This window comes from Paenibacillus phytorum, assembly GCF_013141715.1.
In the GTDB taxonomy this organism is placed as follows: domain Bacteria; phylum Bacillota; class Bacilli; order Paenibacillales; family NBRC-103111; genus Paenibacillus_E; species Paenibacillus_E phytorum.
The window spans coordinates 1-57,671 of sequence record NZ_WHOA01000126.1 but is presented as its reverse complement, the minus strand read 5'-3'; the positions used below and the strand labels follow the sequence as shown (position 1 = coordinate 57,671).

Here is a 57,671-nt window from a genome sequence, read left to right as displayed (position 1 = left end):
TGGAAGGAAGCAGAGAGATCGCTTTAGGCATTAAAGAGGTTTACCCTAATGCGGATATTGTAAGTTTCCCTATAGCTGATGGCGGTGAAGGAACGGTAGAAGCGCTTGTATATGGAACAGGCGGACAGCTTCAATCTGTTAAGGTTACAGGCCCCCTTATGGAGCCGGTTCAGGCAACCTATGGAATAACAGGTAACGGAAAAACAGCTGTAATTGAGGTGGCGGCTGCCTGTGGATTGCCGCTAGTGCCTGAGGCAAGCAGGAATCCGATGTTTACAACAACCCATGGAGTCGGCGAGCTTATTGCACATGCGATAGGGCAAGGCTGCCGTGAATTTATCATTGGACTCGGCGGAAGTGCGACGAACGATGCGGGTGTGGGAATGCTTCAGGCTTTAGGGTACCGTTTCAAGGACCAAGAGGGCAATGATGTTGGTCCAGGTGGGAATGCCCTAGGCAAGATTCATCGTATTGACTCTGCCCATGTACATCCGGAATTAAGACAATGTGAGTTTAAGATTGCCTGCGACGTCAATAATCCGCTGTACGGACCTAACGGAGCGGCTTACGTGTTTGCCCCTCAAAAAGGAGCAAATCCCGCAATGGTGGAGGAGCTGGATCGTGGCTTATACCTGTTTGCCGGTGTCGTCGAGAAGGAACTTGGTGTAAACCTTCAAGACATCCCTGGAGCAGGTGCGGCTGGTGGACTTGGAGCGGCATTTGCTGCTTTTTTAAAGGCGGAGATGCAATCGGGTGTTGGGCTGGTACTGGACAAGATCGGATTAAAGGAGAGCATGGCGGGGGCTGATTTCGTGATAACAGGAGAGGGGAAGCTTGATGGACAAACGTCGATGGGCAAAGCTCCATTGGGAGTTGCTGCGCTTGCGCATGCCCAAGGCATTCCGGTTATTGCGTTAGCTGGTGGAGTTACCAAAGAGGCCTCGGTATTGAACGACCTAGGCGTTACTTCTTTTCATTCCATTATCAGCGCTCCTATGTCTCTTGAACAAGCCATGGATCCTGTTGAAACGCGATATCATCTTAGAAGTACAACCAAACAATTATTCAGATTAATTCAAGCAGTGAAAGCTGTGGAAAAATAGCGAAATGTAGTATACCGATAACTCCTGATCTGGGGAGGGGTTGGTATATTTGCATGTTAGGAAGGGGAGAAACCGTTATGGCGAAATATAAGGTGGTATTAACAAAAGAAACATGGCCTGCTGCCATGGAAAGAATTGAACAGCATTGTGAGGTAAAAGTTTGGAAGGAAGCTGAACCGATCCCACGGACATTATTACTCGAATGGTTAAAAGATGCGGAGGGTTTATTCAGCACAGGTGATGTAAAGGTAGACGAAGATTTGTTGGCTAATGCTCATCAATTAAGAGTCGTAGCACAATCGTCGGTGGGGTACGACAATATTGATATCGATGCCTGCACAAGGAGGGGAATCCCCTTCGGGAATACGCCTGGCGTGCTTGTTGAAACAACGGCAGATCTAGCCTTTGCTTTATTGCTGGGCGCAGCTCGCCGAATTCATGAATGTTGGGATTTTGTCAAATCAGGCAAATGGGAAAGTACTAACAACATTCCTTTCGGTGTAGATTTGTATGGGAAAACTCTCGGTATCGTAGGCATGGGGGATATCGGCTGCGCTGTAGCTAGGAGAGCTAAGGCGTGCGGGCTGAACATTATTTACTATAACCGCACAAGGCGTATGGATGATCAGTTACTCGAAGCGAGATATGTCGACTTTAGGGACTTGCTGCAAGAGTCCGATTTTATCATTACCCTCGTTCCTTTATCTAATCAAAGCCGGGGAATGTTTGGAGCTAAGGAGTTTGCGCAGATGAAGCCCTCAGCTTATTTTATCAATGCGGCACGCGGGTCTATTGTGAACACCGAGGCCCTTTACGAAGCATTGAAAAGCAAACAAATTGCATATGCAGCTTTAGATGTGACCGACCCAGAACCCCTTGCGGGAGACAATCCATTACTTAGCCTTCCGAATATCTTAATAACCCCGCATATAGGTAGTGCAACCTACGAGACGAGAAATCGCATGGCACATTTAGCTGCGGATAATTTATTGGCAGGTCTTGGTAGACAAGCACTTCCAACTTGTGTGAATCCAACCGTTAATTATCCACAGGGAGCCCTTTAAGGGTTGTCCCCTTTTGAAAAAACCAAAAGTAGAGAAGATGACATCTGAAAGAAAGTCCCGATGAAGAACACACTCATCGGGCTTCTTTATATTGAAAAGTGGTATAGTGAAGGAAAGCATGCGGCTCTTTTCAAATGTTTGGATTGAAAATCATTCATGAAATGATATACTTAGTATATTAACTACATGGTGTTAGGGTGAATTGGATGGAAGGACATTTATATGAACAGCTTTATAAACATATCCTTCATGAGATTAAAGAGGGACAATTGAAGGCAGGAGATCGCGTATCTTCCGAAAAAGAATTGGCCGAACGGTTTGGCGTCAGCCGCATTACTTCCAAAAAAGCGTTGGAGAAGTTGGCCGAAGCGGGGGTCATCAAACGCATTCAGGGAAAAGGTTCGTTTGTTGCGGATGGTATCAGAGGGGGATTGGAGCACAAACGTCATTCGGAGGAAATAACGAGTCTGGAATCCGATGAAAAAGAAAGACCGTTGATCGCGTTCATTATTCCGAATTTTTCCGACGAATTCGGCCAGCAACTGCTTCGATCGATGGAAAAGCAGAGCGCTGAGCACAAATATGATCTGATCATCAAGCGAACTCGTGGGAGCAGGGAGGAAGAAGAACGTGCAATCCAGCTGTTTGTTCGTCTAGGCATCAAAGGCTTAATCGTGACTCCCATCCATGGCCAACATTATAATGCTGAACTGCTTCGCCTCGTATTGGACAAATTTCCCGTTGTATTTGTCGATAGATACTTAAAAGGAATTCCGGTTTGCTCCGTATACACGGACAATAAGAAAGCCGCCCAGGATCTTACGATTCATCTGATTGGGAGAGGCCACGATAAAATCGCCTTCTTGTCTCCTCCGGAGGAAAACACATCAACCTTGGAGGAAAGGCTGCTTGGGTATACCTTGGCTTTTACTCAAGAGGGATTAAAGCTAAATCAGGACTATTGTTTGACGAATTTAAAGGGTACCCTCCCCATGAACCTGGACGGAACCGCAATCGATAGTGATAAAGAGACGATTCAGCGCTTTTTGGAACAATACCCTGATGTAAAGGCATTTGTCGCCTCGGAGTTTCTAGTCGCAACAATGCTGGCTCAGGTCATCGATTCGTTGGGGAAATCACTGGAGGAATACGATATCGTTTGTTTCGATTCACTCAACGATTACCTAGGGAAGCCGATATTCACTCACATTCAACAAGACGAGAAGCGGATGGGCGAAGAAGCGGTGGACTTGCTTGTCTCGCAGTTAATCGGAGAAGCGGTCCCCGAACAGAGAATTATCGAACATCGGATGGTCATCAAATAGCTGGTAACGGTGATTGAATAGCAATTGAAAAAAACATGGTTAAGCCATGTTTTTTTGTTTTGTTTGGCTTACCCTATACAGACAATATCTCTTCAAAAAAAGTCTGGAATAGGTGAATTTTTAGACAAGCATGTCGCGAAATTGAAGTTGACATGATATGTCCGGAGATATTAATATACTCAGTATACATAAACATACTATTTTGATGGAAATGAGGTGGAGTGGCTCCCTCCCAAGGATTCAAAATCGTATATTCACAACGATGTAAACGCATACATAATTGCGTGTGATATCAATTGACTTTTGATGTCATGTTCAGCTGAATTTTTATAGGAGGTGAGCTAGGTTTACAGGAAGTGAAGTTGAATAACAAAACTTACCTTAAGGGGGATTTATGTATGAGAAAATCCAAAAAACTCGCATTTCCAACACTGGTATCTGTTCTCACTATTTCAGTTCTTGCAACCGCATGTTCATCAACTACGCCAACTACGGGAGGCAGTAATTCAACCACTCCATCAACCGCTGCAGCCTCGAACGAAAAAGGCGGACAAGGTAATGTAACTGTCACTATGTGGCACGGTCTAACCTCAATCGATTTGGACAATATGAATAAAGTCGTGAAAGCATTTGAAGAAAAAAATCCCACGATCAAAATCAAATTGGTGTATACAGAATCCAATGAGGGCGCCGATCAGAAGCTGCTTACTGCGGTTGCAGGTGGCAACCCTCCAGATATTGCCTATTTCGACCGATTTAAGGTCGGCTCATGGGCAGCGCAAGGTTCATTGACTGACCTATCTACGATGGCTGCTGGAGCTGGAATAAGTAAGAACTCATATTATCCATTTGCATGGGACGAGTCCAGTTATAAAGGCAAGTTATATGCTATTCCGTTAGGTACGGACTCACGTTTGTTGTTTTACAATAAGGATCATTTCAAAGAAGTTGGGCTCGACCCCAACAATCCTCCCAAAACGCTTGCCGAGCTCGAAGCGGCTTCTGAAAAGTTGACTATCAAGGATGGCAAACGTTTCAAACGAATTGGTTTTATTCCATGGTATTCACAAGGCTGGCTATACAGCTGGGGATGGTCATTTGGGGGAGACTTCCAAGATAAATCAACAGGCAAAATCACTGCGAATGATCCTAAAGTCGTAGATGCGCTTCAGTGGATGACCGATTTCGGTAAAAAATACAATGTCGAGGACATTGCAGGATTCACAAGCGCAGCCGGTACGGATGAAATGGATCCATTCATTTCCGGTCAAATCAGTATGAAGATAAGTGGAAACTGGACGGTAGCCGGTATCAAAAAATTTAAGCCAAACATGAATTACGGTGTTACACCGATACCGACACCTACGGGATCAAACTTTAGTACGTGGTCGGGCGGCATGTCCCTTATTATCCCTAAAGGCTCCAAGAACATTGAACCTGCTTGGAAGTTCCTTGAATTCTTGGGTAAAGAAGAAGGACAATATTTGTTGAACGCCCAGTCTGGGATGTCGGTTATTGATTCGGTTAACGCCAAGTTCGGGTACAAGGACGATCCAATTATGAAAGAATTCGTCAATATTCTTCCGAATTCACACAACCGTCCGGTCATTCCTGAAGGACAGCTGCTTTGGAATGAATTAGCTTCCGCAACGGAAAAGGCTACTCGCGGTAACGGCAGCCCTAAAGAGAATCTCGATAAAGTGACTGAAACTGTAAACAAGGCTCTAGAAAAATATAATAAATAGGATACTCTATAGGCAGGGGGAGCCTCTCTCTCCTTGCCTATTCATGTATGATATTCGGAAGGAGGATGCACATGGCAAAACCAGCTGAGTCTATTCATGTATTAAAACATACAGCAGCCAGAAAAAAGAGATCATTTCGTACGACAAACTTGATTGGGTGGCTCTTTGCTTCACCTTGGGCTTTAGGTCTCATTTGCTTTTATGCAATTCCAATGTTCGCATCCATCTACTTCAGCTTCACCACTTACAGCATCCTGCAGCCTGGTGAATTTATCGGTCTGAATAATTATAAGGATCTTTTTAATGATCCTTTGTTTTGGAAGTCCATATACAACACGATCTATTTTGCCGTTTTTTTTGTTCCGTTAAGTATATTTTTTGGTGTGGCTCTGGCTATGATGCTAAATATGAAGGTCAAGGGTATGGCTGTATATCGAACGATCTTCTTCTTACCGACCCTTGTGCCGCAGGTGGCTTTGGCCGTACTGTGGATGTGGTTGTTGCATCCAAACTTTGGTTTGGTGAATGGCATGTTAGCAAGCCTAGGTATCGATGGGCCCCCTTGGTTGGGTGGTGAGTCGTGGTCTAAACCCTCTCTCATCCTTATGTCGTTATGGGGTATCGGTCATGCTGTCGTTATCTACCTTGCTGGCTTAGGGGACATCCCAGACGAGTACTACGAAGCAGCGGAAATCGATGGGGCTAATTGGTTTCAGAAAGCGAAAACAGTAACGCTGCCTTTGCTAACTCCTGTTATTTTCTACAATCTGGTGATGGGAACAATCGGTGCGTTTCAACAGTTCACTCTCCCGTACACAATGACCAAAGGGCAAGGAACTCCAGCAAATTCCATGACATTTTATGTCATGTATTTATACGAGAACGGATTTAGATATTTCAAAATGGGCTATGCTTCGGCCATGGCATGGATCTTATTTGTTATTGTTATGGCCTTAACTGCGTTGATTTTCATATCGTCGAAACGTTGGGTTCACTATCAAGGGAAATAAAGGAGGCAATAAAGGAATGAATCCTCTAACTATTAAAAAAATTAACCGAACGTTAGCTCATTTATGCCTAATTATTGCTTCATTCTTTTTCATTATCCCGTTTATTTGGCTGGTCTCAACGTCCTTGAAACCGCTCACACAAATCTTTACATTTCCCCCAGAGTGGATCCCACATCCATTTCAGTGGAGTAACTATTCCAGTGCAGTAGAGTACATCCCTTTCTGGACATATTTAAAAAACACGGCGATTATTACTATAGTTAGTACGCTTGGTGTGATCATATCCTGTCCGTTGGTCGCATATAGTTTTGCCAAGTTGGAGTGGCGCGGTCGCGGCGTGTTGTTCTTCGTTACCCTCGCTGTTATGATGATTCCCGGTCAAGTCACCATGATTCCCCTTTTTCTTTTGTTTACTAAATTAGGTTGGGTTGGAACAGCTCTTCCGCTCATTGTTCCCCAATTTTTTGGAGTACCGTTTTACATCTTCTTATTAAGACAGTTTTTTCTCGGACTGCCCGATGCCCTTCGCGAAGCGGCACGGATAGACGGTGCAAGTGAGTTCCGCATTTATCTGCAAATCATGTTTCCGTTAGCTAAGTCCGCCGTTTTAGCAGTGGCATTGTTTCAGTTTATGGGAAGCTGGACCGATTTCATTGGTCCCTTGCTCTATTTAACCAATGAGCCTACCTATACGGTCTCACTCGGATTGCAGCAATTCCAAAGTCAAAAAGGTTCTGAATGGGGCCTATTAATGGCCGTTTCCACCTTGATGACATTACCTGTTATTATCCTGTTCTTTTTTCTCCAGAAAACGTTTATTAGCGGAATTACCTTTAGCGGTATAAAAGGTTGAAAAGAGAAAGTTTATGTGAATAAATTAGAACAGCTATGGCTTCGCCTTTTTAAAAGGCGAAGCCATTAGCCATTTTAGGGTCTATGTCTTTTTCCTCAAGCTGTTTGCGTTGTTTCCCATGCATAACTATGGAGAAAATATGGATACTATGGTTAAAGGTGATATGTATGGAATTACCGAATTCCGTTGATCTTTTCGAAGAATCATTGAAAAGCCTGCTCCATAATTGTTCGGATCTTATCGTCAAACATGCTAACGATGACCTTAATCTCATTTATTTCGGTAATTTAGTTGACGCAAGTCTCATTAACAATCAACTGCTCAGTTCCCTACAGCAAACCCGGCTAGAACCATTCACGATGGAGGGACTTGCTGAATTAATCCCTATTGGCCAGACCGACCTTACTTGTGAAATGGAGCAAGTCATTATCTTGCTGCTGCGCGGTTGGACAGTGGTATTTAAAGTTGGACAAACAGACGCCATACTGGTCAATACATCTATGCAACCAAGACGATCTCCGTCCATAGCTGAAATCGAAACGAATGTGATCGGGCCTCAGATCGGGTTCACCGAATCGTTGGAAACGAATCTGGGTATCGTTCGAAGCATTATTGCTCATGAAAACCTGTGTAATGAATCATTTGAAATTGGTGAAATAACGAGAACTCAGGTGCAACTGCTTTACTTGAAAGATGTCGCAGAGGAGCAAACCATTAATACACTGCGTCAGCGTATTTCGGAACTAGAGATAGACGGCGTCATCGGCAGCACCCTGCTGGTGCAGCTTATTGAAGATAATTCAATGTCCATTTTCCCTCAAATGATCATAACCGAACGACCCGATCGTGTCAGCTTTAGCTTATTGGAGGGTAAAGTTGTTCTGCTTGTCAATGGCAGCAATTTTGCAATTGTAGGACCAAGTACATTCCTTGATTTTTTCAAATCGCCGGAAGATCATTACCTGCATTGGAATATTGCGATGTTCATAAGAGGATTGAGGTTCTTGGCCATCTTCATCTCCATCTTGCTGACCCCAGCTTATGTGGCTGCCTTAACGTTTCATTATGAGATCATTCCTCCTAGTCTGCTCGTTCCGCTAGCCCAGTCGCGTTCCAAAGTGCCGTTTCCACCTTTGTTTGAATCGTTATTTCTAGAAATTACAATCGAGCTTCTACGTGAAGCCGGGGCTAGACTACCGACCAAGGTTGGACAAACGATGGGCATCGTGGGAGGTATTGTTATCGGACAAGCGGCGGTTCAGGCCGGGTTTACGAGCAACATCTTAATTATGATTGTCGCCTTGGCTGCTCTGTCTTCGTTTACCACACCCATATACTTAATGGGCATTAGTATCCGATTTGTTCGTTTTCCGATGATTATTGCTGCGGGAATATGGGGTGGGATCGGCATTGTGTTCACGATTTGTTTATTACTTATGCATCTGTTACGTCAAACGAGTCTTGGACATCCGTATATGCATCCGATCTTTCCTCCGCGATGGAGGGACATGGTAGATACGGTCATTCGACTTCCTTTTCCACTTCTCTCCGCTCGTTCTACCTTTACACGCACGTCGAATAAGCAAAGGTTCAATAAGAATAAAGCGAAGCAGAAGAAAGACATCGACGAGTAGACGGGTGATGACAAAAATGGAGATTTCCGATAAACCGAGGAAAGGTTTAATGTTTCAAGCGTTCCTACTTATTTTTGTAATTAGTAAAGCCCAATTGGGTGTGGGCGTGCTCGGATTCCAACGAGTCATTTTTAAATCAGCGGGGCATGATGCTTGGATTTCGGTCATTGTGTCCGGTTTAGCCGCACATCTTTCCATTTGGTTGATGATTCGCACGCTAGCGCATTATGATTCTGCGGACTTGTTCGGTATTCATTATGCACTATTCGGAAAATGGGTAGGGCGGATTCTTAGCCTCTTGTTTATGACCTATTTCGCATTCTACGTCTTGACGATCTCCCGCACGTATATTGAAACTGTTCAGTCCTGGATATTTCCCGATTTCCCAACATGGATCCTAATGCTGCTTCTCATTACGCTAATTGCATATGGTCTGACTGGCGGAATTCGAGTGATTATTGGCATGTGCCTGTTTGGTTTTGTTTGTTGGATCATGACCACGCTATTTTTTTATGCGGCGATCAAGCATGCCCAGTGGAGTTTTTTGCTTCCGGTCATGGAAGCCAGGCCTTCCCAGTTGTTACAAGGAGTGAGTAAAATGCCGCTGACACTTGCTGGGTTTGAGGTCATTTACTTTCTGTATCCGTTCATTCGAGATCAACAAAACGCTAATCGTTACGCTCAAATAGGTGTTCTTCTTAGTAACCTGTTTTATTTGTTCGTCATGGTCATTTCTATCGTGTATTATAGTCAAAATCAGATGCCAAAAACGATTTGGGCTACTTTTAGCTTTTTGAAAATTATCCGATTTCCGTTTCTGGAACGATTCGAATACATTGCGATTCCGCTCTGGATGCTTATCTTAGTTTGCAATTTAATGTTATTTACATGGGTTATCCTACGCGGAATGAAGCGTGTTTTTCAGCAAAATCAAAAGCGGACGTTAGCCGTATTCTGTGTCATTCTCTTCGCATGCTCCTTTCTGTTCCAAAAACACGGACAAATATATAAGTTGAACTCGATCTTGAACTCCGTGTCGACCTATGTGATCTTTCTTTATCCACCCCTTCTTTTTCTGTTGGTGAAAACCGTACATGCCTTTAAAAAAAGAACCGTTCAACGCTAGGATTACTCTCGGGGAGTGAAATGCGTGAGAAGACCGTTTTGTCTATCTCTATTGTTGAGCACAGTCGTTTTGTTCTCGGGATGTGTCAAACCATTCATTTTGGAGAATTTGGCACTCGGCATTATTATCGGATATGACTCTCTTGAGAAAGAACGCATTCTTACAACATCGGTCTTGCAAAAAATCGATCCGAGCGCCAGAGAAAAGACGCAGGTTGTAGCCAGCACGGCATATACCAGTAAAGGTTCGCGTGTTTCTTCGAATCGAGAGCTTAGCAAATATTTGGTTGGAGGACAAGTGCGGGTCGTCATGTACGGCAAAAAGCTTGCCTCCAAAGGGATCATCGATCTGGTTGATACCTTGTCCCGTGACCCAACGCTCGGCGATATGATTTACCTTTGCGTTAGCGATGAGGAAGCTTCACATATTCTAACGCATCGCTATCGGGAAATATCGAATATTGGCATGTATCTCTATGAAAACTTAAGACAAAACTCGGAGAGAGAGGAGCTTCCTTCCCCGACGCTCCAAGATTTTCTTCGTGATTATTACAGTGAAGGCAAAGATCCAGTGGTGCCTTTGCTGAAACGAAAGGGCAATGAAGTTTATATCAAAGGACTGGCTTTGTTTCATGATGACCGGATGGTTCATGAAGCTTCGCCGCGGCAAGGATTTCTGCTCAAAGTACTACTCGATACGAAAAAGGTGGGAATCTTCGAACTCGTAGCAGACGCCGAACCTTTAGCGAAGTACATGAAGCATCCAGATAAAGAGGTTAAAATTGTGTTCGCCACTGCGAAAAGCAGCAGTAAAATTAAGCTTCTTGACTCGAAAGTACCAGAATTTATAGTATCGGTGTCCATACAAGGGGATCTTCAAGAAATTTCGACTCCTTATTCCTTTGAAAAGCCCGAGTCGGTATCTGCCTTAGAGAAAGCAATTGGGAAAAAACTGAAGGAGGAAATAGAAACATTCATCGCGAGTTTGCAAGCGAATGAATCTGATGCCGTCGGGTTCGGTGAGGTTTATCGGAGTAAAATAAGAGACTCAAAGCTAACTAAAGCAAAGTGGCACCCCATGTTCAGAGAAGCAAAAATCAACGTTCGCGTAAATTTCACATTGAGACATACAGGTGCTATTGAGTGAAAATGAAAGATCATAAAGCAAAAAGCTGCCATTGGCTTAGTCCAAGGCAGCTTTATTGTTCTTGTCAGTAGATGCGCCCGTCCCAGAAGGACGACGGAGTCGTTTATCCTTGGTCCACCAGTGTTTCCCCGTGTTTCAGCAGTTTAAGACGGCTTGAGTCGAGCTCCCTTCTCTGCCAATCGATCAACAACCGGTCAAGTGCTTCCTGCGGCGTATCATCGGCTAGGCGGAAAGCGCCATAATGCATCGGGATGAACGTCTCGGCCCCTACATCGAGGAATGCCTGAACCGCCTCCTCCGGCGTAACGTGCTGCATACCCATAAACCACTCCGGCTCGTAGGCACCGATTGGCATAAGCGCGTAGCGAATTCCTGGAAATCTCGCTCCGATGTCGCGGAAGCCCTGGAAATATCCGCTGTCGCCGGCAAAATAAATCGCATCGTTGTTTTCCGCGCCATCCACTAGTAACTCTGCTGAGCGATTGATCACCCAGCCTCCCCAAAGTGAACTGTTCGTATCCGTTAGCGTACGCCGAGTCCAATGCTGCGCTGGAACGAAATGAAACTCCAGCGGCCCGACCGTCGTCTTCCCCCACCAAGGCAGCTCATGGACCGTACTCAGCCCAAGCCGCCTTATCTTCATGCCAAGTCCTTCAGGCACTAGTGCGACAGGCGAGCCTTTCAGCTTGCGCAATGATCCGACGTGCAGGTGATCATAATGCGAATGAGAGAGCAAGACGATATCAACTGGCGGTATTTCATCGAGTGTAAGCCCTGGCGCCTCTAGTCTGCGTGCAAAGCCCATCCGGTTGGCCCAAACCGGGTCCGTAACGATCGTCAAGCCCGCCACCTGCAGCAGGAAAGTCGAGTGTCCAATCCAAGTGATCGTTGTTTCGCTGCGATTATGCATAAGCAGCTCTTGCTGCTTATGCTCCGCTTGGCCGATAAGGAAGCTGAGATCCTTGACTTGCCCCTTTCGTTCTTGCCGCCATCGACGAATTTCCTTCCATGTTTTCACCTTCGCGGCTGGATCCGCATTACTATAACGTTTGCGTGCCATAAATCGCTACTCCCCTCAGCAAGCCACCATAAGTCCTTTAAAATAATATCTCCATACCTATTAAGATGTAGAATCTTATCGCTTTTGTCAATGTCCGGTAGGTGTGATCTATTTCACATACCGGAATGTTTTTTCGAAATATAATGAAGCCAGAAAAGAAAAAAAGGAGATGGTTCAAATGATGAAATGGTTAAGGGGAAATCGTTACGCGGCGATGATGTTGACGATTATTCGTTTGTATGTTGGTTGGCAGTGGATGACAGCGGGGTGGCATAAAATTGCCGGAGCAAAGCCATTTGACGCAGCGGGTTATCTGAAAGGTGCAATTGCGAAACCAGTCCTTGAATCGGGAACTACGGATATGGTTTACGCGAATTACGTTGCTTTCTTGAAAAGCTTTGCCCTCCCCAATGTTGGCGTCTTCAATGTTATGGTTCCTTGGGGGGAATTGCTAGTTGGTTTGGGTCTGATACTTGGCGCACTGACGACTACAGCCATATTCTTTGGATTATTAATGAACTTTATGTATATGTTCGCCGGAACGGTTAGCAGCAACCCATGGCTAATACTTCTTGGATTCTTTATCATCGCCGCAGGCGCTAACGCAGGCAAGTTCGGTGTCGATCATCTGATCCTTCCTTATCTTCACAAATGGTTTGATAAATTAATCGATAGACTCCATTTGAAGCCAAAATATAAATAAATGGGAACATTGGAGCGGGTAATTTACAAAGGATGTTCATATATGCGAAAAGAACCTACTCTTTGACTCAGTCCGCTGAAGAAGAGTAGGTGTTTTTTTCTCACTACAAAACGGGATAGAGGGAGTGTGATGGTGATGCTTACGGGCGTCATTTTGGCTGGTGGAGCAAACCGTCGAATGAATGGGGAACTGAAAGCATTACTTCCATTTGGTGGACAGCCTCTCATTGTTCGACAAGTGGATCGGATGAGGATATTGTGTGATGAAATCATTGTTGTAACCAACGATCCCAAGTCGTATCTTCCTATCTTGGACCGTTCGGTACGGATCATTACGGATTTTCACACCGGCAATGGACCGCTTGGGGGCATGCATGCGGGATTGTCGCTAGCTAAGCATTCATCTGTATGGGTTGTTGGTTGTGATATGCCTTTTATTTCGTACAAAGCTGCCGAACTTTTGTGGAACAGAAAGCGGGAAGGCATTGAGGCTGTAGTTCCTCTTGTATCGGGTAATTTAGTTCCCCTGCATGGGATTTATGATCGAGAATGCAAGACTAAGATTCTTCCTCTGCTCAAAAAAGGTGAAACTAGGGTTTCTGCTTTACTGGAACATATTTTCTGGAGTGAGTTAGGGGACGAATATTTGCAGAAGAATGGCGTCGATCTGAAATTCATTGCGAGCATAAAGACCATGGAAGATTATGAGGCTTTCAAACAAACCGTGAAGACGGGGATGTAAGGAATTGTACCCTTTTTCATATACGGAATGTGACATAAATCATAGTGACCCCGGGAGAATGCTCCTAGAATGAGGATAGCTGGATTTTAAGTTGGAGGTGGGTCTGAAATGAGTATTAGAAAGTTAAGCAATGAGCAGTCCGAACAAATGATGACAAACAAGGCAGATCAAGAACCAGTATTGAAAGGCACATTTGCATCGGTCATGCTGCTTGGGGCTTTTTTGGCCATAACCTGGGTCGCTGTATTTCTATTATTTCTGTACAGACAGTAGTTCATTTCACGATTAGAAAAGGATGGTTAAAGCCATGCATATTCATAAACTTGAGAAAATTTGGCTAGCAATTGGCATCAGCATGCTGTTCGTGTTCCTTGGCGTATTGGGTGTTTCAGCGTTTGCCATGGGGGTAAAGCCACCAAGTGAGCATCATCATCGGATCGATCCTGCGAAAGTAACAGAGACAGCACCTTTTGACAAACTAGGATTGTTTAAGACCGGAGAAAAAGAATACGAAGCGGTGATGACCGCATTTACATTCGGATATGCCCCAGACAAGATGGAAGTTCCTGTTGGTGCAACGATCAAGTTTGTAGTAACGAGCCAGGATGTCGTTCACGGCTTCGAAATACCAGGAACGAATGTAAATATGATGATTGTTCCAGGCGAAATCAGCCAAGTGACGCATACGTTTACGAAACCAGGTGAGTACCTGATTTTGTGCAACGAATATTGCGGTGGAGCGCATGAATATATGAAAACGACGATTATCGTGAAATGACGGGAAGAAGCACAGAAGGGTGGAAGTTTGCATGAAGAAAGGACAATTGGATTTGTTTGAAAATAAATTCGATCTCAAAGACGGGAAGCTGGTCGTTGCACACATCATCGTGGCTTTCATAGCACTGCTCATCGGAGGGATTGCGGGACTGCTGCAAACGTTAGTGAAGAGCGGGACGGTTAAGCTGCCATACGGAATCGGTTATTACGAACTGCTGACTGCGCATGGCGTTTTGATGGCGATCGTATTTACGACCTATTTTATTATAGGCTTTCTATACTCAGGCATTTCATACACGTTAGGCGGAAAACTGCTTCCGATTGTTAACCGTATGGGATGGCTTGGATTTGCTTTAATGACGGTGGGAACAGCCCTCGGGGTAGCGATGGTTTTGACAGGAAAAGCGAGCGTACTTTATACGTTCTATGCGCCTATGAAAGCTTCTCCTTACTTTTACATCGGATTAGCCCTATTGGTGGTAGGAAGCTGGATTAGCGGGTGGGGCATCTTCTATCAACTGAAGTATTGGAAAAAGACGCATCAAGGCAAGATCTCTCCGTTGTTTGCATTTATGGCGGTTATCACGTTCCTTATGTGGCAAATTGCTACGATCGGGGTTGCTGCCGAGGTGCTGATTCAGCTCATTCCATGGTCTTTCGGATGGGTGGAAACGATTAATGTGATGCTCAGCCGTACTTTGTTCTGGTACTTCGGCCATCCGCTTGTGTATTTCTGGTTGATGCCTGCGTATATGTGCTGGTATGTGATTATTCCGAAAATTATCGGAGGCAAAATCTACAGCGACGCGCTCGCCAGATTGTCCTTTATCCTCCTTCTGCTGTTTTCGATTCCGGTTGGCTTTCATCATCAATTGATGGAGCCGGGCATTAGCTCATTCTGGAAGTACTTGCAGGTTGTCTTGACCTTCATGGTGGTCGTTCCGTCGCTGATGACCGCATTCTCGTTATTTGCAACTTTTGAGATAAATGGTCGTGCCAAGGGTGCCAAAGGGCTGTTCGGTTGGATAAAAGTCATGCCATGGAAAGATGTGCGATTCTTCGCGCCATTCCTGGGCATGCTGATCTTTATTCCAGCTGGCGCAGGCGGATTAATTAATGCAAGTAATCAAATGAACGCAGTGGTTCACAATACGTTATGGGTAACGGGGCACTTTCACTTAACGGTTGCGACTAGTGTGGCGCTCACGTTCTTCGGAATTACGTACTGGCTGCTTCCGGCTGTAACGGGCCGTGTGCTTACTAAGCGCATGAACAAGCTTGGGATTATTCAAACGATCATTTGGTGCGTAGGCATGTTCTTTATGTCAGGTGCGATGCATCTTGTCGGACTATTCGGTGCACCGCGGAGAACGGCATTCACGACCTATGAGGGAAATGCGGATGCGGCAAGTTGGATGCCCTATTATGTATTCATGGCTATTGGCGGCACGATATTATTCATTGGCGTATTGTTGATGGTGTACAATGTCTTCGCCCTGCTTCGGGCGCCAAAGGGTGTGACAGAGTATCCAATCGGCGAAGCGATGGAGCAAGCAGAAGCTACTCCGGCCTATTTGGATCGTTGGAGTGTGTGGATCAGCTTATCGGTGGCGCTGATATTGATTGCTTATACGGTACCGTTAATGGATATGATAATGCATCCAGGCGTCGGTTCCAAAGGGTTTATCACTTGGTAAAAGGAAAGAAGCACCGGATTTTATGTGAATAAAAGCTGGTGCTTTTTCAAAATGAAGTGAGGCTGGAAAATAGGGACCTGGAGGGGTAACAATGTTTCTAGATGTTCGAGTGTCTGGCGGACAGGTGAAGGTAACGCCTAGGGGTAAAATTTATGTGGACGAAGCAACGATCATAAGGGAGAAGCTATTTCCCTATATGGTCAAAGGGTGTAAGCAATTTGTTTTTAACTTATCCGAGGTGGACTATATCGATAGTTCCGGACTTGGCGTATTGGTTGCGCTTCAGAAGAGAGCCCATCTTAATGGCGGCGGGGTGGTCATTCTGGGTCTACAGGGGGATGTCAAAGCACTATTCGAGCTGACACGCTTAACGAACGTTTTTGAGATTCAACCCTAATTTTGTCATATTCACGTGAAAGAAGTCGCTGACCTAGAGGTGATAATCGTACATGAAAGATAAGCTGCGGCTTTATGCACGTGTATTTAAAAAGGTTATGGAATCCATCATGATTACAGATTCTGGAGGCATCATCCTATCGGTCAATCCTGCGTTTACAACGACAACAGGCTATACGGAGGAGGAAGTGGTGGGGCAAACGCCACGTATTTTGTATTCCGGCAAACAGAAACCTGAGTTCTATATTCATATGTGGGCAACGATTCATGAAACGGGCGGTTGGAAGGGCGAGATATGGAACCGAAAGAAGAATGGGGAGCTGTATCTCGAATGGCTGACGATCAGTGCTGTGAGGGATAAGCAAGGTAAAATATCCAATTATGTAGGCATTTTCATGGACATAACGGAACGCAAGAGGTCTGAGAAAAAATTGCAGCTGCACGCCAGGGTATTCGAAACCGCGAGTGAAGGGATCATGATTACGGATACAAAAGGAGCGATTTTATCGGTTAATCCGGCGTTTTCCGAAACAACTGGCTATACAGAGGATGAGGCTTTAGGTCAAACGCCGCGCATGTTACATTCCGGCGTGCAGGATGCTGAGTTTTATATTCAAATGTGGGCATCGATTCATGAAGCGGGCAGCTGGCAGGGCGAGGTCTGGAATAAGCGAAAGAATGGGGAAATCTACCCGGAATGGCTGACGATTAATACCGTTAGGAATGAGAACGGCAAAATCTCCAATTATGTCGGGGTTTTCACGGATATTACTGAGCGTAAATTGTCGGAAGAGAATTTAAAATATTTGGCTCATTACGATGTATTGACCGGGCTCCCGAATCGATTCTTATTTCATGACCGACTGAGTCATGCGATTGCGCAGGCCAATCGTCAAGGCCACTGGGCTGCCCTGATGTTTATTGACCTCGACCATTTCAAACTGATTAATGATACATTGGGACATGCAGTTGGAGATCAACTGCTCCAGAACGCCAGCAAACGGCTGGAGAGCTGCGTTCGAACCAGCGATACGGTATCACGATTGGGTGGCGATGAATTTACGGTCATTCTACCCCACATTGATGAAACCGAAGATGCGCTGCTTGTAGCACAGAAAATACTGGAGGAGCTAGCCCTTCCTTTCTTGATAGCCGAACAGGAGCTGTTTATTACGGCAAGTATTGGAATCAGCATATATCCTTTCAATGGAGCAGATAGCGAAACCCTAATCAAACAAGCCGATTCGGCCATGTATCGAGCCAAGGAACAGTCCAACAATTATCAGCTGTACACTTCGAATATGAACGCAACCTTCTACAGGAAAATGAAACTGGAAAACGGGCTGCGAAAAGCAATGGAGAAAGATCAATTAAGAATTGTGTACCAGCCGCAAATGGACATTCGAACGGGCCAGATCAACGGTATAGAAGCCTTGCTTCGCTGGCAGCATCCCGAGATGGGAATGGTATCGCCGAATGAATTTATTCAGATCGTAGAAGAAAATGGACAAATTGTCGAAATCGGAGAATGGGTGCTGCGCAAGGTTTGTGAGCAGAACAAGGCCTGGCAATCCGCGGGCTATCCTCCCTTGAAATGTGCCATCAATCTGTCGCCCCGACAGTTCAAGAATAAGAATTTGATTGAAACGGTCAAGCAAATATTGAAGGAAACGGAGCTGGATCCGAGTTACCTTTGCTTCGAAATTACGGAAAACATCAGCATACACCAAATTGAGTCGGTACTGACGGTTCTGCATGATTTTAAGGAGATCGGGTTGGAGTTAGCCATTGATGATTTTGGCAAGGGACATTCCGCTTTAAGTTATTTGAAAAAGTATCCCATTGATACATTGAAAATTGATAAATGCTTCGTTCAGGGCATTGAAATGGATCGAGGGAACGCCTCGATTGCCAAGGCCGTGATTGATATGGCCCACGGTTTGGGGCTCCGAGTGATTGCTGAGGGCGTAGAAACGGAAGACCAGTTGGCTTTTCTCAAAGACCTCCATTGTGATTCTATACAAGGCTATTGGTTAAGCCGACCGCTGCCTCCCGAAGGGATCGAATCCTTTTTCGGCGACGAACTTATCCCATTTTTGGATAGATAGCATCATGCCTCCTCTCCACGGGTAGGATGACTCCAAAATTTGATTTTAGAGTTATTTTGTGAAGGGTTATGGGTCTAGTGTCAATGTTGTATTTCCTACAACATTCACACGCCAAAGGGCTATTTTGCAACTTGAAGTTGCAGTTTGTACAACATTTTGAGCCCATTTGTTGCGAAATGACCTGTATTGGACCAAATTGTTGTACATGATGCAACAAAGAAGGGAGAGAGGCGAGATTTGGGCCGTAATTGTTGCACTTTTTACAACATCATTCAACCTAGAAAAGGGATACATTCATCAGGTGGAACCTCAAGTTAGTATATGCGACGATTGATTCCGATTTAAGACACTTTCATGTAGAGCTTGATTGGATGAATGAATCGACGGACGATATAACCGGTTATTTGATGGCTGACCAAGGTCGATCCAGCGTACGATAATAGCCTTCCTACATGCTTCAAAAGTGCATGTAGGAAGGCTATTTTCATCCAAGGAGTGAGACCGATTTATCTCACTTTAAAGATTTCAATTTGTTTCTTTAAACTTGCGGATTGATCTCTCAATACATCGGAGGATGCAGCGATTTCCTCCATCACGGCCGTCTGTTCCTGTGTTGAAGCAAACACGCCCTTCGCGCCTAAAGATATTTTGGAGGCAATGTCGGTGACATCTCGAGCTTCATTTAAGGTGAGCTGTACTTGATCCGCTTGGCTTGAGACCATGGATGCAATATGATCCACGAGTTGATCGACCTGATTAGCTTCACCAACAATACTTTGAAGCGCTGAAGCGGTTGTCTCCCCATTCGCAGCTTCTTTATTGACCATTTCGAATTGCTGTGTAATTTTGAAGACGACATTCTTGACCTCAGACTGAATATGGTCGATAAGCTGATTAATGTCATGAACGGCCTGCGAGCTTTGCTCGGCGAGTTTCTTCACTTCACCAGCCACTACGGCAAAGCCTTTGCCGTGTTCGCCGGCTCTTGCAGCCTCAATAGAAGCGTTCAATGCTAATAAATGAGTTTGGTTGGCGAATTCACCAACAACGCTTGAAATTTCGCTGATTTGCTTCGCATTGCTTTCCAAACGTCGAACAGTATGTATGGATTCTTGATTAGAAGTCGCAAGGCTTTGCATCCCATTAACTAAAGACTGAATCACTCTTGCACTATCCTTAATGGTAATAATCATTTGCGTCGTTAAATGCCGGGCATCATGGGCTTCTTTATTGATGTCATCGGTGGTTCTCATGATTTGTTCGACGGACATGAACATGGCTTCGGAGGATTTCGATTGCTGTTCAGCTCCATGGGATATGTCCTCAATCGTCGTTGTTATCAGTTCCACATGAGCTGCAGCATGTCCAATCGCTGATCTCAATTCATCCACATGCATATCGGTTCCTATGAAGTTGACTGAAATTCCATCAATGATTTCTCTTAAATTTCCGATCATCAGCGAGAAAGAAAGGCTGAGTGCTCTTAATTCATCATCCGATTTACTTGGAGTGATATTAATTTGTAAATTCCCTGCGGAAGCTTCATTAGCTGCGTCTGTAAGCTGAAGTAGGGGTTTAATGAACCATTTTGCCGCAATCCATCCCAGAAATCCTGTCCAGAATATACCCAAAGAAAGGGTGATCCAGATAAACAGCCAATCCGGCATGTAATCTTTAAATAAACCTTGCAGGGTAAAAATAAAAAAAGCACTAGTCCCATAGGTTACGGTGGATACTAACGTGATGCCAAGTACCATTTTCTTGACTATACTCCATTTAAAATTCTTCATCTTCGTCAGTCCCCATTCTGTTTTTCTGCGATGAATTCTTCCAATAAGCATTTTTAAAAAATATAGCAGAATCTTAAAAACGTAGATGTGATGTTTCTCACAGCGATAATCGGCAAAGAATTTATACTAGAAATAGAAGCAAACGACTTATGTTGGAGGGATGAATATGGCACCACTTTCAATAACCTGCATGTTGGGAATAGCCTCATCCAACCCAGATGAACTTGATTTTGCCACGGATCGTCTGAAGGAAGAGCATAACCAATTAAGACAGCAGCTAAAGGCTCTCGAGCATAGCGCTAAGGAAGTGAGCCTGCTGGATGATCCTGCTGAGGGAGTTCAGGTCTTGCAGCAGCTAAGGCAGCAAACTGCTGATTTTGTGGAGGCACTGGAGCGCCACGCCGAATGGGAGGACCAGGAGTTGTTTCCATTTCTGCTAGATTATTTTCACCGACAATCGGCTCCATCGATAACTCCCTCCTTTTGGGTGCTGGAAAAGGATCACCAGCTGGCGATTTCATTTATCCAGACCTTCCATGAAACCATCATCGATTTAACGCCATTTGTCATCAAAAAACAGCTGATTGAGGCTGCGGCGCATCTCATACAGGCCTGTTTAATCTTAAATGATCACTTTACGATGGAAGAACAGCTCGTAATTCCTTTAACGGAGAAAGTGCTAACGGACCTTGAATCCTTCTTCTCTTAGTTAATTGGGCCATTTCGATCGGGATGCTACATGCGGCAAATCTCTTTCGGGCAGTTTTCGCAGTGGCATACATCGCGGAGATAGGTTAAATCCTTAATCACGATATGACCATTTTGAATCTCAAGCGCATCTTCCTTCTTCATATCACTCAACATCCGATTGACACTTTCCCGTGTAGCTCCAATCATATCCGCCATTTCTGTATGATTGATCTTGTAATTGATCAGCGTATGCTCACCGTTTGGAACGCCATACGAATTACTGAGTCTGATAAGTAACGAACAGAGTGCGCCAGGTTTTCCGTACATCATCAAATCGCGGAACTTCGTTTCGGTCATGCGGTGCATAAGCCCCATCCATTTCATAAACTCAATGGCCAAATCCCCATGCTGCCAAAGTAATACTTCGAGGTCTTTTCGTTGAATGACCCCAATCTCACAATCAGCTGTTACTTCTGCACTATAGCTTTGTACAGAATTCTGAAAGGGATCGATCTGACCGAATAAATCACCCGCCTGATGCAGTGATATGATGAAGCTTTTACCGGTTTCCGACAATTTGGTGATGCGCACTCCGCCTTTTATTACGTAGTACAATTTATCCGCGACATCACCTTCCCAGAACAGATAATCGCCTTTCTCCGCATGCTTCACATACATGATGCTTTGTAATTTATGGAAATTCTCTTCCGAAAAAGATGCCAGAATACCGTTATTAGCCATCTGTACCAACTCCTCAACGTTTCTTTGTTATCTCTATCTTAACGGGTTCAGATGGTTTTGTTTATCGGGGGTTCTGCTGATCTTTAGAGGGGAAACTCCCTATTTGGTGTGAGATAAATCACAGTTAATCCTTAACTTTCCTGATGACTTCTGAGGTAATTTGCAGGTGAATAAGCGCAATGTCCTGATTGCGAAATCAGGGTTTTCCCTGACATACAAGATGAGTGGAAACGTCTACAATGTTAATTAAAATAAATCGGCTCTGGTGCAAAGAGGAAATGGAGGTGGTCTAGATGGCTCATAGGGATGCAATCATCATAGAAGAGTTGGAACGTTTGCGAAGCCTAACGTCAAGTGATTTTATCGCACTGGCGCCATTGCACGACAAAGCCCAGCGCATACGTTGGAAATATGCTTCGGGCAGCAGAAATGAACGCTATCGGCAAATGGTGATTAAATCGGGTCAAGGATTAGCTGGTTCCGTCCTGCGTCTCGGCCGATGGGTGAAGCTCGATGACTCGCATCCTGACTCCGATCAAGTGCGACGTAATTGTCCTGTCCTACTTGCCGAGCAGCTGCAGACAGCAGCTGTATTTCCAATTTTGACGGATTCCGATAGTCTGTTGATAGAAGGCTTGCTGTTCATCGGAAAAAGAACACAGCCCAGATATGCTCAGGCAGAGCTCCTTGTCGTTCAGGAAGGTCTCCCTACTCTGGCTTGGTATCTGAAGGACAATACAGGGGAAATAGTAAAATGAGTTCCATTACCGGAATTCATTTTATTTGTTATTATTAATATAATATGAGTGATGATAGGGTAGTTCTAATCGATTTATTGGAGGATGGGTATGCTTAAAATTCTAGTAGTTGATGATCATGCCGTAGTCAGGTCGGGATTAATGAGCCTGCTGAATGGTAAGCATAGCATGGAAGTTATCGGAGAAGCTGCCGATGGAAAAGAAGGCATTCAAGCAGCCGAATTGCTTAAGCCGGATGTCGTATTAATGGATTTAAACATGCCCCATGGCATGGATGGACTTACAGCGACTACAGAATTGAAGCGTCTGATGCCGGATTTAGCGGTTCTGGTTCTGACCATGCATGACGATGATGAGTACCTGTTTAGGGCTATTCACGCCGGTGCCTCAGGATATATATTGAAAAGCGCTCCGCATGAGGAGCTGTTGACAGCCATCCGCTCAGTGGCATCTGGAAATGCCTATTTGTATCCTACTGCAACTAAACGACTAATGAGTGAATACATAGAACGCTTGAAGCATGGAGAGAATATCGGTCCTTACGAATCCCTTTCGGAACGTGAAAAGGAAGTTCTGTCCTTGATAGCCAAAGGATTTTCCAATAAAGAGATAGCCGAACAATTGATTATTAGCGTAAAAACGGTAGAATCGCATAAAAGCAATGTGATGGAGAAGCTAGGGCTCAAAACGAGACCAGAGTTGGTCAAGTTTGCGGTGAAGAAAGGATTGTTGAATTTTGAGTGAGGATGTAAACCGAGAGTATCCGGAAGTGATTGGTGAAAATGTAACTGAGCTTATAGCCCGCATGGATGATTATATTACGGACTCTTTGTTTCAAGGTGATCTGAAAAAGTCTCTCAAGCAGCTGTCCAATGTAAAGTTTGCCCTAGATGAATCTTCCATTGTTGCCGTCACGGATCATAAAGGGAAAATTCAATACGTCAACGATAAGTTTTGCGAAATCTCCCAATATTCACGTGCTGAGCTTCTCGGTCAAGACCACCGAATTATTAACTCGGGTTATCATCGGAAGGATTTCATGACCCTCTTGTGGCAAACGATCTCCTCTGGCAAGGTGTGGCGCGGAGAGATCAAGAATAAAGCAAAAAGTGGTGGATTCTACTGGGTAGATACGACGATTGTGCCATTCGTGGATGAGAAGGGGCAACCCTACCAGTATCTTGCGATTCGTAACGAAGTGACGCAATTAAAGCGTGTCGAAGAGGAACTGCAGCTTATGATGTCGCAGGTCATGCAAATTCAGGAGGAAGAACGAAGAAAATTTTCGCGTGAGCTGCATGATGGCATCGGACAGAGTCTGTTCTCACTGTTGATACAGATGGATAGAGTGATTGGGGAAAGTGAGCAGTCTGAAATAGTCGGGCTTAGGCAAGTTGTTTCCGGAATCATTGAGGAAGTTCGTAATTTGGCGTGGGAAATCCGTCCTTCTGTTCTGGATGATTTAGGTGTAGTGCCGGCCATTCGAACCTATATAGAAAACTACACGGGGCATTACGGCATACGTGTCTTACTTGAAAGCAATTTGCGTAAGCGATTGGGAGCTTTGGAGGAAACGACCATATACCGCGTTATACAGGAGGCTCTTACCAACGTAGCCAAGTATGCAGATGTATCAGAAGCTAAGGTGTTCGTTCATGATAAAGATTCATTCGTTGAAGTGCGCATCGAAGATCGGGGAAAAGGTTTTGTTCGCATTGGCGGCTCCAAAGGAGTGGGGCTATTCAGTATGGAGGAAAGAGCCAAGAGCATTGGCGGTGAAATCGCTATTCATTCTGAATTGGAAAAAGGGACGACAATCACCTTGATTGTTCCGAAAAGGTGAATCATACATCCCTGCGGAGATTTTTGCTAAGCTCTTAGGAATTAAATTGCTCGACAAACAAGCCATATCCTTTTGCTTCAAGGTCATACCAATGGTGGGACGTACAACTTCGAGCGTTTCTGTTGTTCTTCTCTATATTGACGGGGGGATAACCCAAAATGCATGCGAAATTGTCGATGGAAGTACGTATAGTTATTAAAACCGCTTGATTTAGCGACAGAGTCAAGTGACATTGCGCTGAAACGAATGCGTTCACATGCGACTGCAAGGCGAACTTCAATGGCATAACTCATGATGGATTGGCCAAAATTGGTTTTAAACAAATTTACAGCTCTGGAGATACTAATTCCCGCATGTTTGGCAATTTGCTCCAAGGTGAGAGCTTCTGTCGCATGCTGATCGATGAATTTTTTTATTCGATAGGCGATGTAGGATGGACTTAACGTTTTTCCCATGCCGGCAATTTCATGCAGGCGCTGTAAGGTTAAGTAAAAGACGCGCAGCTTATAATCTGTCAGCTCTTCGATGGTGTCATTCATCCGCAACGTTTCCTTCGCCAACTGATTCCACAATTTCAGAAGATCGTCGTCGAGAGGGATGTTTCTCTTTTGCGGAGGCGAGAAATTGTCCCACCACTGGTCAATCCATGTTCCATTGCAAATCACATAGTAATCGATACTGTTGTCTTTCAAGATGAGCTCGTACTTTTCGCCTGGACGAAACATAAGCAGGTCTCCAGGCTCAATCACAACGAATTCGTTATCAATGAGTGCTTCGCAGCAACCGCTTGTCTGCAGCCGGATGATGTATGTGTTTAGAAACTCACACGGATTTCGAAAACGCTTCTTATGGTGTGCCATGCCTACATAAAGCGTTTCAGCTCGCAATTTATCCTCGCGTCCATGCAGCACATCAGTTCCTCCTTCGTTTTGAGCAAATCGTTCATGTTTCGGTAGCTGTTAGATGATTATACAAACTTTCTAGACACTTGTACGCAAATATTTCCATACGCAAACGTGACCGCCCTTGAACAGGGCGGTATTTGTATCCTTTTTGCTTTAATGAGGCTACTCAAAATAAATGGCTTTCCCTGTCCTCGAAGACTCATATATAGCTTCTAATATTTGCGTGACAACAAACGCTTGCTCTGGTTTTACCAACGGCTCTGTATTATGAAGGATACATTCGAGCCACAGCCGCGCTTCCATGTCGCTTGAACTCTCTGCGCTGCCTTCAAAAAAAGCGACTCCTCCTGCGCTCAAATCGATGGTGGTCACATTCATTCTACCCAGCTTTTCGCTGTTAATGCGGAGTCCGTCACGCATGTCCGCACCACCCTCCGTACCGCAAAGCGTCGTTTTTGCCTCTAACGTATCAAGTGAGTTAAGAGCCCAACTGGATTCGAGTATAACGGTCGCACCGTTCTGCATCGTTATGAAGCCGAAAGCAGAATCCTCCACCGTAAATTTGTCCGGATCCCATGGTCCCCAGGCGTTTGCTACGTTTTCTTTGCGGCTAAGCTTGTGGTAAGCCCTGCCCAAGACACATTTTGGTGCATAATTGTTCATCATCCGAAGTGTTAAATCCAACGCATGGCTGCCGATATCAATGAGAGGGCCACCACCCTGTTTCTCTTGATCTAGAAAGACACCCCAGGTAGGAACAGCGCGTCTGCGTATCGCATGAGCCTTGGCGAAATAGATGTCGCCGAGCTCGCCGTTATCGCAAATTTGTTGCAAATAACGGCTGTCTGGCCGGAAATTATTTTGGTAGCCAATCGAGAGTTTCTTGCCGGTACGCTTGGCAGCATCCACCATGGCTTGTGCTTCTGCGGCAGTTTTGGCCATCGGTTTCTCACACATGACATGCTTGCCTGATTCCATGGCTGCAATAGAGATCTCCGCATGTGAATCGTTTGGTGTACATACATAGATCACATCGATGGAGACATCCTTAAGGACCTCTTTATAATCGGAAAATGCTCTTGCGTCAATCGAACCGTATGCTGCCGCTGCTTTTTCTGCTTTTTCGACAATAATATCGCAGAAGGCGACCATTTCTAGTTCCTTCAGCTTGGAAAGCGAAGGGAAGTATTTCTCGAACGCAATGCCTCCACAACCAATAATTGCACCTTTAAGTATTTTTGCCATCTTAAACGACCTCCGTAAACCTATAATTTTGGTGCAGCCAATCCATACTTATCTTTACACTTTCTAACGCAGGCTGGTCGCAATCGTCTTGTTCGACGATGAGCCATTCGGTTCCCGCCGCCTTTGCTGCTGCGATGATCGCCGGTAAATTCATCTCGCCGCGCCCCAGTTCCAACGTTTGATAAGTGCCATCGGTGAACTTGCGAATATCCTTCAAATGAATCAAAGGTACACGTCCGGCATATTTTTCGAGGTAAGTAATAGGGTCGCGGCCAGCTTTATGTACCCAACAAACATCGAGCTCACTTTTCATATCATTTGGGGATGTAAATCCAAAAAATGCATCAAACCAAATCTGATCCCCGTAAGTTTCGGTGAATTCAACGTAGTGATTATGAAACCCGAATGCGATGCCTTTGCTCGCGAATTGCTTGCTGCATTCGATAAAAAAAGCAACAGTTTCGGGAAGCGACTGCCGCTGTTCTTGATTGATTCCTGGACAGACGACATAACGGCTGCCGATGGCTTTCAGCGACAAGTTGGTAAGCAGCTTCTTTAACTGCTCGGGGCTAAAATCGTAATAACCTGCAAACTCCACACCCTCATAACCCATCTCGGCCACCTTTTGCAAAACCGTTGCGGCATCATGCGCCATTTCATCCCGAAGTGTGTATAATTGCAGGCCTATTCCCATTTTCCTCACGAAAGGTTACCTCCCATTTCAGACAAATTGTTCATTTCTGATTCATTATAAGATGAACGATCTCGCCATGAAATGAAGGATGTCATTGAAACATGAACAATATGATTAAGTTTTTCAACGTGTGATTTATAAACAAACCCTGCTTGTAAAAAACAGAAAAAGACCACCCTAGGGAGGTCTTTGTATCTGTATGCTAGCATCTAAGGCTATTAAGTTTGATGCCTACGATAGTCGCCGGGCGTTACGCCTGCGTGCTTCTTGAACGTTCTATTGAAATGACTTATATGATTATAGCCCACACGGGTAGCAATCTCGGTTACATTGAGGTCCGTTCCGCCTAGCAGCTCCATGGATGCCTGAATACGAATAGCAGATAAGAGCTCGATATACGATTTGCCTCTCACCAGCTTCAGCATATTGCTGAAATATGATGGAGCCATCAATGCTTTAGCGGAAACCTCTTCCAAATGGAGATCCTCATTATAATGCGTTTCCATGTAACTGATAGCCTCATAGAAGGCTTCTCGGTGATGTGCCACCCTGTTGCGCTCATGTTGACTTTGCGTTTGTGAATAGCGTTTATACTGCCTGCCGGTAATGACGAGAAGCTTCAGCAGCTCGGCCTTGATGGCTAGCCGATAGCCTTCTTCTTGTTCCTCCCATTCCGAGAGTATGACGTTCAGCAGGTTCTCGACCACGGATTGCGTAGGAGCAGGGAACGACATTTTGGGCAGCAGATCGGCTTCGGAAATGAGGGGTCTGATATAGGCGAAATCGACGAACGTCTGCATATGCGCCAGATCCTGAAAGCTTTCATTAATCGCATGGGGCATGAAATCGACCTGTATCATGACAAAATCCATCGAATCACGGGGTTCTAAGCGATGCTCTTGAAAGGGCGGGATCGAGAAGAGATCGCCTTTGGTCAACACATATTGTTGGCCCGCCGCCCAATGAAGACAACTGCCGGACATCATGTAGCACAACTGTAGGTGTTCGTGAGCATGCTGAAATCGATTCATATTCAGTGGCGTTCGAACTTCGATTTTAAAAGGAAACTGCTCGTCGAGTAACCCTTTGTAGACATAGATCGGATAATCAGACATACATGACCTCCACTAAATTCGTACATAACTCATTAGCTAAAGATAATGGTACACAGATTCGGGGAATTGTGCAAAAGAAACGTGGAAAAGGGAAAGCGATTTCTTAATTTCCTTGCAATAATAGAAGAAAATTAAGTTACCCAGTGATCTGGGAGGAATGGGGAAAGCAGTATGCAACAACTGGCGTTTAGCACGCTCCCCTGCGAGGGCTGGTCTTTGGCGGAAATGATTACGTTTGCCAAGTCATGCGGTTTTAGCGGAATGGAGCTAAGGGAAGGGCCCACATGGGGTATAACCACCGAAATGGCGCAGGATGAGCGGAAAGTGGCGATTCGGAAATTCGAGGAAGCGGGCATTCGAATCACCAATATTGGTTCAAGTGTATGTTTCACAGGCAAAAGAGGAGATGCCGAGCAATTCGATAATTTTAAAAAGGTCGTCTCGCTCGCTCGTGATTTGAAGGCTGGCGGAGTGCGGATTTTCCTTGGCTACTTCAATAACCGCAGAGACAACCCAGTTCCTGCTATTTCATATCCTGAAATCGTAACCCAGATTAAGCAAGCTTGCGATTATGCGGTCACTTACGGTGTGCAGGTATGGATTGAGACGCATAATGAATTCGCCACCGGCCGCTCGCTTCGAAAGCTGCTGGATGATGTGGACAGACCGAACTGTGCGGTTATCTATGATATTATCCATCCGCTGGAAGAAGGAGAGACGCCGGTGGAGACCATTGCGTTACTTGGCTTGCAGTGCGTTCATGTACATGTCAAAGACGGCGTCCCTTTTGAAGATTCAATGGAGTCGAACTGGATGTACACCAAGGTTGGCGAGGGGCAAGTGCCGATTGCTTCAATTGTAGATCAGCTTGAGCAGTCGGGCTACACCGGCTACTACTCCCTGGAGTGGGAAACCAAATGGCGCAGGGAGCTGCAAGTACCCGGTATGGAGCCAGCAACGATTTTTCCTGAATATGTCGAGTTTATGCGTGAATTATTTCAAAGCCAAATGAAATGAGGGTTAAGCCTATGAAAACATTAATTACGATCGCTGACGCTGGATTACGTGAATTATTTTGGCAGGAGCCCACTTTGAATAAACTTTCCAGCTTTTCGGAGGTTGATTTTATTACTTTGAATGAGAAATTTACAAGTGAGGACTTGTCGGAACGAATTGGCTCTTATGATGCCTGCATCACTTCATGGGGTTCGCCTCGCTTTACCCCGGAAGTGCTCGCGCGCGCGGAGAGATTGAAGTTTATCGGCCATGGAGCAGGAAGTGTAGCATCAATCGTTAAAGACGATGTGTTCGATACTTCGATTACCGTAACATCGGCTAATAAAGTACTCGCCCTCTCGACTGCGGAGTGTGCACTTTCATTGATGTTTGCCGGAGCGTGGGACCTGGCGGGGTATAGCGCTCGACTTAATGAGGGGCAGTGGAGCAATAACAACCGTGATACGATTCTTGGCGTTACGCGAAGAGTGATCGGTCTAGTTGGCTATGGGGAAATCTCCAAACAGGTGATTCGGATGCTGCAGCCTTTTAACACGAGAATCTTGCTGCACTCCAGCTACTGTACGCAGGAGGAAGCGGCTGCGCAGGGCGTTGAGCTCTGTGGTTTGAACGAACTGTTTGAGCGCAGCGACATTGTCTCGTTGCACAATACGTGGACGCCTCGCACGCAAGGGATGATCGGCGCGGAACAGCTAAGGCTGCTGCGCGACGGAGCGCTCTTTATTAATACAGCTCGCGGGCCCATTGTGAAAGAAGAGGCGCTCTTGGAAGAACTTAGCAAAGGCAGAATACATGCAGCCCTAGATGTTTACGACATGGAGCCGATGCCAGCCGATCATAAACTGCAGGCGATGCCGAACGTGTTATGCTTGCCGCACATTGGCGGGTTTCATGGAATATTGAAGCGCGAGCTCTGTGATTTCATCGTCGATGAGCTGCACCGGTTCGTGAAAGGTGAAGATTTGCTCGGCAAAGTTACGTTGGATCAGTACCGCAGATTGACACCATGGTAGAGGTATCTCGTAGAAAAATTGTATAATCAAATGGACAATTTTAAACGAGGAGTGTAGCGATGAACGCAATAGAAACACGGATTCATTCGTTGAAACAGTATGTGCCAGAGTTAACGGCACCAACCGAACTGGAAGAATTTTGGGATCGTGTCTCCCGGGAAGCAGCAGAATCCGTGAGATATTCGATTGAGCCGATCGCCTCCCCGTTCCTGCAGGCCGAAGTTTACAAAGTTATATTGGAGGGGGCGGCCAATACGCTGGTTCACGCTTGGTATATGCTGCCTTCCGTCCAGCTGCGCCATCCACTTCCCTGTATCGTAACCTTTCACGGTTATTCCGGTTCCAAAGGTCAACCGGAGGATCATGCTGCTTGGCTGCTTATGGGGTATGCTGTTCTCGCCATCGACGTTCGGGGGCAAGGGGGGGAGACTGGCAACGGGCTGCCGCAAGCATACGGCATGACCAAGGGATGGGTGACACAGGGGATTCTCGATCCGGAGAGTTCCTATTATCGGGCAATAGCTATCGATGGCTTGCGTGCTGTACGGTGCGCGATGGCAATGCCGGAGATAGACCCCGAGAGGGTGTTTGTTTTTGGCGGCAGCCAAGGAGGCGGACTGGCGCTGCTTGTATCCGCTTTGGAGCCGAACCTACGGGCAGTAGTCGCACATGTACCGAATATGTGCCACATGGATCTGGGGATACTACAATCCGTCAGTTCACTTATCGAAGCTGCGGAATTCGTAACTCGCTTCCCGGACCGCCTTGATGAGGTGCTGCGGACACTTAGTTATTTCGACATCATGAATCTGGCCCATCGAATTACGCTGCCCGTGCATGTGACGGTCGGACTGAAGGACACGACCTGCTTACCCGAGACGATCTTTGCCGCATATAATCGGATCACATCAGTTAACAAAACGATCGAGGTTCACCCGTTCATGGGGCATGCGCTGCCCCCGGGATTTCACGCTGCGGGACACGCCTTTTTCTCGCAGTGGCTTTGAGGGCTGGACAAGGGGGAGCAGCAGCTTAGTAGTGATTATTAACTAATCATTACTAGGCTGTAGGCTCGTTTTTCATAAAATTTTTAGCTAAATTCTCGACATTCAAATCTCTTGTATTGTTTTCTTGGTCTCTTAAAATCTGAATCCAATACTGCTCCCCAGGTTTATATGCTTTGAAAATAGCCTGTTCTGTATTTTCAATACGAACTTCGTGACCGCAGTCTATTAAACATTGTTGAAAATCATATATGGTAGGTTTTTGATTTTCATCTAAGAATATAAGCCCTCTTAAAAGTTGTATGCTATCCTTGTGGATAACTTTAAAGTGAATAATGTATTCTTTTTTCATAGATAAGCACTTCCCCTAATATGAGTATTCTTAGCTATCATAGATATATGGTAGCTGTTTTTGTTGTTTGGGGCTGTGATTTTTGTTATAGCTTATCGATGAGAAGTTCATTGACATGCGTATGCCGCCATGCTAAACTGTAACGAAATTGATTATAGATAATTAACTTCGGCTTATAGTTATGTAACCTTAAGATAGACCATCTTGAGTGTGGAGGAATATTCGTATGTCAACCGATTTACCGCAAGTAGAGAAACCATCCGAACCAGAGGTGCCCGGTATTATGCGAGAACGGACGGTCTCCTGGTTACTTTGCATTACCATTATTCTAGTCGTTATGAACACGATGATGTTCAATTTGGCATTGCCCAAAATTGCTGTACAATTCGCTCTCAACCCCTCGACGGCGTCATGGGTCGTGACGGGCTACTCCATCGTCTTTGCTATATCATCGATTACTTTCAGCCGATTGTCCGATTTCGTGCCCATTCGAAGACTCTTCACGGCGGCACTGCTCTCATTAGGCGGGGCATCCGTGATTGGCATGTTCAGCGATGGATTTGGGCTGTTGCTTTTCACGAGGCTTATTCAGGCGGCAGGTGCTGGAGCCATTCCTTCGCTCGCGATCGTGCTTGTCACTCGTTACATTCCTGTTTCTCGCAGGGGTATGGCCATGTCGTTCATCTTGTCAGCCGCCTCACTTGGCCTCGGGCTTGGTCCTGTCGTTGGCGGATCTATCGTTCAGTATTTGGGCTGGCATTTCCTATTTGTGATCACCGGCCTAACCCTGCTGCTGATCCCGGTTTTCCTGCTCATACTTCCCCGAGAAAAGGCGGCACGTGGTTCGTTTGATTTCATTGGTGCCGTCCTGATCGGGATGGGTACGACGGGGTTGCTGCTCTTCCTCACATCGAAGAGCATAGCTGCACTCGTTGTGGGTGTGATTGCCCTGGCATTGTTCGCGGTGCGTATCCGCAAAGCGTCGAATCCATTCGTCCTGCCAGCCCTATTCGGCGACAGAGTATATCTGGCGCTTGGTGCAATCGGCATTAGCGCCTACATGATCAGTTTCTCTTTCTTGTTCCTCGCCCCGCAAATGCTGGCCAGAGTTTTTCATTTAACTCCGGCAGTATCGGGTCTTGTGCTCTTTCCGGGTGCGCTCCTTGCCATGCTAGTATCCAATCGGGTTGGCCGCCTCATCGACCGATACGGTAACGGTGCGCTCCTCCGCTACACCCCTTGGGTGTTGCTGGTTTCGACTGTGTTGCTCGCGCTGACTGCCGTCCATTCTTTTTATGGGCTTGCCGCTGTCTATATACTAACGAGTATCAGCATCACTTCTATCTCCAGTGCGGTCTCCAACGAGCTATCACGGCAGTTGACGAAGGAACGGATCGGCTCCGGCATGGGCTTATTCCAGCTGCTGCAATTTTTCAGCGGGGCTTTCGCCGTAGCCATATCGGGGAGTGCACTCGTCTGGCAGAAGTCTCTGCCAACCGAGCGCGCGTTCGACAATCTCATCTGGGGCATGGTCGGAATCGCCATATTGACCATCGTCTTCGCCTTTATTTATCGCGGCTACGCCAGAAAGCGTACGAATGCCGCTGCTATTCTGGCTGCTTAATTAACAAAAGAGGATCCCACGCGGATCCTCTTTGTGTTTTTAACAAGGAGCTTCGAATTCAGGAAATGGATGTCAGAAGAAAATCGGAGTATAGGTTATCCCTAATCTGGAAAAATTAAAACAGATATGTAAATATGGGGGGGCTTTTCAGGTGAGCAAGACAGACAATCAGTTATCTGTTTTCTCTTTAGGCGGTATCAACGAAATTGGTAAAAATATGTATGTGGTGCAATATGGGGATGATATCATTGTCATTGATTGTGGCTCAAAGTTTCCGGATGAAACTTTACTCGGTATTGACTTGATCGTTCCGGATATTACCTACTTACTCGAAAATAGTGACAAAGTTCGCGCACTGATTATTACGCATGGGCATGAAGATCATATCGGCGGCATTCCCTATATACGAAGACAATTGAACATGCCAATTTATGCAACTCGGCTAACGCTAGGGCTAATTGAAGGTAAGCTGAGAGAGGCTAGACTGCTTGCGGATACGAAATTTATTGAGATTGACTCCGATTCGAGCATCGAACTAGGACAAATCACGTCTACCTTTTTCAAAACAAATCATAGTATCCCTGATTGCTTGGGGGTTGTTTTTCATACACCTGAAGGAACGGTCGTACATACGGGAGATTTCAAATTTGATTTGACCCCGGTCAACAATCAATACCCGGATATTCATAAGATGGCGGAGATTGGGAAGAACGGTATTCTACTTCTTTTATCGGAAAGCACGAATGCTGAGCGCCCTGGCTACACACCTTCAGAAAGTCTTGTAGGCAAACATATAGAAGATGCCTTTCATAAAGCGAAGCAAAAAGTGTTCATAGCCACCTTTGCCTCTAATGTTCATAGGCTTCAGCAAGTTGTGGATGCGGCTCAGGCAACGAATCGGAAATTAGCCTTACTTGGCCGCAGTATGGTCAATGTTGTGAGAATTGCTTCCGAGCTTGGCTACCTAACAGTTCCTGATGGGATGCTGGTGGAAGCGGGAGAGGTCAATCGTATGGTTCCAGATCAAATAGCGATCTTATGTACCGGTAGTCAAGGAGAACCGATGGCAGCATTATCGCGATTATCCCGTTCCAATTATCGTCAGGTTGAAATTATGCGTGGAGACACTGTTATTCTATCCTCATCCCCGATTCCGGGGAATGAACGCAATGTGTCGCGGACTGTCGATAATTTATTTAGTCTGGGGGCTGAAGTCATTTATGGTTCGAGCTCATCTACAGGCATGCACGTATCCGGACACGGGAGCCAAGAAGAGCTAAAGTTAATGCTCACGTTGATGAAGCCGAAGTACTTTATTCCGATTCATGGCGAGTTTAGAATGCTTCATCAGCACCGTATTTTGGCTGAAGGCGTCGGCGTGGACCCGGCTAACATCTACATTTTAAATAATGGCGATGTTGTGGATATAAAGAATGAGGTCGCAACTCAGAGCCGCAAGGTATATGCGGGGAATACCCTTGTCGATGGATTAGGGGATGTTGGCAACATTGTCCTGCGTGACCGTAAACAACTGGCCGAGGATGGTATCTTGATCGTGGTCCTTCTGCTTAGTAAAAGTGACGGTAAAATTTTGTCCGGTCCGGATATCATCTCCCGCGGGTTTGTTTATGTTCGAGAGTCGGAAGACCTGATGGATCAAGCTAATATTCTAGCAACAGAAACGATAAACAGGCTCCAAAAAGAAAACGTGAATCAATGGAATGTGCTTAAAACGAACGTAAAAGAAGTACTAGGAAGACTCTTTTATGAAAAAACAGGCAGGAGACCTGTTATTCTCACGATACTTACGGAGATCTAGACAAACAAGCAACTCTAGCATAAACAAATCAAGTACAAACAAGCGGATCCCTTCGATTTGAAGTGGAATTCGTTTTTTGCTTTATTAACGGATCACTGGCGATGGATGAGAAGATATCTTGGAGGAGGAATCGAACGATCCATTACTGTACTAATCAATATTGCCGTCGCAGGCGCTTATATAGCGGACAAGATGAAACAGTCGAGGACAACTTTCACAAATTTCATAGCACCTACCACATGATTCCTGCCGCATTAAGCAAAGATGGCTCTGCTTTCTCGCGCCACACGCGGGTTTCACCCCTCATAAGGATGATTTTCATCCTTATGTCGGAGTTACTCGGCCGCGGCCGCGAGATAGCGATGTTATTCATTGCTATGGCTCTGCTTTCCCACGCCACACGCGGGTTTCACCCCTCATAAGGGTGTTTTTCATCCTTATGGCGGGGTTGCTCGGCCGCGGATGCGAGATAGCGATGTTTTTCATCGCTATCTCTTTGCTTTCCCGCGCCGCCCGCGTGTTTGGCCCCTCATAAGGATGTTTTTTATCCTTATGGCGGGGTTGCTTGGCCGCAGGCGCGAGATAGCGGTCCGACCGTACACATGAGAAAATGGATTAAAGGTTAGCTACCGCTGCCCGTCAAGAGAACCGCCGCGAGAAACACGAGCTGCAGCAGCGTTCGAGCAAGCAGCTTAGGCGTAGGTCTCCCGCCGATTGTTAAGCGTTCCCGGGCTGCCTTCACATTGGCTGGGAACATGGCTAGAAACAGCATCGCCAAGCAGATAGAAGCCACGCGGGAAGTAGCGGGGAGGAGAATACCGATGGCTCCGGCAATTTCCAACCAGCCAGTGGCAGTAACCAGCAAATCCGGCCTCGGGAATGCGGGCGGAACCATTCGGATCAGGTCTTGTCGGCTTTTACCCCAGTGGGCGGAAGCGGTAACGAGCAGCATGATGGCCACCGTTAGTTGAAGCGGAGTTTGCCAACCGTCGAAATAGGACCAGCCGAACAGACCTAGAACCCTAAATAGCGTAAACGAAACAACAAGCACATAAAAAGGTATCATGGATATCCCTCCGTTAAAGTCTATTGGCTTGAATTGGTTTGTAACATATCTCTCATAAACAACGAATAATCTTGGGTATTAAAAGAAGTCCCAGCCAGTGGAATCGAGGAGCGCAAGCGTAAACCGAGTGAGAGCAGAACGAACATCTCCGCTGTCTTTTCCGTATCCACTGATTCCGGAATGACCCCATGTTCTTGGCCAGTCATTATCCACTGTTTGGATACATGCACTGACCGCTCATAATACTGCTTGAGAACATCCGCGACCATTGGTTGATCCTCTTTTCCTAGTAGATACATAAGCACCTTGTTCGTCACGTCCTGACTATCTTCCAAAGCCGATAAACTTTCTGTGATCTTCTGCATAGGGTTATCGAATGTTGGGCGGCCTTGATCCACTTCGTTCATAAAGCGTTCGTTGGTTTCTTCTAGCCGTTCTTGCAGTACCCAAGCAAAGATTTCGTCCTTACTCTTCACGTAATGGAAGATAGCCCCCTTTGACAATCCTGATTTCTCCATGATGTCTTTCATAGTGATCGAGTGACACCCTTTTTCCCGTATTAGCTCTTTGGTTGAATTCAGCAGCAGCTTTGTTGTTTGCTGCCTGCGTTCCTCTTGCTTCAAAGTAATCCCTCCGTTTACGTTTGTAACCTAATACGTCGCTTATTTATATCTATAAGCGTATTATACATACCGACCGTTGGTTTGTAAATAGGGTTGAATCATTATTATTGGACGATAGAGGCTGTCGATTCATTCATTGTGCCTCCTCATAACAACTGGTAGGTATAACTCCTAAATTCGATTTTGAGGAGGATCATATTATTTTCATTCTTGGGGGTGGCGTCGTAGACGTCATGATTGTTTCTACAACATCATTCAACCGTGAATAGAGATTCATTCATCTTGCAGACTTAAGTGAGCCAATAAGACGATGGATTCCGATTTAAGACACCTTCATGTAGAACAAGATTGATGAATAAATCGACGGTCTCCAACACAAACAAGCGCATGCCGCCCAAATGGCGCATGCGCTTATTTATATGCCAATATCTAGACCGGCAGCAGAAGCACTTTGCCCGAAGTCATATTCGCCATATACTGCTGGATGGCATCAACGGTTTGACTCATCGGGAAGTTTTGGCTAATTTCGGTTTGGATCTGTGATCCGATTGATTTTTTCATCGAGCCCTGCAGGGCGAGAAGTTCAAAGATCGATTGTGTTTTCACCCAATCGGACGCCCAGAATCCGGCGATACGTTTCCGCCGAAAAACAAGATCATCAGCGTTGATCGTTGTCGTTTTTCCTCCCAGAAGGCCGTATTGGAAAATGGTAGCGCCATCAGGGAGCGCCGATAGCACGAGGCCCGTCAAGTCGCCTCCTACGGCATCAAAGCACACGGTAGCTCCAAGCTCATGGGACTTAATCTTTAAGTCCTTCTCGAAGGTAGCTGAGCTGCTGTTGACGATATGCTGTCCGCCTAATTCTCTCAGCAACAGTTCTTGTTCTTCCTTGCGAACAACACTAATCACGGGAATACCATGCTCTTTGCCGAGCTTCACTAGAATTCGGCCAAGTGCGCTAGCACCAGCTGTTTGAACGATTGCTTTGGATTTATGCTGCTTGGCTATCTTCACCATGGCCATGGCACTCGCCGGATTGACGAAGAAGACAGCACCTTGCTCATCAGATACATGATCTGGCAGCACCATGCAGGTCATAGCACTTGCTTTGGTGTAAGGCGCCCAGGAGCCATAAACTTCGGATACGAAGGCGACACGTTTTCCTTTTAGCATTCGTGCGACAAGGCTGTTGCCTGTAGCGATAACCGTTCCGCATCCTTCCATGCCGCCAACCGAAGGCAGTTCTCGCTGTATCCCATAATTACCGTGCAGAAATAATAAGTCGGCGGGATTAATGGAGGCAGCATGTACTTTAATCAGCACCTCGCCGCTGTTAATATCCGGAATGGCAGTCTCGCCAAATTCAATACCTGAAATCCCACCATACTCCTTGATCATAACGGCATTCATTATCTTCGTCATGCGAGTAAACCCACCTTATCTATTTGCGTATGATGTTCTCTAATGATTATATATGACTGCTGCAAAAGTGGTAATATTTATAACTGTCTGATAAATCCATGAGCGATATTGAGATCCGATGGCATGAATTTAGAAGCGCCTGATTTGATCAAACCAGCAAGAACGACACAATTAGAGGCAATGGCCCCACGCATCCATTTGGGATCGAAGGGAGAGTTGGCTTCTAAGGTTTGGAGGTCCTGCGCTGCCAATTGTCTGGTTAGTTGGGTGAAATCATTTCGTTGGCAATACAGATCATCCTCAAGCTCAATCTGGAAATGACGCAAATACGTTTTCTCACCGCCTGTATACGCAAACTGCTCCAAGGAAGCCGGCAATCGGCAGGAGAGCCATTTGATACAAGTGGCAATCTGTCTTTGATCTGGGGGTCCAAGCAAGTTGAATTGTTGGTTAAGATCCGAGATGCCGAATGGAATCAGATAAGGAGCTTCGCTTTCACTCGTAATAATTTGGATGCTGCCTCCCCCGGCATTGATCACATCAAGGTCACTGGGGATATCCGATTCGGCTATAGCTTTTTTCAGTAAGTCAGCCTCTTCTTTCTGGCTTATGGTTCTGTAAGCAATCCTCAAATTCCTACAAACTTCCTGCATATGTTCGGACAAATGAGGTGATCTTCGCATCGCTTCTGTACCGATAGCTTCGATGTCTCCTTGACCAAGGCCTTCGATAAAGGAGCCCTGCGTAGAAAGCAAAGACTTTAAAGTACCTTCAATAGACGGCAGGTCCACCCCGCTCTCCAGAAGTTCCCATGTTAGAACATCCACTTGCTCAATTTGATCGTTTGATTTCCTGAACACTTTGGCACTATGACTTCCCAAATCCAAAATTAATTTATTACTGTGCATAAGATCTCACCCATTTGTTTTCGTAGTTTGGTAATCCCCAAGCGTGGCTTCAGAACTCCAATACTAAAGGATCAATGATTTCTATGTCAACCAATTTTTGCTAAAAATTAGTAAAAGTTTGTATAAAGATCTAGTTTCAACAAATTGCCTTGTTTTACGACACAGAAAGCATTAAGCCAGAGGAAATAGGGGGAGTAGATAAAAGGAATATGCAGTTACGTTGGACTTTTGGAAGAGGTTGATTGTGAAGGTTGACGCGAAGAAAGTTAAGTTCAAAACGAAGGTGTTCTAAATCGGAATCCATCGTGAAATATACTCAATTGAGGTTGCCGAATGAACGCATTCCTATTCGCGGCTGAATGATGTTGTAAAATATGCAACAATTGCTGCCTAGATCCCGGCTTTCTCCCTTCGTTGTTGTATTACGTACTATTACGTACAACAATTGGGCCACATAGAGACCATTTCGCAACAAATCGGTTCGAAATGTTGTACAATCTGCAACTTCAAGTTGCAAATCAGCCTTGGGCGTGGGAATTGTTGTAGAAGTTACAAACCACAATAGCCAATCGTCCCTCAAATAGCTGCTGAACGACTCTAAAATCGAATTTTGGAGATAGAAGCTCCCAAAGACTCTTATTTCTCAGAGTAGCTAGCTTTTCACCCTATCAACGACAAATAAGAGCCTCTAAAGGCTCTTATTCCGCTCCATTAGCCACTTTCTGCGCAGATAGAAGCTCCAAGAGGCTCTTATCTGTCTCGGTAGCTGCCGCCCTCAAAGTCTAATTGGCCTTTTAGAACAGCCCCATCTTCACATGACAAATTTATAGCCTACGCCCCACACGGTTTTTATGTATTTCGGTTCTTTGGGATTGACTTCAATTTTTCTGCGCAAATTCGTAATATGAACGTCTATGGCACGGTCGTTTATGTAGGAATCGAAACCACGCAATGCATTTATGAGATCTTCTCTGCGGTAAACGCGTTCGGGGTGCTCGTACAGCAGCCGGATAAGCTCGAATTCGGAGAACGTCATTTCGATGGACTCGCCTCGGACGTAGAGCGTTCTTTTTTCCAAATTAATGTTTAAATTCATGGCTGGTACGGTAACTTCATGTTCTACCTGAAGTTTTGGAGTCTCGGGAGGGTGTCCCAATTTGAAACGACGCAATAGGGCTTGTATTCGGGCTTTCATCTCATGCATGCTGAATGGTTTGCATAAGTAATCATCAGCACCTACGGTGAATGCTTCAATCTTTTCGCTCACTCTAGAGTCGGATGAAATAATAATAATGGGCACAGGAGTTATGTTCCGAAGGGAGGTACACAGCTCAGTTCCTTCAAAGTCAGGAAGATTGAGATCGAGAAGAATGAGATCCGGTTCGAACTCACGCAATGCAGCAAGGCCTTCCTGACCATTGTGGGACCGTAGTACTAGGAAGTCTTCCTCTTTCAGATACATACAGATCATTTCTCCGATAATATCATCGTCCTCAATTAGTAGAACTCTGTCCATTAGAAACTCCCCCAAACTAAGCTAAATTTTCAATTCAAAATTCGTGAAATGAACAGAGGGAATGCATGTGCTAACACTTTACTCATTAATTCTATTATACGGTGTCGAAATTTAAGAGTAAACCGCTATCATTGACATTTTAAGAGAAATTGTTAGTAAATTATTAGCGAAATTAGAAGGGTGAATTCGTACCATTTATGTAAGTAACCTAATAAGTGGAAAGTATAATAGTGAAATAATGCGTATTTATTGCTTGTAAGGGTGGTGGGGGAATGGGTCTTTTGGACGGGTATGGTGTTCTAATTGTAAGTGATTCAAGTGAATTAAGATCAGAAGTAGGGTTCTTAATTGAGAAGGATACACAGTTCGTAATGACAGGTATGGCGAAACATGGAAATACCGTACTTGACTGCATCTTGGCTAGTAAACCAGATTTGGTCATCATTGATTTAGATATGGTTAACTCAGATGGTCTACTTGCGCTTCATCTTATTATGAATCATAATCCTATTCCTGTCGTAGTACTTTGTACGCATACACCCGAAGGTTCTATGAAGACCATTCAAGCGATGCGGCTAGGTGCGGCAGATTATTTTCATAAAGAAATGTTATCCCAGGAATTGAAAAATAAGATTATGACCTCTTATTTTCTTGAACGATGCAAAATGGCTATTCAAAACGGAATTCAAGGCGTCTATGACTCTCATTTCTATTCAACAGGAATTGTAGAAACAGTCCTTTCTACCCCCCTGCCACATAGACAAGATCAGTTCCAAAGGCGCATGGACATCGAGTTTTACCTGCGAAGAGCGATTGACAATCAGGAATTTCATCTTGCTTATCAACCAGTCGTAGATGTATATACGAATCAAATTGTAGGACTAGAGAGCCTTATTCGTTGGAACAACGCTACTTTGGGTCATGTACCTCCTTCTGATTTTATCCCTATAGCGGAAGAATGCGGTCTTATTCATGAAATTGGGGAATGGGTACTGAAGGAAGCCTGCATGCAGAACAAGAGGTGGCAGGAGGCTGGCCTCTCCAAAGTGTTCGTTGCGGTTAATCTGTCCAGACGACAGTTCAATGATAGCCGACTTAGCAGGATGATTCAGACTATCTTGGAGAAAACAGGCTTACACCCCAAGTACTTGGAGCTCGAAATTACCGAAAGCATGAGTATGGAAGTTGAGCTGGCCGCAGACGCACTTCGTCAGCTGAAGAAGCTGGGTGTTCGCGTTGCGATGGATGATTTTGGCACCGGATACAGCTCACTTGGGTATCTCAGAGATTTTCCCATTGATAAATTGAAAATTGACCAATCCTTTATTAAGGGATTGATACAAAGCCAAGTGAATGCGGTTATCGTAAACACGATGGTTACGATGGCTAGAAATTTGAATCTTCTCGTTGTAGCGGAAGGTGTTGAGACAGAGGAGGAGCTTCAAGTACTTCGGGAGTGCGGCTGCAGGCTGGTCCAAGGCTATTATTTCAGCCAGCCGGTCATGGCGAAGCGTATCGAGGAAATGCTGCATCTAGAAACCAAACAAACAGGATAGCGTGATTATCCTACATTCTAAGTCGATATAGGCTGGTGATTATTCTGCTTCACGCTTTGATTACCAATTTTGCTATTATAACGATTTTTGTATTATTCGTGGAACAGCTTTCCATAACGATGAAACTGAATCATAAGCCTACTTGGCTCTATAAGGTTTTCATTGGGCTTTCACATGGAATGTTAGTCTTTGTTCTCTTACACTTCAGTGTCCACGTTGATGATCACGTTATTATTAACTTTCGCGGAGTAGCCTTACTGCTTTCTATTTATCTAGGAGGATTCTTCTCCTTAAGTATTACATTCGTATGTTTATGGATAGGGCGTTACATCTTTGAAGGTCACATAGATATTCCGCAGCTGTTATTTGGAATGATAGCTGTCACGGGGACTGCTATTATCTTTGCTAGAACACGTTCGTATTGGCTTAAATGGTTATATGGAGGAGTCATTTTCTACCCGTCCTATTATACGATGATGTGGCTTGTTTACCGAACACCGCTTGATGTCTTTTACAGTTATATTTTCATTCAGTTGCTTTGTTTGTTTCTTGTAGCTTGTTTTCTGCGATATTTACTCCGGGCTCGTGAGTATAAGCAGCAGGTCTATCAAGTGGAACAAGAACTAATCGATATGCTGCGCTTTCAGGCAGGCTTTACGTTTAAATTCCATAAACACCGAGATCAATACGTTTACATCCTATTTGAAGGACAGCTGGTCTATCAGCTTGGTCTGAGACCTAGTCATTTTATTGGCAAAGAATTGGATGAAGTCCATGTATTTAGTGAAGAGTTTAAACAATTCATAAAACAGCATTATGATAAAGCTTGGCAAGGTGAACGAGTCTCTTATGAATACGATTGTAACGGCTCTACGATCCTTGTTAACCTACAACCCATTTATAAATATGGTTCCGTCAATGAAGTGATTGGGTCTGCCGTGGATGTGACCGAGCACCGTGCAGCGCAAATCAAAGCAAGAGTCAGAGATGAGCAATATCGGACGTTGGTGGAAAACTCGGAGGACTTTATTTTCAGATTTCGACTGGACGGAAGCATCTCCTCAACGAACTACAAAATGCATCAAACCTTTCAGCTAGAGCCTGAGCAAGCAAAGGGACAGCAATTAACGGATCTGGTCCAGATGGATGATCCCGAGAAGTGGGAGCGGATATTCGAACAAACGATTGAGAAGGGGAAGACACAGCAATTTGCGATCAATTTCCTGCTTCCGGATGGCAATCAGCATGCATATAACGTCATCTTGTCCCCTTTATTCAATGAGGATAAAACAGAAATCACCGGCGTCACCGGCACGGTACATGATATAACCGACTTGAAGAAGCGGGAAGAAGCGGATGAGTCCAACAGGGCGAAGAGTAAGTTTCTAGCTAGGATGAGTCATGAAATACGCACGCCCCTGAACGGTATTATTGGACTTTCTTTACTTTTACAACGAACAGAATTGACGACGATTCAGAAGGATTATTTGGACAAAATTGATTGTTCCTCGAATGTCCTGCTTGCAACGATTAACGATATTCTTGATTTTTCAAAAATCGAGGCAGGCAAAATGACCTTAGAGATGGTGGATTTCTCACTAGAACTATCGCTCCAAAAGGTTGCCGATCTGGTCAGCGTATCTATAGGCAAAAAGAGAATTGAGATCATGCTGGATACTCCAGCAGATTTACCGGATATCGTTAGCGGTGATTCCTTTCGTCTAGAACAAGTACTCATTAATTTATCTAATAATGCGATTAAATTTACCAAGCAAGGCTATATCCGATTGAAAGTTCGGCTCGAGAAATATGTGGACGAAGGGGTCGTTGTTTCTTTTACAATGGAAGACTCTGGAATTGGTATTTCTAAGGAGCAGCTATCGCAGCTATTCTTACCATTTTCGCAAGCGGATACATCCATAAGCCGCAGGTATGGCGGTACCGGTTTAGGACTTGTCATTTGTCAGCATTTGGTGCAGTCTATGGGGGGCGTTTTGCAGGTAGATACTGTCCTTGGGGAAGGCAGTCGCTTTTATTTTAGCCTGATGTTTGGTACAAAGGGGAATGCAGGGAAAGAGGCAAATCGGCTGCATAAGCACGCTGGGCTACCGCGGGGGAATAATCGTGCGCTGCTAGCTGAAGATCATCCAGTTGTAGCGCAGCATATATCTGAGCTCCTAGGTTCCTTTCAGTTTCATGTGGATATGGTTACATCCTCATCTGATTTGTTTGCTTCATTGGAACATGATAGCGCGAACAAGTCGGCAAATGACTATATATTCCTGGATATGCAAATGGATCAAATGCAGCATCCCGCCACTTGGCGCCGTGTCTTAGATGCGATAGATCGCACACAGACGAGAGTGATTGCGTTTACAACACTTGAAGGCAGAGAGGAAATGTCCGAATTGCCATCGCAGCTGAAAGCGGATGCAGTTATTGTTAAGCCCGTCAGCAGGCTGACATTGCAGAAAAGTTTGCAAGGTTTGAATCAACGTAGACTGGAGGCATCTCAAGGCTCTGCAAACCATTCCATTGACGTAAATAACTCGTCGTCTATGTCCAGAGGTAGTATTTTAGTTGCTGAGGATAATGAAATTAATCAATTGGTGATTATTGGTCTTCTTGAACAATTAGGTTACCAAGCGGTTATTGCGCAGAATGGCTATGAAGTCCTGAAACTTGTTGATCAGCAGGAATGGAAAATGATTCTAATGGATATTCATATGCCTGAGATGGATGGTTATGAGGCAACACAGCGGCTGAGGAAGCTCAAACAGATGAATAGAATCCCGATCATTGCCCTTACGGCAGATGTCATGATGCAGGAACGGCCGGAAATTCTTAAACTTGGGCTGAATGACATCCTGATTAAACCAGTAGATGAAAAGCAGCTTTCCAATATGCTTGAGAAGTGGCTAGATCCGAATTGGTTATTTGAAATCGAGGGTGTAGACACCACGCAAATCATGAGAAATATCGATCATAAAATACATATTCTTCAATATATGATGGAGAAATTCAGGCAGGATTACCGCAATTTCTCAGAGCAATTTATGCCGTTGATCATCAATCAGGAGAAAGCGACTGCACGCAGAATGGTTCATACGCTTAAAGGTATTGCAGCAAATTTCTACGCGGAGCCATTGTTAACGGCGGTTCTGGCTTTGGAAAAAGAGATGGAAAACGAAATAAATGTGGATGTCTGTCATGAGGGGATTATACGTATTCAGGTTGAGATTGATCGGATACTTGGCGTAAAGTAAGATGCCCTGCAAACGAATTACCGGAGTCGTTAGATGACGAACCAGCACTACCACCGCACAGCGAAGGCGGCCGTTAAGCGACGAAAAGGCGCTTATAGCTTCATTGTTAAAGAAGAAGGGACATGACTGTCCATGGCTTGGAATGAAATACACTCCATTGAGTAACAATAACTTGAAGTGTATTTTGTTATGGACAATGGAGGGATTTCTTTGGATCAAAACGAATTGCATAAGAAGCTTGGACGTCCAGTTAGCTGGGCAATAACCTCGAATCCGGAAGAGAACGCGGCTAACGCTATCTCGAATAATGTGGACCAGACAGATGAGGAAGTTCCGTCTAACTATCAGGCGATGGGTGAGAGCTATAGCGATACGACTAACTTTGAAGTTAATAAGGAGCCCGGCAGATTGAATTAAAATGAAAAATAGGAGAGCCATGTTGAGAATTCAATGTGGCTTTTTTTATTGCTAACTATTTTTTACGCCTTATAATTAGGGGGAATATGGAGGGCATACACATTTTATCTAAACAAGGAAATTTACTTTTAAGTGAGCTGCCGAATAAGAAAGGGACTGCTTTGTGAAAAAATATGTTATCTCATCTTTTATACTCCTCCTAATTCTTTCTGGAGTTGTGCTGCGTAAAGATATTACTTTGTTCATTAAAAACATCGAAAAGGAATTTTATTATCACTCATCAAAATTGACGGAAAATATAAGCGTCATATTAGCTTACAGAGGGGTAACGAGCAATTCGGATAGATATATCAAGTTTATAGAACATGTTCAAGAAGGGAAAAGTGATTCATTCACCAGAATTTGGTTTGATGATATGAAAGATATTAATAATTTCAGCACCTTTCATTTTAACGGCAAAATGATTACATATGTACAAAATATTACGTATCTTGGTGAAACATCAACAGCCTTATATACTTGTAAAGGGATAGAAGGTATAAAAGAAGAGCGAAACACGGTTTATTCTTTTACAGGGTGCACGAGTCAGGAGAAAGATAAAGATACCTTTAATATGGAGGTATTTTGGATTCCTAACTAATATGTAGAACGGTATTTATAAAATGGTATAATAAGGATATTAACGTGAAGGAGGTCTAACATGAAAGATACTTCCTACAATCCTTTTAATGACAATACATTGCATCAAACCGAGAAATCAGCCAATGAGGTTGCCACAGAAGAGAGGGCGCCTTTTAACGAGGCAATTAAGCATGGCGATATCGTTCAAGGCTTTCAATCACCTAAACGACTTGAACAATTTCCAAAGTGGTACCAGAATCCTCGAAGAATTTACGCTACGATTTCTGTGCTCGTTTTTGCCGCGTTAATCATCTATCATATTGTTCAAAATATCGTTGCAATCGCCACGGGTAAATAGCTTGTGGAATATCGGTAATATCTTTGAGCGCCTTATCCGACAATCGGTGGGGCGCTTTGTCGCGCGTTGGACAATTCGAGGGAAAAATTGTAACTTTCATGCAAAACTCACGTCTAATTATCGAAAGGAGATGACTAATTTGAGCAAATGGTTAACCTCGCTGCTGGCAGCAGCCATAGTTATACTATCCGGGCCGCAGCTCTCTCAGGCTGAACAGGGGCTTGCTGCACCAAGTGCTATGCCTTATGTAACCTTGTTGGACGAGTTTACTTTATATGCAAGCAAGGAAACAAGATCGGATGAGGCCATCGGCTCGCTTAGCGCCTTCCAGTCTGTCCACCTAGCTCCGATAAAGAGTAACATGCTGCTGGGCATCACTGGTATGGATAAAGTGCCGGTTATGACATGGCTTGGAGAGGCATGGATTAACTTGAAGGAAGGCGCGTACAAATACGGACAAATGGAGCTTCAGGAGCAAACACTGACTTTACTTGAACAGGAAACAGATCTGTATGACTCAGCGTCACCGATGAAGATGACCGCGTACAAACTCTCTCCGCAAACGGTTCAGGCGGTTGCCTCTATCTCTGTGTGCGACCCTTACACGCCATGCTACTCCAACGATAAGTGGTATTTAATAAAAACTTCGTGGCTTGGCGACAAGTGGATTCGCCCGTATCATTATGCAGAAAAATACAAAGGTTCTCCGGTCGAAGGAATGATATCGATTGAACAGGAGACTGAGGTTTATATGCTGCCTTTCGAGAAACCGTTGTCTGACGAGCCGAAGCTGACCCCTCAGATCGTAAAGCCTATTGAGAAGTATATGCAGCAAGCGCGAATGGTTCCTCCAAGCGTTTGGTATAAAGTCGATACATCGAAAGGACTAAGATGGATACACGCAAATGATTCCCATGGACTTGGGTTTGAGGGTGTTGAGAAGGTCAACCTTAAGCTGGACATTCCTGTCCCATTTCACTATTACAAATTACCCTTCCCTTATAGTGGCGAGTTACCTGGGCCTCAGCTGCCGCAAACCGTTCATGGGATTGGAAAAATAGAGGGCTGGTACTTTGTCGTAACAGACGGTTCTGGTAAATGGATTAACCTCGCTAAGGAAATCTCTTCCCGGTTAACCGGTGACTTCGATAACGATGCGAAGCTCGGGGTGAAGCTGAGTAATGTTAGTCTTGAACTGACAGCAGCATCCATTGCACTGAACACACCGTATATGGACGCTTCATTGACTGCGCAGGTACTCACCTTCACACCACAAACCGTCACCGCTTCACGCGAGTGGAAGTCTCCAAACGGGGAAATGTGGTATTACATTCATACTTGGCAAGGAGCCAAATGGGTACGGCCATAGTATCGGAATATTGATTAGCCCTAACATGCCACTCGTAAATGCTTCGGATAAGTGGATTTAGCTCCTCGATAAATGCCAGATGAAGGCCAATATCCGTAAAAATTGCGTCAGTACAACATAAGAAAAGTAACCAAATAAGTGTTTTACTGATAAAAAATTGACGAACGACATCCATAGGCGTCCTCACTTTCAAATGCAAGAATGAAGTGGAATTGATATGGTTATATACGGATGATACATAATGTAACTTTTGAAAGCAATAGGTCATTTGCAGATAAAAGTGTAAAGACTAGGAGGATCTATTTTGACATTACATAGCGTAGGTGAAATTAGTGAAATAAAGCGATTTCCTGTAAAGTCATTTGCGGGAGAGGCTTTACAGGCTAGCCATATTGTGAAAAGTGGTTTAGACGGCGACCGCTGTTTTGCCTTTATTGATGAAACAAAAGAAGGATGGGATAGTTTCATCACGGCTAGAGAGATCCCTAACATGCTTGCTTATAAGGCGAAAATCATAAGGGAGGATCATGAAAGTGAGCTGCCTGAGTTAGTAGTAACATCGCCAGATGGGCGAATCTTTAACTGGAGTGAAGAATTATTAGATGAAATCCAAAGGTATTCCAAAAGAAAGATGTCTATGAAGTGCTATAAACCGCAGAACGCTGATCGGATGGCTGTCGATTCAGGGAGTATCTTAATCATTACGGACACTACTTTACGCAAGCTTGAAGAGATATGGGAAAAGAGATTGGATAAAAGGCGCTTTAGAGCAAACCTAGTTGTGACACTAGATGAAAACTCTAGTAATGAAGGTAATTGGATAGGTAAGCGAATACGGATAGGCAGTTCTGAATTACAAATTGATAGTTATTGTGAGCGTTGCTCAATGACTACAATCGATCCAGATACACTCGAACGCGATGTTTCTTTGTTGAAGAAAATTAACGAGGAGATGAATTTAAATTTCGGAGTTTATGCTTCTGTCATAAAGACGGGACCCATTCATGTTGGTGAGAAGGTATATTTAGTAGATTAGCTTTATGAATTAAACAGGTCCGGAAAATATAAATGAAACTCCTATATGTTTTCCGGACATGAAAATTGTCTATACATCCAACTTCTCTAATTCTTGGGTTTGTGGTTAGCGAAAAACATCAGTCCGAATGAGATAATGATAATGGCTCCTGCCCAGCACCATGCTAGGGTTTGATCACCAGATTCAACAGCAATGTATATGGCGGTAGGCAACGTTTGGGTTTTGTGAGGGATGTTGCCTGCAATCATAAGTGTTGCACCGAATTCCCCCAGCCCTCGAGCAAAGCCAAGAATGTAAGCTGCTGTAACAGAGCGCCAGGCCAAAGGCAAGGTAATATAGCGTAGAACTTGCCACTCGTTTGCTCCCGTTGATCTCCCAGCGTCCTCCAGATCTTTGTTCACCGAGGAAAATCCGGTTTTCATCGTTTGATAAACTAAAGGAAAGGCCACCACGATCGAAGCGATCACCGCAGCCCCCCATGTAAATATGATCGACTGATTGAAGAAGCTTTCCATGAGGTACCCAATCCAACTCTTTTTACCCAATAAGACCAGCAAGATAAAGCCTACGACTGTCGGAGGCAGTACCAAAGGCAGAAGAAACGTAGTTTCTAACAATGTCTTTCCGCGAAATTTCCGCCGCGACATTCCCCATGCTGCTAATCCACCAATCAAAAGAACGAAAAGGCTTGATACGACAGCAACCTTTAACGAAAGGATGATAGGATAAGCAAATTCTGTCCAGTTAATCTGTTTCATCATCATTTTGGAATAGAGAATCCGTATTTTACAAACACATCTTGTGCTTCTTTACTTTGAAGATAGGTGTAAAAGTCAGCGGTCTCTTTGCTATGTTTTGTTGCTTTTACAATACCGGCAGGATATTCAATGGGCGTGTACGTTTTTGAATCAACACTAAAAGCTGCTTTCACATTTTTTGAAGTCAACGCATCGGTCTTATAAACAAAACCGGCTTCGGCATTCCCGGACTCTACGTAGGTAAGTACTTGGCGTACATCCTTGCCCTGTACGATTTTGGCTTGAAGTGTGTCCCAAAGCTTCGCGTTAGTTAGTGCCTCTTTGGCATAGCTGCCAGCAGGGACGGTCTGCGGTTCTCCGACTGCTAAGTGTTTGATCGTTTCGTTTGTCAAATCATCTATTTTTTGTACATTCACTTTACCATCAGCTGGAACAACAAGAACTAATTCATTAATTAGCAAGCTTTTTTGCTGTGTTGGATCAATCAACTGCTTGTCGACTAGTGTTTTCATATTTTTAGTCGCTGCCGAAAAGAATAGATCTACAGGAGCTTCTTGTTCGATTTGTTGTTGCAGAGCCCCAGAAGCTCCGAAGTTAAAATTAAGTTTAATTTGTTTGTTCTTGTTCTCGTAATTCGTTTGAATCTCTTTGAAGGCATCGGTTAAGCTTGCGGCTGCGGAAATCGTTAATTCGACTTTCTCAGTGGGTACTGGTGTCGAAGTAGGTGTTGCTGTTGCTTGAACGGCTTGAGTTGGTGTTGTACTTGCAACGGATTGTTCCTTTTGACTCGAGCACCCTGTGATAATCATTGCCGATATAACGAAACATGATAAAACATAACTAAACATTCTTAACTTTAACATTATGTACCCTCCGAGTTTAAGTTTATATCTATTTGATTATAAATAAAATAGTATAATTAATGATCATTATATAAAACCATATTTAATTAGTAAACAACGGGATTGAAATACCCTATTTATCAGCTTATGATAGATGATAATGTATCAGCAGTTTTGATGTATGTACTTTATGAAAAACATGCTTTTGGAGGTTTACAATGACAGCTGACATTTCCTATACAACGGAAGAAATATCTAAGCTTTTGAAAATTTCCAAACTAACCGTCTATGATCTAATTAAAAAAGGTGATCTGCCTTCCTATCGTGTCGGAAAGCAAATGCGCGTAGACGCATCTGATCTCGAGGCATATAAAACACGTACGAAAGGAGGTATGGCCTCTACTCCCAAAAAGGATCTGGCCGAACCTCCTGCACAGCAGCAATTCCATGCTGCCTCATCTTCTAAACAATCTCTAGTTATAACAGGACAAGATGTTAGCTTGGACATTTTGGCCAAACATATCGAGAGGAATGTATCCAATTACAGACCGCTTCGTTCTTACGTGGGAAGTCTGGATAGTTTAATCTCGATGTACAAGGGTGAATCTGATATTGTCAGTACCCATTTGCTGGATGGTGACACAGGTGAATATAACATTCCCTATATCCGAAAATTGCTGACGGGTTCTTCCTATCTTGTTATGAATCTCGTTTCACGATCGGCTGGCTTATACGTTAAGCTAGGAAATCCTAAACAGATCTACGGATGGGCTGACCTCAAGAAGTCTGGACTTCAATTGGTCAATCGTGAAAAAGGTTCTGGCGCACGTGTTCTTCTCGATGAGCAGCTCCGTCTTCATGGAATTCCACATCAACAGCTAAGCGGTTATGAGCAGGAGGAATCGAATCACATGGGCGTGGCTGGTAAAGTAGCCACGGGTGAAGCGGATTTCGGAGTAGGGATTGAAAAAGCAGCTTATATGGTTGGCGGCGTTGAGTTCATTCCGCTTATTCAAGAACGATATGACCTTGTCATGTTGAAGAAACCGGAAAACCTAGAATGGATTGAGAGAGTTAAGCAAGTCTTACAATCCGAATCCTTCCACAATGAGCTGCGTCCTATCCAAGGTTATGACTTATCGCAGACAGGACGCATTTTATTCGAGACTTAGCGCATCAGAATTAATACATTTAAAAACATGCTAATTCACTTGTGGTCTAGTGAGTTAGCATGTTTTTTAGTTTTTATCGCTTTGGTGTCAGAGGAGGAGGAATTCCGTCTAAGGACTGATTTTATTCCGGGAGATCTCATTTACAATAAATTCAAATGAGAAGAACGGTCATGGAAGAGTGGTGAGCATGCTGCATTATTGGCTTGGGATAGTGAGAAAACAGATCATATGGTGCAGTTGTATCCCCATGTATGTGGGCTTGGGAGTGCGAGTGGGATGGTTCATTCGAACGGTTCTCATTCACATGAAACGCATGCAAATGATGATGACGCGGGGGAAGATGCCAGTTTGAAATATCATCATGCGACTGATACATAAATATAAAAAGCTTATCTAATCGCAAGCGACTAGATAAGCTCCTTAGTTACAATTTAAAACACTTTCGTCGTCCAAGATTCACAGTTCCATGTTTCTGTTACGACATCGCGATAAAAGTCCGGTTCATGGGAAATCAACAGGATACTGCCTTTGTACGCCTGGAGAGCACGCTTCAGTTCATCCTTCGCATCGACATCCAAGTGATTCGTCGGCTCATCGAGCACGAGTAAGTTCGTTTCACGGTTGATCAGCTTGCAAAGCCTAACCTTAGCTTTCTCACCACCGCTGAGTACCACAACTTTACTCTCGATATGCTTGGTTGTGAGCCCGCATTTGGCTAACGCCGCGCGTACTTCGAATTGTGAGAACGAGGGGAACTCATTCCATACTTCCTCAATACAGGTGTTGTTATTGGAATCCTTGATCTCCTGTTGGAAGTAACCAATTTGGAGGTTATCTCCCTTTTGTACAGACCCGGATAGTGACTTGATTTCACCTAAAATACTGCGCAGCAATGTCGTTTTACCGATTCCGTTCGCCCCAACAAGCGCGATCTTCTGACCTCGCTCCATGCGAAGGTTGAGCGGTCTGGATAAGGGATCCTCGTAACCGATAACGAGATCTGTCGCTTCAAAAATCAGCTTACCAGCCGTTCTCCCCTCCTTGAAATTAAACTGCGGCTTCGGTTTTTCTCTACCTAGCTCGATGACTTCCATCTTGTCCAGCTTCTTTTGCCGGGACATCGCCATATTCCGCGTCGCGACACTCGCTTTGTTACGAGCAACGAAGTCCTTCAATTCAGAGATTTCCTGCTGTTGGCGCTTATACGCGGATTCAAGCTGCGACTTTCTCATTTCGTGAACCTGCTGGAAATGCTCGTAATCGCCAACATAGCGATTTAAGGCTTGATTTTCCATGTGATAAATCAGGTTAATAACGCTGTTGAGGAACGGAATGTCATGTGAGATGAGTATGAAGGCATTCTCATACTCTTGCAGGTAGCGTTTCAACCATTCGATATGCTGTTCATCCAGATAGTTCGTCGGCTCATCGAGGAGCAGAATATCCGGCTTTTCGAGCAGAAGCTTCGCAAGCAATACCTTCGTCCGCTGCCCACCGCTTAAATCATTGACGTCCTTATCTAGTCCAATATCCGTAAGGCCAAGTCCACGGGCCGTTTCTTCGATCTTGGCATCGATCATGTAGAAATCTTGATTCGTCAGTGTATCCTGAATCGTTCCAACATCTTCAAGCATTTGCTCAAGCTCTTCTGGCGTTACGTCGCCCATCTTGGCGTACATATCGTTCATTTCCTGTTCCATGTCGAACAGATATTGAAAGGCTCCCTTTAAGATGTCGCGGATCGAAAGGCCTTTGTTAAGTACAGCATGCTGATCCAGGTAACCAACGCGCATACGCTTGGACCATTCGACCTTGCCGTCATCCGGCTGGAGCTTACCTGTAATGATGTTCATGAAGGTGGACTTCCCTTCACCGTTAGCGCCGATGAGTCCGATGTGCTCGCCTTTGAGTAGGCGGAAGGATACATCGTTGAAGATGGCGCGGTCTCCAAAGCCGTGACTTAGTCGTTCTACGTTTAATATGCTCATGAATGACACCTTTTCTTTTGAACTTTAATCTTATTTTATTATAAACGATAGGTAACGAACAACACCAAAAAAGACCATCCCAATTTCGAGCAACTAGACGTCGCAATATTTGTTGTTATGGCTACATATTCCTTCATAGGTTACCTAGAATTGGGGAAAATAACATTGCCCTGTCTCTTCATTAGGATGAGGCATCGACATACCTTGACTTTCAAATCGCTTACATATTCTACAACTTCAAGTACAGGGAGAGAGAAGACAATGACGACAATATCTAGCAAATGTGCATCTACGATCCAACAAGAGGTGGTATTCCCCGTGAGTCCGAGTCGCATCTACGAGGCATTGACCGATGCAACACTGTTTAGTGAGGTGATGGGAGGCTCTCCGACAGAAACGTCGACCGAATCCAGCGGCACCTTCTCCTGCTTCGGAGGGATGGTCGTAGGGAAGAATATAGAGCTAAGGCCAAATAAGCGAATTATTCAAGCATGGCGTATCAAGGATTGGGAAGAGGGCGTATATTCCCTAGTGAAGTTCGAGCTGGAGGAACAAGGGGAGGGAACTCGCTTAACCTTGAGCCATACAGGATTTCCTGAGGACCAAAGTGAACATTTGTCTAAAGGTTGGCATATCAACTACTGGGAACCGCTAAAAAAATTCTTCGCCTAACACATAAAAACGTTATCCGTTCACTTGAACGATAACGTTTTTTTCTCACTTTGGGCAGCTATCCCTAATGACATAGCCTTGTCCAAGTTCAATCTCTGTGAAACCCGCCATGTGGCGTGCTTGAAATCCGATTGGTTTGTTTCTGCCCATGATAATGATATTTAGGATGTCGGCGGCACCCTCAGATGGCAGGGCAAACGATTTGATATAAGCATATTCCTCGCTAAGAGTCGTATGAATGGCGTTCAGGAGCTGATCATTCTCGCCTTTGCCCATCAGATTCATGATGATAGATCCTTGCGAATCGAGTTTTTCCCGCGTTATTCTGAAAAATTCCCTAGATGTTAAATGCAGAGGAGTCCCCTTCTCCGTGAAGGCGTCCAAAATAATATAATCGTAGGCCTGCGGTTCTTCACTTCCCAGTATCTGGCGTCCATCACCAACGATCACATTATCCTTGCTGTATCCAAAAAATCTCTTGCTTAACTCCACAACCTTATCATCAAGCTCCGCTACTTTAAATCGTTTCTCCGAATAATGCCCTGCAATCGTTCCAATTCCGTGCCCAATGACAAACACATCCTCGAATGATGGGGTGTTGTAATCCATTAAATGGATAATCGCCCTTGGATATTCAAAGAGGATTCGTTCGGGATTATTCAAATCCAGCGCACCTTGTATAGCCCTATTGGAAAACTCCAATACTCGGAAGTTTCCTTTTTCACCATATAACTCCGACGTATCGTATACAGATATCTCGTGATTATTGCTGACCTCTTTAAACAGTATATCCAAGTCTTGTAGCTCCTTCTTATAAAAGAAATGGTATGAATTAATTAGGCAATATGGTAATTTGATCAAACAAGGAGGATGCCATGAAAACAGCGAGAATGTTCTCCATACTTATCTATTTATTAAAGAAAAAATTAGTTTCTGCTGACGAATTAGCGAATGAATTTGAAGTAAGTAAAAGAACGATTTATAGAGATATGGATGCTTTATCAGCAATCGGAATCCCTATTATTTCTTATCTTGGAAAGAATGGTGGGTTTACTTTAATTGATAACTATCAACTTGATAAATTTACATTTAACGAAGAAGAAAAGAAATTTTTATTAGAAGGTTTAACTTTAAAAAGTGAGTTGTTTGATAATCATCAATTATCCATTTTACAACGAAAAATAGAGCTATTGAAAGAAAATAAGGAAGAATTTCATTCTAATATTACAATAACATCATCTACGTTACACCGAGAAACGATTGAAGAAGAAACAAAAGTGAAGATAAAAAAAGTGCTATCTATCATTGATGAGGGGAATAAAATTTGTATTCATTATGTCTCCCAAACAGCAAATATATCTAGTAGAATCATTCAACCTTTAAAATTAAATTTTATGAATGGGAGTTGGTATTTGGAAGCCTTTTGTGAATCCAAAAAAGCTTTGAGATTATTTAAATTGACTAGAATAAGAAATATGGAAGTCATATATGACAATACTAGAACTGCTTATACGGAGGCAAATGAGTACTTGACCGCTAAGTCAGTTAAAATAGAGAAGATTATATTACTGTTTTCAAAAAGTGAACTTGGTAAGTTATACGATTTTTTTACGGATGATGAAATATCGGTACTTGAAGATGGGAGCTTAAAGGTAGACTTTAATTATGACACTACTAAAAATATACTGCCATTCCTCCTCATGTTTGGCAGACATGTAAAGATATTATCTCCAATATGGCTTGAAAATGAATACAGGAACGAAATTAAATTTATTTACGAAAGCTGACAGACAGTTGTCATACTATGAATGTTATATTTTCTATATTAAAACTAGTAGGAGGAAATATACATGCATGCAGCAGTTACTGAAAAACTTATTTATGGCAAAAGAATAAGAACAAATAATCAAAATACAGATAAAATACTTAGTCTGTGGGAAGAGTTTCTTCGTTTAAATGTAAAAGGTGATATATTTGCAGTTTATAATAATTATTCAAGTGATTTTACAGGTGATTATGATTTGCATATTGGTTCTGAAGAGAAATTTATTGATGAAAGTAGTGTCATAATTTTAGCAGGAAACTACCATGTTGTAGAAGTAGATCATACAGATCCACAAGGCGTCTTTAACGCTTGGGTGGATATCTGGAAAAGTGATATTAGAAGAGCATATAAAACTGATTTTGAATTCTATTCTAAAGATGGCAGTATAAAAATATTTCTATCAGTTTAATCATGAAAAGTAAAGAGATCCACAACCCAATGTTGTGGATCTTTTCTATCTTTTTAACAACCAACTATCGATTGCGTTGTAACACCAAATATCCGCTAAAACTTGAAGTTTTTTTCTGGAACACGATTTTAAAACCAATGTCATGGTCTAATAAGCAGTTTAAGGCATTGATAAGCAATCCATTGGGTACCAACGTAATCCTACAGGGTTGAGCACCACCAATTACACGAGCTGCAATAATCCTGCGAGCTGAACCTGGATTAAGAGGGTTTCTTGTCCAACTGATCAATACTAAATCGGGCTGTAAAACAGCTTTTGCACGAGCCATTCCGATCACCTCGCTTCTATATTAGATTCTCTATAAAATGCAAAGTAGAATCATAATGTGCTAAACAAAAGGCGGAGTAAGATCACTAGCGTGCATGACAAAGAAGACCTCTCAGCTGCCGATTACGGCGTGTGAGGTCTGGGTTGAGGACTGAGAAGGCCTTTTTCGGCTTCTCAGCAGGCTTTCGCTGGCGCGTGCTTCGCCAGAGCGCCAAAAAAGACCTCTCAGCTGCCGATTACGGCGTGTGAGGTCCGGGTTGAGGACTGAGAAGGCCGTATCCGACTTCTCAGCGGGCTTTCGCTGGCGCGAGCTTCGCCAGAGCGTTAAAAAAGACCTCTCAGCTGCCGATTACGGCGTGTGAGGTCTGGGTTGAGTGCTGAGAAGGCCGTATCCGACTTCTCAGCGAGCTCTCGCTGGCGCG

General features: G+C 44.4%; 56 protein-coding genes (1 of these 56 running past the window's edge). 37 read left to right on the top strand and 19 right to left on the bottom strand.

All coding sequences use genetic code 11. The annotated features are described in order from the left end of the window. The 9 genes from GC098_RS19510 to GC098_RS19470 form a co-directional block, all read left to right on the top strand. Positions 1–1,103: the 3' portion of a glycerate kinase gene (locus tag GC098_RS19510; protein ID WP_171644930.1), read on the top strand. The gene continues 49 nt to the left of window position 1, outside the view; 1,103 of the gene's 1,152 nt are visible here — the last part of the coding sequence; the start codon falls outside the window, past its left edge; its stop codon occupies positions 1,101–1,103. Positions 1,104–1,180: 77 nt separating this feature from the next. Continuing rightward, entirely contained in the window at positions 1,181–2,167 is a 987-nt protein-coding gene (locus GC098_RS19505; protein ID WP_171644929.1) for a 2-hydroxyacid dehydrogenase, read from the top strand. 206 nt (positions 2,168–2,373) lie between these two features. Then, positions 2,374–3,492, top strand: coding sequence for a GntR family transcriptional regulator (locus tag GC098_RS19500; protein WP_171644928.1), 1,119 nt, complete (start codon positions 2,374–2,376; stop codon positions 3,490–3,492). Positions 3,493–3,890: 398 nt separating this feature from the next. After that, on the top strand, positions 3,891–5,237 hold the full coding sequence (locus GC098_RS19495) for an ABC transporter substrate-binding protein (protein WP_171644927.1): 1,347 nt from the start codon (positions 3,891–3,893) through the stop codon (positions 5,235–5,237). Positions 5,238–5,308: 71 nt separating this feature from the next. Beyond that, positions 5,309–6,247, top strand: a complete 939-nt coding sequence (locus GC098_RS19490; protein ID WP_171644926.1) for a carbohydrate ABC transporter permease — start codon at positions 5,309–5,311, stop codon at positions 6,245–6,247. Positions 6,248–6,263: 16 nt separating this feature from the next. Beyond that, positions 6,264–7,100, top strand: a complete 837-nt coding sequence (locus GC098_RS19485; RefSeq protein WP_171644925.1) for a carbohydrate ABC transporter permease — start codon at positions 6,264–6,266, stop codon at positions 7,098–7,100. Positions 7,101–7,267: 167 nt separating this feature from the next. Next, on the top strand, positions 7,268–8,734 hold the full coding sequence (locus tag GC098_RS19480) for a spore germination protein (protein ID WP_171644924.1): 1,467 nt from the start codon (positions 7,268–7,270) through the stop codon (positions 8,732–8,734). A 7-nt stretch (positions 8,735–8,741) separates the two neighbouring features. Further along, complete coding sequence (locus tag GC098_RS19475; RefSeq protein WP_246358729.1) at positions 8,742–9,860, top strand: GerAB/ArcD/ProY family transporter; 1,119 nt, start codon at positions 8,742–8,744, stop codon at positions 9,858–9,860. A 24-nt stretch (positions 9,861–9,884) separates the two neighbouring features. After that, a complete protein-coding gene (locus GC098_RS19470; RefSeq protein WP_171644922.1) occupies positions 9,885–11,006 on the top strand; it encodes a Ger(x)C family spore germination protein in 1,122 nt (373 codons plus the stop codon). 103 nt (positions 11,007–11,109) lie between these two features. On the opposite strand, the gene GC098_RS19465 is transcribed toward GC098_RS19470, so the two are convergent. Further along, a complete protein-coding gene (locus GC098_RS19465) occupies positions 11,110–12,066 on the bottom strand; it encodes an MBL fold metallo-hydrolase (protein WP_171644921.1) in 957 nt (318 codons plus the stop codon). Positions 12,067–12,244: 178 nt separating this feature from the next. Between GC098_RS19465 and GC098_RS19460 the strand changes: the two genes are divergently transcribed. The 7 genes from GC098_RS19460 to GC098_RS19430 all read left to right on the top strand — a co-directional run bounded on the left by GC098_RS19460 (position 12,245) and on the right by GC098_RS19430 (position 18,488). After that, a complete protein-coding gene (locus GC098_RS19460) occupies positions 12,245–12,769 on the top strand; it encodes a DoxX family membrane protein (RefSeq protein WP_171644920.1) in 525 nt (174 codons plus the stop codon). Between the two features lie 129 nt (positions 12,770–12,898). Then, the gene (gene mobA, locus GC098_RS19455; RefSeq protein ID WP_171644919.1) at positions 12,899–13,510 is read left to right on the top strand and encodes a molybdenum cofactor guanylyltransferase; all 612 of its coding nucleotides are present in this window, start codon (positions 12,899–12,901) and stop codon (positions 13,508–13,510) included. 108 nt (positions 13,511–13,618) lie between these two features. Next, positions 13,619–13,783: a cytochrome c oxidase subunit 2A gene (locus GC098_RS19450; RefSeq protein ID WP_376773907.1), complete on the top strand. Its 165-nt coding sequence runs from the start codon at positions 13,619–13,621 to the stop codon at positions 13,781–13,783. Between the two features lie 34 nt (positions 13,784–13,817). Then, positions 13,818–14,288 carry a cytochrome c oxidase subunit II gene (locus tag GC098_RS19445; protein ID WP_171644918.1) on the top strand — a complete coding sequence of 157 codons (471 nt, stop codon included), beginning with the start codon at positions 13,818–13,820 and terminating at the stop codon, positions 14,286–14,288. A 31-nt stretch (positions 14,289–14,319) separates the two neighbouring features. Next, positions 14,320–15,984, top strand: a complete 1,665-nt coding sequence (locus tag GC098_RS19440) for a b(o/a)3-type cytochrome-c oxidase subunit 1 (protein ID WP_171644917.1) — start codon at positions 14,320–14,322, stop codon at positions 15,982–15,984. A 91-nt stretch (positions 15,985–16,075) separates the two neighbouring features. Next, entirely contained in the window at positions 16,076–16,381 is a 306-nt protein-coding gene (locus GC098_RS19435; protein WP_171644916.1) for an STAS domain-containing protein, read from the top strand. A gap of 52 nt (positions 16,382–16,433) precedes the next feature. After that, on the top strand, positions 16,434–18,488 hold the full coding sequence (locus GC098_RS19430) for a bifunctional diguanylate cyclase/phosphodiesterase (RefSeq protein WP_171644915.1): 2,055 nt from the start codon (positions 16,434–16,436) through the stop codon (positions 18,486–18,488). 506 nt (positions 18,489–18,994) lie between these two features. Here GC098_RS19430 and GC098_RS19425 read toward each other — a convergent pair. Then, entirely contained in the window at positions 18,995–20,278 is a 1,284-nt protein-coding gene (locus GC098_RS19425) for a methyl-accepting chemotaxis protein (protein ID WP_171644914.1), read from the bottom strand. Positions 20,279–20,444: 166 nt separating this feature from the next. Between GC098_RS19425 and GC098_RS19420 the strand changes: the two genes are divergently transcribed. Continuing rightward, complete coding sequence (locus tag GC098_RS19420) at positions 20,445–20,987, top strand: hemerythrin domain-containing protein (protein ID WP_171644913.1); 543 nt, start codon at positions 20,445–20,447, stop codon at positions 20,985–20,987. Between the two features lie 26 nt (positions 20,988–21,013). Here GC098_RS19420 and GC098_RS19415 read toward each other — a convergent pair whose 3' ends face one another. Continuing rightward, positions 21,014–21,709, bottom strand: a complete 696-nt coding sequence (locus tag GC098_RS19415; RefSeq protein WP_171644912.1) for a Crp/Fnr family transcriptional regulator — start codon at positions 21,707–21,709, stop codon at positions 21,014–21,016. A gap of 293 nt (positions 21,710–22,002) precedes the next feature. On the opposite strand from GC098_RS19415, the gene GC098_RS19410 reads away from it, so the two are divergent. The 3 genes from GC098_RS19410 to GC098_RS19400 all read left to right on the top strand — a co-directional run bounded on the left by GC098_RS19410 (position 22,003) and on the right by GC098_RS19400 (position 24,310). Continuing rightward, positions 22,003–22,467, top strand: coding sequence for a GAF domain-containing protein (locus tag GC098_RS19410; RefSeq protein WP_171644911.1), 465 nt, complete (start codon positions 22,003–22,005; stop codon positions 22,465–22,467). Between the two features lie 90 nt (positions 22,468–22,557). Then, entirely contained in the window at positions 22,558–23,211 is a 654-nt protein-coding gene (locus tag GC098_RS19405; protein ID WP_171644910.1) for a response regulator transcription factor, read from the top strand. Next, the gene (locus tag GC098_RS19400) at positions 23,204–24,310 is read left to right on the top strand and encodes a PAS domain-containing sensor histidine kinase (protein ID WP_376773906.1); all 1,107 of its coding nucleotides are present in this window, start codon (positions 23,204–23,206) and stop codon (positions 24,308–24,310) included. The genes GC098_RS19405 and GC098_RS19400 overlap by 8 nt, the downstream gene beginning before the upstream one ends. Positions 24,311–24,393: 83 nt before the next feature. Here the strand turns inward: GC098_RS19400 and GC098_RS19395 are convergent, their stop codons facing one another. From GC098_RS19395 to GC098_RS19380, 4 genes are all read right to left on the bottom strand, one after another. Beyond that, positions 24,394–25,221, bottom strand: coding sequence for an AraC family transcriptional regulator (locus tag GC098_RS19395; protein ID WP_171644909.1), 828 nt, complete (start codon positions 25,219–25,221; stop codon positions 24,394–24,396). A 156-nt stretch (positions 25,222–25,377) separates the two neighbouring features. Next, positions 25,378–26,460, bottom strand: a complete 1,083-nt coding sequence (locus GC098_RS19390) for a Gfo/Idh/MocA family protein (RefSeq protein WP_171644908.1) — start codon at positions 26,458–26,460, stop codon at positions 25,378–25,380. Between the two features lies 1 nt (position 26,461). Beyond that, a complete protein-coding gene (locus GC098_RS19385) occupies positions 26,462–27,154 on the bottom strand; it encodes a sugar phosphate isomerase/epimerase family protein (RefSeq protein ID WP_216625340.1) in 693 nt (230 codons plus the stop codon). 218 nt (positions 27,155–27,372) lie between these two features. Then, complete coding sequence (locus GC098_RS19380) at positions 27,373–28,269, bottom strand: helix-turn-helix transcriptional regulator (protein ID WP_171644906.1); 897 nt, start codon at positions 28,267–28,269, stop codon at positions 27,373–27,375. 171 nt (positions 28,270–28,440) lie between these two features. On the opposite strand from GC098_RS19380, the gene GC098_RS19375 reads away from it, so the two are divergent. Genes GC098_RS19375 through GC098_RS19365 form a run of 3 tightly spaced genes read left to right on the top strand, consistent with a single transcriptional unit; the run spans position 28,441 to position 31,306 of the window. Further along, entirely contained in the window at positions 28,441–29,286 is an 846-nt protein-coding gene (locus GC098_RS19375) for a sugar phosphate isomerase/epimerase family protein (RefSeq protein ID WP_171644905.1), read from the top strand. Positions 29,287–29,297: 11 nt separating this feature from the next. Then, complete coding sequence (locus GC098_RS19370) at positions 29,298–30,299, top strand: hydroxyacid dehydrogenase (RefSeq protein ID WP_171644904.1); 1,002 nt, start codon at positions 29,298–29,300, stop codon at positions 30,297–30,299. Positions 30,300–30,358: 59 nt separating this feature from the next. Continuing rightward, entirely contained in the window at positions 30,359–31,306 is a 948-nt protein-coding gene (locus tag GC098_RS19365; RefSeq protein ID WP_171644903.1) for an acetylxylan esterase, read from the top strand. 52 nt (positions 31,307–31,358) lie between these two features. Here the strand turns inward: GC098_RS19365 and GC098_RS19360 are convergent, their stop codons facing one another. Beyond that, positions 31,359–31,655 carry a hypothetical protein gene (locus tag GC098_RS19360; RefSeq protein ID WP_171644902.1) on the bottom strand — a complete coding sequence of 99 codons (297 nt, stop codon included), beginning with the start codon at positions 31,653–31,655 and terminating at the stop codon, positions 31,359–31,361. A 226-nt stretch (positions 31,656–31,881) separates the two neighbouring features. Between GC098_RS19360 and GC098_RS19355 the strand changes: the two genes are divergently transcribed. Next, complete coding sequence (locus GC098_RS19355; RefSeq protein ID WP_171644901.1) at positions 31,882–33,279, top strand: MFS transporter; 1,398 nt, start codon at positions 31,882–31,884, stop codon at positions 33,277–33,279. Between the two features lie 151 nt (positions 33,280–33,430). Continuing rightward, the gene (locus GC098_RS19350; RefSeq protein ID WP_171644900.1) at positions 33,431–35,098 is read left to right on the top strand and encodes a ribonuclease J; all 1,668 of its coding nucleotides are present in this window, start codon (positions 33,431–33,433) and stop codon (positions 35,096–35,098) included. Between the two features lie 622 nt (positions 35,099–35,720). On the opposite strand, the gene GC098_RS19345 is transcribed toward GC098_RS19350, so the two are convergent. The 5 genes from GC098_RS19345 to GC098_RS19325 form a co-directional block, all read right to left on the bottom strand. Then, positions 35,721–36,164, bottom strand: a complete 444-nt coding sequence (locus GC098_RS19345) for a DoxX family protein (RefSeq protein WP_171644899.1) — start codon at positions 36,162–36,164, stop codon at positions 35,721–35,723. Positions 36,165–36,184: 20 nt separating this feature from the next. Further along, entirely contained in the window at positions 36,185–36,787 is a 603-nt protein-coding gene (locus GC098_RS19340; protein ID WP_171644898.1) for a TetR/AcrR family transcriptional regulator, read from the bottom strand. Between the two features lie 429 nt (positions 36,788–37,216). Continuing rightward, on the bottom strand, positions 37,217–38,209 hold the full coding sequence (locus tag GC098_RS19335; RefSeq protein ID WP_171644897.1) for a zinc-binding dehydrogenase: 993 nt from the start codon (positions 38,207–38,209) through the stop codon (positions 37,217–37,219). 77 nt (positions 38,210–38,286) lie between these two features. Then, a complete protein-coding gene (locus GC098_RS19330; RefSeq protein WP_171644896.1) occupies positions 38,287–39,117 on the bottom strand; it encodes a Ppx/GppA phosphatase family protein in 831 nt (276 codons plus the stop codon). 811 nt (positions 39,118–39,928) lie between these two features. Further along, positions 39,929–40,633, bottom strand: coding sequence for a response regulator transcription factor (locus GC098_RS19325; RefSeq protein WP_171644895.1), 705 nt, complete (start codon positions 40,631–40,633; stop codon positions 39,929–39,931). Positions 40,634–40,905: 272 nt separating this feature from the next. Here GC098_RS19325 and GC098_RS19320 point away from each other — a divergent pair, with 272 nt between their 5' ends. From GC098_RS19320 to GC098_RS19295, 6 genes are all read left to right on the top strand, one after another. Then, positions 40,906–42,189, top strand: a complete 1,284-nt coding sequence (locus GC098_RS19320; RefSeq protein ID WP_171644894.1) for an EAL domain-containing protein — start codon at positions 40,906–40,908, stop codon at positions 42,187–42,189. Between the two features lie 119 nt (positions 42,190–42,308). Further along, on the top strand, positions 42,309–45,455 hold the full coding sequence (locus GC098_RS19315) for a response regulator (RefSeq protein WP_171644893.1): 3,147 nt from the start codon (positions 42,309–42,311) through the stop codon (positions 45,453–45,455). Between the two features lie 210 nt (positions 45,456–45,665). Further along, positions 45,666–45,872: a hypothetical protein gene (locus tag GC098_RS19310; protein ID WP_171644892.1), complete on the top strand. Its 207-nt coding sequence runs from the start codon at positions 45,666–45,668 to the stop codon at positions 45,870–45,872. 163 nt (positions 45,873–46,035) lie between these two features. Beyond that, on the top strand, positions 46,036–46,512 hold the full coding sequence (locus GC098_RS19305) for a hypothetical protein (RefSeq protein ID WP_171644891.1): 477 nt from the start codon (positions 46,036–46,038) through the stop codon (positions 46,510–46,512). A gap of 60 nt (positions 46,513–46,572) precedes the next feature. Then, entirely contained in the window at positions 46,573–46,851 is a 279-nt protein-coding gene (locus tag GC098_RS19300) for a hypothetical protein (protein ID WP_171644890.1), read from the top strand. A gap of 139 nt (positions 46,852–46,990) precedes the next feature. Then, positions 46,991–48,220, top strand: coding sequence for a hypothetical protein (locus GC098_RS19295; RefSeq protein ID WP_171644889.1), 1,230 nt, complete (start codon positions 46,991–46,993; stop codon positions 48,218–48,220). Here the strand turns inward: GC098_RS19295 and GC098_RS41655 are convergent. Next, complete coding sequence (locus GC098_RS41655) at positions 48,132–48,395, bottom strand: DUF5658 family protein (RefSeq protein ID WP_376773905.1); 264 nt, start codon at positions 48,393–48,395, stop codon at positions 48,132–48,134. The genes GC098_RS19295 and GC098_RS41655 overlap by 89 nt on opposite strands. A 129-nt stretch (positions 48,396–48,524) precedes the next feature. Here GC098_RS41655 and GC098_RS19290 point away from each other — a divergent pair, with 129 nt between their 5' ends. Further along, positions 48,525–49,256: an MOSC domain-containing protein gene (locus GC098_RS19290; protein ID WP_171644888.1), complete on the top strand. Its 732-nt coding sequence runs from the start codon at positions 48,525–48,527 to the stop codon at positions 49,254–49,256. A gap of 86 nt (positions 49,257–49,342) precedes the next feature. On the opposite strand, the gene modB is transcribed toward GC098_RS19290, so the two are convergent. Beyond that, positions 49,343–50,014 (bottom strand): molybdate ABC transporter permease subunit, encoded by a 672-nt coding sequence (gene modB / locus GC098_RS19285; RefSeq protein ID WP_171644938.1) that lies wholly within the window; start codon positions 50,012–50,014, stop codon positions 49,343–49,345. A gap of 2 nt (positions 50,015–50,016) precedes the next feature. Beyond that, positions 50,017–50,877 (bottom strand): molybdate ABC transporter substrate-binding protein, encoded by an 861-nt coding sequence (modA, locus tag GC098_RS19280; protein WP_171644887.1) that lies wholly within the window; start codon positions 50,875–50,877, stop codon positions 50,017–50,019. Positions 50,878–51,074: 197 nt separating this feature from the next. On the opposite strand from modA, the gene GC098_RS19275 reads away from it, so the two are divergent. Then, the gene (locus tag GC098_RS19275; protein ID WP_171644886.1) at positions 51,075–52,028 is read left to right on the top strand and encodes a substrate-binding domain-containing protein; all 954 of its coding nucleotides are present in this window, start codon (positions 51,075–51,077) and stop codon (positions 52,026–52,028) included. 198 nt (positions 52,029–52,226) lie between these two features. Next, positions 52,227–52,406 (top strand): hypothetical protein, encoded by a 180-nt coding sequence (locus GC098_RS19270; protein WP_171644885.1) that lies wholly within the window; start codon positions 52,227–52,229, stop codon positions 52,404–52,406. 53 nt (positions 52,407–52,459) lie between these two features. On the opposite strand, the gene GC098_RS19265 is transcribed toward GC098_RS19270, so the two are convergent. Beyond that, positions 52,460–54,016: an ABC-F family ATP-binding cassette domain-containing protein gene (locus tag GC098_RS19265; protein ID WP_029195725.1), complete on the bottom strand. Its 1,557-nt coding sequence runs from the start codon at positions 54,014–54,016 to the stop codon at positions 52,460–52,462. Between the two features lie 261 nt (positions 54,017–54,277). On the opposite strand from GC098_RS19265, the gene GC098_RS19260 reads away from it, so the two are divergent. Continuing rightward, complete coding sequence (locus GC098_RS19260; protein WP_171644884.1) at positions 54,278–54,688, top strand: SRPBCC family protein; 411 nt, start codon at positions 54,278–54,280, stop codon at positions 54,686–54,688. A gap of 45 nt (positions 54,689–54,733) precedes the next feature. Here GC098_RS19260 and GC098_RS19255 read toward each other — a convergent pair whose 3' ends face one another. Further along, positions 54,734–55,483 carry a spermidine synthase gene (locus tag GC098_RS19255; protein WP_171644883.1) on the bottom strand — a complete coding sequence of 250 codons (750 nt, stop codon included), beginning with the start codon at positions 55,481–55,483 and terminating at the stop codon, positions 54,734–54,736. Between the two features lie 80 nt (positions 55,484–55,563). Between GC098_RS19255 and GC098_RS19250 the strand changes: the two genes are divergently transcribed. Further along, a complete protein-coding gene (locus GC098_RS19250; protein WP_171644882.1) occupies positions 55,564–56,475 on the top strand; it encodes a helix-turn-helix transcriptional regulator in 912 nt (303 codons plus the stop codon). Between the two features lie 63 nt (positions 56,476–56,538). After that, positions 56,539–56,922 (top strand): GyrI-like domain-containing protein, encoded by a 384-nt coding sequence (locus GC098_RS19245; RefSeq protein ID WP_171644881.1) that lies wholly within the window; start codon positions 56,539–56,541, stop codon positions 56,920–56,922. Between the two features lie 64 nt (positions 56,923–56,986). Here the strand turns inward: GC098_RS19245 and GC098_RS19240 are convergent, their stop codons facing one another. Further along, positions 56,987–57,250 carry a hypothetical protein gene (locus GC098_RS19240; protein WP_171644880.1) on the bottom strand — a complete coding sequence of 88 codons (264 nt, stop codon included), beginning with the start codon at positions 57,248–57,250 and terminating at the stop codon, positions 56,987–56,989. Positions 57,251–57,671 lie beyond the last annotated feature (421 nt).

Coding starts and splice junctions, on each gene's coding strand:
- GC098_RS19435 (WP_171644916.1), top strand. CDS start 16,076: ATGTTTCTAGATGTTCGAGTGTCTGGCGGACAGGTGAAGGTAACGCCT.
- GC098_RS19275 (WP_171644886.1), top strand. CDS start 51,075: ATGACAGCTGACATTTCCTATACAACGGAAGAAATATCTAAGCTTTTG.
- GC098_RS19420 (WP_171644913.1), top strand. CDS start 20,445: ATGGCACCACTTTCAATAACCTGCATGTTGGGAATAGCCTCATCCAAC.
- GC098_RS19245 (WP_171644881.1), top strand. CDS start 56,539: ATGCATGCAGCAGTTACTGAAAAACTTATTTATGGCAAAAGAATAAGA.
- GC098_RS19425 (WP_171644914.1), bottom strand. CDS start 20,278: ATGAAGAATTTTAAATGGAGTATAGTCAAGAAAATGGTACTTGGCATC.
- GC098_RS19360 (WP_171644902.1), bottom strand. CDS start 31,655: ATGAAAAAAGAATACATTATTCACTTTAAAGTTATCCACAAGGATAGC.
- GC098_RS19370 (WP_171644904.1), top strand. CDS start 29,298: ATGAAAACATTAATTACGATCGCTGACGCTGGATTACGTGAATTATTT.
- GC098_RS19480 (WP_171644924.1), top strand. CDS start 7,268: ATGGAATTACCGAATTCCGTTGATCTTTTCGAAGAATCATTGAAAAGC.
- GC098_RS19440 (WP_171644917.1), top strand. CDS start 14,320: ATGAAGAAAGGACAATTGGATTTGTTTGAAAATAAATTCGATCTCAAA.
- GC098_RS19380 (WP_171644906.1), bottom strand. CDS start 28,269: ATGTCTGATTATCCGATCTATGTCTACAAAGGGTTACTCGACGAGCAG.
- GC098_RS19375 (WP_171644905.1), top strand. CDS start 28,441: ATGCAACAACTGGCGTTTAGCACGCTCCCCTGCGAGGGCTGGTCTTTG.
- GC098_RS19500 (WP_171644928.1), top strand. CDS start 2,374: ATGGAAGGACATTTATATGAACAGCTTTATAAACATATCCTTCATGAG.
- GC098_RS19475 (WP_246358729.1), top strand. CDS start 8,742: ATGACAAAAATGGAGATTTCCGATAAACCGAGGAAAGGTTTAATGTTT.
- GC098_RS19355 (WP_171644901.1), top strand. CDS start 31,882: ATGTCAACCGATTTACCGCAAGTAGAGAAACCATCCGAACCAGAGGTG.
- GC098_RS19445 (WP_171644918.1), top strand. CDS start 13,818: ATGCATATTCATAAACTTGAGAAAATTTGGCTAGCAATTGGCATCAGC.
- GC098_RS19495 (WP_171644927.1), top strand. CDS start 3,891: ATGAGAAAATCCAAAAAACTCGCATTTCCAACACTGGTATCTGTTCTC.
- GC098_RS19415 (WP_171644912.1), bottom strand. CDS start 21,709: ATGGCTAATAACGGTATTCTGGCATCTTTTTCGGAAGAGAATTTCCAT.
- GC098_RS19345 (WP_171644899.1), bottom strand. CDS start 36,164: ATGATACCTTTTTATGTGCTTGTTGTTTCGTTTACGCTATTTAGGGTT.
- GC098_RS19390 (WP_171644908.1), bottom strand. CDS start 26,460: ATGGCAAAAATACTTAAAGGTGCAATTATTGGTTGTGGAGGCATTGCG.
- GC098_RS19260 (WP_171644884.1), top strand. CDS start 54,278: ATGACGACAATATCTAGCAAATGTGCATCTACGATCCAACAAGAGGTG.
- mobA (WP_171644919.1), top strand. CDS start 12,899: ATGGTGATGCTTACGGGCGTCATTTTGGCTGGTGGAGCAAACCGTCGA.
- GC098_RS19250 (WP_171644882.1), top strand. CDS start 55,564: ATGAAAACAGCGAGAATGTTCTCCATACTTATCTATTTATTAAAGAAA.
- GC098_RS19490 (WP_171644926.1), top strand. CDS start 5,309: ATGGCAAAACCAGCTGAGTCTATTCATGTATTAAAACATACAGCAGCC.
- GC098_RS19465 (WP_171644921.1), bottom strand. CDS start 12,066: ATGGCACGCAAACGTTATAGTAATGCGGATCCAGCCGCGAAGGTGAAA.
- GC098_RS19505 (WP_171644929.1), top strand. CDS start 1,181: ATGGCGAAATATAAGGTGGTATTAACAAAAGAAACATGGCCTGCTGCC.
- GC098_RS19450 (WP_376773907.1), top strand. CDS start 13,619: ATGAGTATTAGAAAGTTAAGCAATGAGCAGTCCGAACAAATGATGACA.
- GC098_RS19320 (WP_171644894.1), top strand. CDS start 40,906: ATGGGTCTTTTGGACGGGTATGGTGTTCTAATTGTAAGTGATTCAAGT.
- GC098_RS19430 (WP_171644915.1), top strand. CDS start 16,434: ATGAAAGATAAGCTGCGGCTTTATGCACGTGTATTTAAAAAGGTTATG.
- GC098_RS19265 (WP_029195725.1), bottom strand. CDS start 54,016: ATGAGCATATTAAACGTAGAACGACTAAGTCACGGCTTTGGAGACCGC.
- GC098_RS19405 (WP_171644910.1), top strand. CDS start 22,558: ATGCTTAAAATTCTAGTAGTTGATGATCATGCCGTAGTCAGGTCGGGA.
- GC098_RS19335 (WP_171644897.1), bottom strand. CDS start 38,209: ATGACGAAGATAATGAATGCCGTTATGATCAAGGAGTATGGTGGGATT.
- GC098_RS19365 (WP_171644903.1), top strand. CDS start 30,359: ATGAACGCAATAGAAACACGGATTCATTCGTTGAAACAGTATGTGCCA.
- GC098_RS41655 (WP_376773905.1), bottom strand. CDS start 48,395: ATGGATGTCGTTCGTCAATTTTTTATCAGTAAAACACTTATTTGGTTA.
- GC098_RS19300 (WP_171644890.1), top strand. CDS start 46,573: ATGAAAGATACTTCCTACAATCCTTTTAATGACAATACATTGCATCAA.
- GC098_RS19325 (WP_171644895.1), bottom strand. CDS start 40,633: ATGGACAGAGTTCTACTAATTGAGGACGATGATATTATCGGAGAAATG.
- GC098_RS19460 (WP_171644920.1), top strand. CDS start 12,245: ATGATGAAATGGTTAAGGGGAAATCGTTACGCGGCGATGATGTTGACG.
- GC098_RS19385 (WP_216625340.1), bottom strand. CDS start 27,154: ATGGGAATAGGCCTGCAATTATACACACTTCGGGATGAAATGGCGCAT.
- GC098_RS19330 (WP_171644896.1), bottom strand. CDS start 39,117: ATGCACAGTAATAAATTAATTTTGGATTTGGGAAGTCATAGTGCCAAA.
- GC098_RS19410 (WP_171644911.1), top strand. CDS start 22,003: ATGGCTCATAGGGATGCAATCATCATAGAAGAGTTGGAACGTTTGCGA.
- GC098_RS19240 (WP_171644880.1), bottom strand. CDS start 57,250: ATGGCTCGTGCAAAAGCTGTTTTACAGCCCGATTTAGTATTGATCAGT.
- modB (WP_171644938.1), bottom strand. CDS start 50,014: ATGAAACAGATTAACTGGACAGAATTTGCTTATCCTATCATCCTTTCG.
- GC098_RS19485 (WP_171644925.1), top strand. CDS start 6,264: ATGAATCCTCTAACTATTAAAAAAATTAACCGAACGTTAGCTCATTTA.
- GC098_RS19315 (WP_171644893.1), top strand. CDS start 42,309: ATGAAACTGAATCATAAGCCTACTTGGCTCTATAAGGTTTTCATTGGG.
- modA (WP_171644887.1), bottom strand. CDS start 50,877: ATGTTAAAGTTAAGAATGTTTAGTTATGTTTTATCATGTTTCGTTATA.